At 71.8% G+C, this 55,344-nt stretch carries 56 protein-coding genes (1 of these 56 only partly in view); 25 read left to right on the top strand and 31 right to left on the bottom strand.

Annotated features, from left to right (window positions below):
- Together trmB and ACLBXX_RS11330 are read right to left on the bottom strand one after the other, a co-directional pair.
- Window positions 1–502 carry the 5' portion of a tRNA (guanosine(46)-N7)-methyltransferase TrmB gene (trmB, locus tag ACLBXX_RS11335; RefSeq protein WP_447658129.1) on the bottom strand. The gene continues 164 nt to the left of window position 1, outside the view, so the window shows 502 of its 666 coding nt (coding positions 1–502); the start codon lies at window positions 500–502; its stop codon lies off the left edge, out of view.
- A 90-nt stretch (window positions 503–592) separates the two neighbouring features.
- The gene (locus ACLBXX_RS11330; RefSeq protein WP_447658094.1) at window positions 593–1,462 is read right to left on the bottom strand and encodes a DUF3097 domain-containing protein; all 870 of its coding nucleotides are present in this window, start codon (window positions 1,460–1,462) and stop codon (window positions 593–595) included.
- Window positions 1,463–1,648: 186 nt separating this feature from the next.
- Between ACLBXX_RS11330 and ACLBXX_RS11325 the strand changes: the two genes are divergently transcribed.
- The 4 genes from ACLBXX_RS11325 to ACLBXX_RS11310 all read left to right on the top strand — a co-directional run bounded on the left by ACLBXX_RS11325 (window position 1,649) and on the right by ACLBXX_RS11310 (window position 5,935).
- Window positions 1,649–3,685, top strand: a complete 2,037-nt coding sequence (locus ACLBXX_RS11325) for a TPM domain-containing protein (RefSeq protein ID WP_447658093.1) — start codon at window positions 1,649–1,651, stop codon at window positions 3,683–3,685.
- Between the two features lie 99 nt (window positions 3,686–3,784).
- Window positions 3,785–4,522, top strand: a complete 738-nt coding sequence (locus ACLBXX_RS11320) for a PspA/IM30 family protein (protein WP_056370369.1) — start codon at window positions 3,785–3,787, stop codon at window positions 4,520–4,522.
- Between the two features lie 121 nt (window positions 4,523–4,643).
- A complete protein-coding gene (locus ACLBXX_RS11315) occupies window positions 4,644–5,480 on the top strand; it encodes an arginase family protein (RefSeq protein WP_447658092.1) in 837 nt (278 codons plus the stop codon).
- A complete protein-coding gene (locus ACLBXX_RS11310; protein WP_447658091.1) occupies window positions 5,477–5,935 on the top strand; it encodes a Fe-S oxidoreductase in 459 nt (152 codons plus the stop codon). Before ACLBXX_RS11315 ends, ACLBXX_RS11310 begins: the two co-directional genes overlap by 4 nt.
- A gap of 59 nt (window positions 5,936–5,994) precedes the next feature.
- On the opposite strand, the gene ACLBXX_RS11305 is transcribed toward ACLBXX_RS11310, so the two are convergent.
- The 4 genes from ACLBXX_RS11305 to ACLBXX_RS11290 form a co-directional block, all read right to left on the bottom strand.
- Window positions 5,995–6,318 carry a hypothetical protein gene (locus ACLBXX_RS11305; protein WP_447658090.1) on the bottom strand — a complete coding sequence of 108 codons (324 nt, stop codon included), beginning with the start codon at window positions 6,316–6,318 and terminating at the stop codon, window positions 5,995–5,997.
- Window positions 6,319–6,459: 141 nt separating this feature from the next.
- Window positions 6,460–6,936 (bottom strand): SIP domain-containing protein, encoded by a 477-nt coding sequence (locus ACLBXX_RS11300; RefSeq protein ID WP_447658089.1) that lies wholly within the window; start codon window positions 6,934–6,936, stop codon window positions 6,460–6,462.
- 74 nt (window positions 6,937–7,010) lie between these two features.
- Entirely contained in the window at window positions 7,011–7,802 is a 792-nt protein-coding gene (locus ACLBXX_RS11295; protein WP_447658088.1) for a tyrosine-protein phosphatase, read from the bottom strand.
- Window positions 7,799–8,308, bottom strand: coding sequence for a carboxymuconolactone decarboxylase family protein (locus tag ACLBXX_RS11290; RefSeq protein WP_045297469.1), 510 nt, complete (start codon window positions 8,306–8,308; stop codon window positions 7,799–7,801). The genes ACLBXX_RS11295 and ACLBXX_RS11290 overlap by 4 nt, the downstream gene beginning before the upstream one ends.
- Window positions 8,309–8,375: 67 nt before the next feature.
- Here ACLBXX_RS11290 and ACLBXX_RS11285 point away from each other — a divergent pair, with 67 nt between their 5' ends.
- The 8 genes from ACLBXX_RS11285 (at window position 8,376) to ACLBXX_RS11250 (ending at window position 16,322) form a co-directional block, all read left to right on the top strand.
- Window positions 8,376–9,326 (top strand): alpha/beta fold hydrolase, encoded by a 951-nt coding sequence (locus ACLBXX_RS11285; RefSeq protein WP_447658087.1) that lies wholly within the window; start codon window positions 8,376–8,378, stop codon window positions 9,324–9,326.
- Window positions 9,327–9,495: 169 nt separating this feature from the next.
- Complete coding sequence (locus ACLBXX_RS11280; protein WP_447658086.1) at window positions 9,496–11,010, top strand: ABC transporter substrate-binding protein; 1,515 nt, start codon at window positions 9,496–9,498, stop codon at window positions 11,008–11,010.
- On the top strand, window positions 11,007–11,957 hold the full coding sequence (locus ACLBXX_RS11275) for an ABC transporter permease (RefSeq protein ID WP_310289490.1): 951 nt from the start codon (window positions 11,007–11,009) through the stop codon (window positions 11,955–11,957). The genes ACLBXX_RS11280 and ACLBXX_RS11275 overlap by 4 nt, the downstream gene beginning before the upstream one ends.
- 32 nt (window positions 11,958–11,989) lie before the next feature.
- Window positions 11,990–12,895, top strand: a complete 906-nt coding sequence (locus tag ACLBXX_RS11270; protein WP_447658128.1) for an ABC transporter permease — start codon at window positions 11,990–11,992, stop codon at window positions 12,893–12,895.
- A complete protein-coding gene (locus ACLBXX_RS11265) occupies window positions 12,892–13,683 on the top strand; it encodes an ATP-binding cassette domain-containing protein (protein ID WP_447658085.1) in 792 nt (263 codons plus the stop codon). Before ACLBXX_RS11270 ends, ACLBXX_RS11265 begins: the two co-directional genes overlap by 4 nt.
- A 56-nt stretch (window positions 13,684–13,739) precedes the next feature.
- The gene (locus tag ACLBXX_RS11260; protein WP_447658127.1) at window positions 13,740–14,474 is read left to right on the top strand and encodes an ABC transporter ATP-binding protein; all 735 of its coding nucleotides are present in this window, start codon (window positions 13,740–13,742) and stop codon (window positions 14,472–14,474) included.
- A 374-nt stretch (window positions 14,475–14,848) separates the two neighbouring features.
- A complete protein-coding gene (locus tag ACLBXX_RS11255; RefSeq protein WP_447658084.1) occupies window positions 14,849–15,925 on the top strand; it encodes a M4 family metallopeptidase in 1,077 nt (358 codons plus the stop codon).
- Complete coding sequence (locus tag ACLBXX_RS11250) at window positions 15,903–16,322, top strand: hypothetical protein (protein ID WP_447658083.1); 420 nt, start codon at window positions 15,903–15,905, stop codon at window positions 16,320–16,322. The genes ACLBXX_RS11255 and ACLBXX_RS11250 overlap by 23 nt, the downstream gene beginning before the upstream one ends.
- Window positions 16,323–16,325: 3 nt before the next feature.
- On the opposite strand, the gene ACLBXX_RS11245 is transcribed toward ACLBXX_RS11250, so the two are convergent.
- The 4 genes from ACLBXX_RS11245 to ACLBXX_RS11230 are packed head-to-tail and all read right to left on the bottom strand — an operon-like array spanning window position 16,326 to window position 19,320.
- Window positions 16,326–16,937 (bottom strand): GNAT family N-acetyltransferase, encoded by a 612-nt coding sequence (locus ACLBXX_RS11245; protein WP_387146268.1) that lies wholly within the window; start codon window positions 16,935–16,937, stop codon window positions 16,326–16,328.
- Between the two features lie 34 nt (window positions 16,938–16,971).
- The gene (locus tag ACLBXX_RS11240; RefSeq protein WP_387146265.1) at window positions 16,972–17,664 is read right to left on the bottom strand and encodes a uracil-DNA glycosylase; all 693 of its coding nucleotides are present in this window, start codon (window positions 17,662–17,664) and stop codon (window positions 16,972–16,974) included.
- A gap of 1 nt (window position 17,665) precedes the next feature.
- Complete coding sequence (locus tag ACLBXX_RS11235) at window positions 17,666–18,535, bottom strand: metal-dependent hydrolase (RefSeq protein ID WP_447658082.1); 870 nt, start codon at window positions 18,533–18,535, stop codon at window positions 17,666–17,668.
- Window positions 18,532–19,320: an SDR family oxidoreductase gene (locus tag ACLBXX_RS11230; RefSeq protein ID WP_387146259.1), complete on the bottom strand. Its 789-nt coding sequence runs from the start codon at window positions 19,318–19,320 to the stop codon at window positions 18,532–18,534. The genes ACLBXX_RS11235 and ACLBXX_RS11230 overlap by 4 nt, the downstream gene beginning before the upstream one ends.
- A 169-nt stretch (window positions 19,321–19,489) precedes the next feature.
- Here ACLBXX_RS11230 and ACLBXX_RS11225 point away from each other — a divergent pair, with 169 nt between their 5' ends.
- Entirely contained in the window at window positions 19,490–20,812 is a 1,323-nt protein-coding gene (locus tag ACLBXX_RS11225; RefSeq protein WP_387146256.1) for a bifunctional o-acetylhomoserine/o-acetylserine sulfhydrylase, read from the top strand.
- A gap of 120 nt (window positions 20,813–20,932) precedes the next feature.
- Here ACLBXX_RS11225 and ACLBXX_RS11220 read toward each other — a convergent pair whose 3' ends face one another.
- Window positions 20,933–21,178 carry a hypothetical protein gene (locus ACLBXX_RS11220; protein WP_447658081.1) on the bottom strand — a complete coding sequence of 82 codons (246 nt, stop codon included), beginning with the start codon at window positions 21,176–21,178 and terminating at the stop codon, window positions 20,933–20,935.
- A gap of 101 nt (window positions 21,179–21,279) precedes the next feature.
- On the opposite strand from ACLBXX_RS11220, the gene metX reads away from it, so the two are divergent.
- Window positions 21,280–22,485 (top strand): homoserine O-acetyltransferase MetX, encoded by a 1,206-nt coding sequence (metX, locus tag ACLBXX_RS11215; protein ID WP_447658080.1) that lies wholly within the window; start codon window positions 21,280–21,282, stop codon window positions 22,483–22,485.
- Between the two features lie 10 nt (window positions 22,486–22,495).
- On the opposite strand, the gene ACLBXX_RS11210 is transcribed toward metX, so the two are convergent.
- The 5 genes from ACLBXX_RS11210 to ACLBXX_RS11190 all read right to left on the bottom strand — a co-directional run bounded on the left by ACLBXX_RS11210 (window position 22,496) and on the right by ACLBXX_RS11190 (window position 27,074).
- Window positions 22,496–23,254 carry an NUDIX hydrolase gene (locus tag ACLBXX_RS11210; RefSeq protein WP_447658079.1) on the bottom strand — a complete coding sequence of 253 codons (759 nt, stop codon included), beginning with the start codon at window positions 23,252–23,254 and terminating at the stop codon, window positions 22,496–22,498.
- 40 nt (window positions 23,255–23,294) lie between these two features.
- Window positions 23,295–24,479 carry an MFS transporter gene (locus ACLBXX_RS11205; RefSeq protein ID WP_447658126.1) on the bottom strand — a complete coding sequence of 395 codons (1,185 nt, stop codon included), beginning with the start codon at window positions 24,477–24,479 and terminating at the stop codon, window positions 23,295–23,297.
- 124 nt (window positions 24,480–24,603) lie between these two features.
- The gene (locus ACLBXX_RS11200; RefSeq protein ID WP_447658078.1) at window positions 24,604–24,930 is read right to left on the bottom strand and encodes a thiamine-binding protein; all 327 of its coding nucleotides are present in this window, start codon (window positions 24,928–24,930) and stop codon (window positions 24,604–24,606) included.
- Window positions 24,931–24,963: 33 nt separating this feature from the next.
- Window positions 24,964–26,175, bottom strand: coding sequence for a hypothetical protein (locus ACLBXX_RS11195; RefSeq protein WP_447658077.1), 1,212 nt, complete (start codon window positions 26,173–26,175; stop codon window positions 24,964–24,966).
- A gap of 35 nt (window positions 26,176–26,210) precedes the next feature.
- Window positions 26,211–27,074 carry an ADP-dependent NAD(P)H-hydrate dehydratase gene (locus ACLBXX_RS11190; RefSeq protein WP_447658076.1) on the bottom strand — a complete coding sequence of 288 codons (864 nt, stop codon included), beginning with the start codon at window positions 27,072–27,074 and terminating at the stop codon, window positions 26,211–26,213.
- Window positions 27,075–27,115: 41 nt separating this feature from the next.
- Between ACLBXX_RS11190 and ACLBXX_RS11185 the strand changes: the two genes are divergently transcribed.
- Window positions 27,116–28,180, top strand: a complete 1,065-nt coding sequence (locus ACLBXX_RS11185; RefSeq protein WP_447658075.1) for an NADH:flavin oxidoreductase/NADH oxidase — start codon at window positions 27,116–27,118, stop codon at window positions 28,178–28,180.
- A 60-nt stretch (window positions 28,181–28,240) separates the two neighbouring features.
- On the opposite strand, the gene ACLBXX_RS11180 is transcribed toward ACLBXX_RS11185, so the two are convergent.
- Together ACLBXX_RS11180 and ACLBXX_RS11175 are read right to left on the bottom strand one after the other, a co-directional pair.
- Complete coding sequence (locus ACLBXX_RS11180) at window positions 28,241–29,299, bottom strand: hemolysin family protein (protein ID WP_447658074.1); 1,059 nt, start codon at window positions 29,297–29,299, stop codon at window positions 28,241–28,243.
- Window positions 29,296–30,624, bottom strand: a complete 1,329-nt coding sequence (locus tag ACLBXX_RS11175) for a hemolysin family protein (RefSeq protein WP_447658073.1) — start codon at window positions 30,622–30,624, stop codon at window positions 29,296–29,298. Before ACLBXX_RS11175 ends, ACLBXX_RS11180 begins: the two co-directional genes overlap by 4 nt.
- A gap of 134 nt (window positions 30,625–30,758) precedes the next feature.
- Between ACLBXX_RS11175 and ACLBXX_RS11170 the strand changes: the two genes are divergently transcribed.
- Window positions 30,759–31,634, top strand: coding sequence for an LLM class flavin-dependent oxidoreductase (locus tag ACLBXX_RS11170; protein ID WP_447658072.1), 876 nt, complete (start codon window positions 30,759–30,761; stop codon window positions 31,632–31,634).
- Window positions 31,635–31,684: 50 nt separating this feature from the next.
- Here the strand turns inward: ACLBXX_RS11170 and guaB1 are convergent, their stop codons facing one another.
- Entirely contained in the window at window positions 31,685–33,142 is a 1,458-nt protein-coding gene (gene guaB1, locus ACLBXX_RS11165; RefSeq protein ID WP_447658071.1) for a GMP reductase, read from the bottom strand.
- Between the two features lie 178 nt (window positions 33,143–33,320).
- Between guaB1 and ACLBXX_RS11160 the strand changes: the two genes are divergently transcribed.
- The gene (locus ACLBXX_RS11160) at window positions 33,321–37,058 is read left to right on the top strand and encodes a multifunctional oxoglutarate decarboxylase/oxoglutarate dehydrogenase thiamine pyrophosphate-binding subunit/dihydrolipoyllysine-residue succinyltransferase subunit (RefSeq protein ID WP_387146222.1); all 3,738 of its coding nucleotides are present in this window, start codon (window positions 33,321–33,323) and stop codon (window positions 37,056–37,058) included.
- 33 nt (window positions 37,059–37,091) lie between these two features.
- Here ACLBXX_RS11160 and ACLBXX_RS11155 read toward each other — a convergent pair whose 3' ends face one another.
- From ACLBXX_RS11155 to ACLBXX_RS11145, 3 genes are all read right to left on the bottom strand, one after another.
- Window positions 37,092–38,480 (bottom strand): APC family permease, encoded by a 1,389-nt coding sequence (locus ACLBXX_RS11155; RefSeq protein WP_447658070.1) that lies wholly within the window; start codon window positions 38,478–38,480, stop codon window positions 37,092–37,094.
- A 187-nt stretch (window positions 38,481–38,667) separates the two neighbouring features.
- Entirely contained in the window at window positions 38,668–40,227 is a 1,560-nt protein-coding gene (locus ACLBXX_RS11150; protein ID WP_447658069.1) for a glycerol-3-phosphate dehydrogenase/oxidase, read from the bottom strand.
- Window positions 40,224–40,811 carry a TetR/AcrR family transcriptional regulator gene (locus tag ACLBXX_RS11145; RefSeq protein WP_447658068.1) on the bottom strand — a complete coding sequence of 196 codons (588 nt, stop codon included), beginning with the start codon at window positions 40,809–40,811 and terminating at the stop codon, window positions 40,224–40,226. Before ACLBXX_RS11145 ends, ACLBXX_RS11150 begins: the two co-directional genes overlap by 4 nt.
- 34 nt (window positions 40,812–40,845) lie before the next feature.
- Between ACLBXX_RS11145 and ACLBXX_RS11140 the strand changes: the two genes are divergently transcribed.
- Window positions 40,846–42,510, top strand: a complete 1,665-nt coding sequence (locus tag ACLBXX_RS11140) for an FAD-binding oxidoreductase (protein ID WP_447658067.1) — start codon at window positions 40,846–40,848, stop codon at window positions 42,508–42,510.
- Window positions 42,507–43,412 (top strand): diacylglycerol kinase, encoded by a 906-nt coding sequence (locus ACLBXX_RS11135; RefSeq protein ID WP_447658066.1) that lies wholly within the window; start codon window positions 42,507–42,509, stop codon window positions 43,410–43,412. The genes ACLBXX_RS11140 and ACLBXX_RS11135 overlap by 4 nt, the downstream gene beginning before the upstream one ends.
- A gap of 17 nt (window positions 43,413–43,429) precedes the next feature.
- On the opposite strand, the gene ACLBXX_RS11130 is transcribed toward ACLBXX_RS11135, so the two are convergent.
- Together ACLBXX_RS11130 and ACLBXX_RS11125 are read right to left on the bottom strand one after the other, a co-directional pair.
- Window positions 43,430–43,672, bottom strand: coding sequence for a zf-HC2 domain-containing protein (locus ACLBXX_RS11130; protein ID WP_045297433.1), 243 nt, complete (start codon window positions 43,670–43,672; stop codon window positions 43,430–43,432).
- Window positions 43,669–44,286, bottom strand: coding sequence for a sigma-70 family RNA polymerase sigma factor (locus ACLBXX_RS11125; RefSeq protein ID WP_447658065.1), 618 nt, complete (start codon window positions 44,284–44,286; stop codon window positions 43,669–43,671). Before ACLBXX_RS11125 ends, ACLBXX_RS11130 begins: the two co-directional genes overlap by 4 nt.
- Window positions 44,287–44,453: 167 nt before the next feature.
- Here ACLBXX_RS11125 and aroA point away from each other — a divergent pair, with 167 nt between their 5' ends.
- From aroA to bcp, 3 genes are read left to right on the top strand one after another with little or no spacing between them, the layout of a single operon-like run.
- Window positions 44,454–45,827, top strand: a complete 1,374-nt coding sequence (aroA, locus tag ACLBXX_RS11120; protein ID WP_447658064.1) for a 3-phosphoshikimate 1-carboxyvinyltransferase — start codon at window positions 44,454–44,456, stop codon at window positions 45,825–45,827.
- 59 nt (window positions 45,828–45,886) lie between these two features.
- On the top strand, window positions 45,887–46,948 hold the full coding sequence (rsgA, locus tag ACLBXX_RS11115; protein ID WP_447658063.1) for a ribosome small subunit-dependent GTPase A: 1,062 nt from the start codon (window positions 45,887–45,889) through the stop codon (window positions 46,946–46,948).
- A gap of 9 nt (window positions 46,949–46,957) precedes the next feature.
- Complete coding sequence (gene bcp, locus ACLBXX_RS11110) at window positions 46,958–47,428, top strand: thioredoxin-dependent thiol peroxidase (RefSeq protein ID WP_310289439.1); 471 nt, start codon at window positions 46,958–46,960, stop codon at window positions 47,426–47,428.
- Here the strand turns inward: bcp and ACLBXX_RS11105 are convergent.
- Window positions 47,425–47,850, bottom strand: coding sequence for a histidine kinase (locus ACLBXX_RS11105; RefSeq protein WP_387146192.1), 426 nt, complete (start codon window positions 47,848–47,850; stop codon window positions 47,425–47,427). The two genes, bcp and ACLBXX_RS11105, sit on opposite strands and share 4 nt — an antisense overlap.
- Window positions 47,851–48,097: 247 nt before the next feature.
- Between ACLBXX_RS11105 and ACLBXX_RS11100 the strand changes: the two genes are divergently transcribed.
- A complete protein-coding gene (locus tag ACLBXX_RS11100; RefSeq protein ID WP_018171995.1) occupies window positions 48,098–48,346 on the top strand; it encodes a WhiB family transcriptional regulator in 249 nt (82 codons plus the stop codon).
- 74 nt (window positions 48,347–48,420) lie between these two features.
- On the opposite strand, the gene ACLBXX_RS11095 is transcribed toward ACLBXX_RS11100, so the two are convergent.
- The 3 genes from ACLBXX_RS11095 to ACLBXX_RS11085 are packed head-to-tail and all read right to left on the bottom strand — an operon-like array spanning window position 48,421 to window position 51,871.
- On the bottom strand, window positions 48,421–49,905 hold the full coding sequence (locus tag ACLBXX_RS11095) for a sensor histidine kinase (protein ID WP_447658062.1): 1,485 nt from the start codon (window positions 49,903–49,905) through the stop codon (window positions 48,421–48,423).
- Window positions 49,906–49,928: 23 nt separating this feature from the next.
- Window positions 49,929–51,242: an AAA family ATPase gene (locus ACLBXX_RS11090; RefSeq protein WP_447658061.1), complete on the bottom strand. Its 1,314-nt coding sequence runs from the start codon at window positions 51,240–51,242 to the stop codon at window positions 49,929–49,931.
- Complete coding sequence (locus ACLBXX_RS11085; RefSeq protein ID WP_447658060.1) at window positions 51,239–51,871, bottom strand: SAF domain-containing protein; 633 nt, start codon at window positions 51,869–51,871, stop codon at window positions 51,239–51,241. Before ACLBXX_RS11085 ends, ACLBXX_RS11090 begins: the two co-directional genes overlap by 4 nt.
- 98 nt (window positions 51,872–51,969) lie before the next feature.
- Between ACLBXX_RS11085 and ACLBXX_RS11080 the strand changes: the two genes are divergently transcribed.
- A complete protein-coding gene (locus tag ACLBXX_RS11080; protein ID WP_387147590.1) occupies window positions 51,970–52,251 on the top strand; it encodes an excisionase family DNA-binding protein in 282 nt (93 codons plus the stop codon).
- A 37-nt stretch (window positions 52,252–52,288) separates the two neighbouring features.
- On the opposite strand, the gene ACLBXX_RS11075 is transcribed toward ACLBXX_RS11080, so the two are convergent.
- Window positions 52,289–52,897, bottom strand: coding sequence for a hypothetical protein (locus ACLBXX_RS11075; RefSeq protein ID WP_447658059.1), 609 nt, complete (start codon window positions 52,895–52,897; stop codon window positions 52,289–52,291).
- Between the two features lie 129 nt (window positions 52,898–53,026).
- Here ACLBXX_RS11075 and ACLBXX_RS11070 point away from each other — a divergent pair, with 129 nt between their 5' ends.
- A complete protein-coding gene (locus tag ACLBXX_RS11070) occupies window positions 53,027–53,467 on the top strand; it encodes an Rv3235 family protein (protein ID WP_375871237.1) in 441 nt (146 codons plus the stop codon).
- A gap of 114 nt (window positions 53,468–53,581) precedes the next feature.
- On the opposite strand, the gene ACLBXX_RS11065 is transcribed toward ACLBXX_RS11070, so the two are convergent.
- Entirely contained in the window at window positions 53,582–53,938 is a 357-nt protein-coding gene (locus ACLBXX_RS11065) for a hypothetical protein (protein ID WP_387147584.1), read from the bottom strand.
- Between the two features lie 72 nt (window positions 53,939–54,010).
- Window positions 54,011–55,237 carry a pyridoxal phosphate-dependent aminotransferase gene (locus tag ACLBXX_RS11060; RefSeq protein ID WP_447658058.1) on the bottom strand — a complete coding sequence of 409 codons (1,227 nt, stop codon included), beginning with the start codon at window positions 55,235–55,237 and terminating at the stop codon, window positions 54,011–54,013.
- Window positions 55,238–55,344: the final 107 nt, after the last annotated feature.

Raw genomic sequence — 55,344 nt, 5'->3', positions numbered from 1 at the left:
GGAGCGCGTAGTCCTCCCAGTCGGTCGCGAGACGCAGCATCCCGCCGTCCTTCAAAGCGCGCGCCGCGATCACGCCGAAGCCCTCGGCGACGAGGCGCCGCTTGGTGTGCTTCTTCTTGTGCCACGGATCGGGGAAGAAGATCCAGAGCTCGTCGACGGATGCCTCGGGCAGCAGGTGCTGCAGCACCTCGGGCGCATTCGCCTCGACGAGGCGCAGGTTGCGCGCCCCGGCGCGGTCGGCGTCGAGCATGGTGCGGGCGAGCCCGGCACGGAACACCTCGATCGCGAGGAAGTCGGTGTCGGGGCGCGACGTCGCGGCGTGCACGATGGCGTGCCCCTGGCCCGACCCGATCTCGACGACGAGCGGCGCGTCGCGCCCCCACACCGTGGCGGGATCGATCTCCGAGTCCGGCAGGATGCTCGTGACCGCGCGGTCGCGGGGCACCTCGATGACGTACTGCGGGGCGAGCTCGCTCCAGGCGCGCTCCTGGGCGTCCGACATCCGGCCGCTGCGCCGCACGAACGACACCGGCTTCTCACGGAAGGTGCGGGGCTCGGGCGCAGGCGTGGCAGGGTTCGTCACCCCTCCAGGCTACCCAGGGCGAGAGGCGCCGACGGGCTCCTGCGGAACGGTGACGAAGTCGATGAGCTCCTCGACGCGGCCGAGGAAAGCGGGCTCGAGGTCGCGGTAGGTCTTCACCGACGCGAGGATGCGCTGCCAGGCCCGGGCGATGTCGGCCTGGTCGCGGGCGGGCCAGCCGAGAGAGCGGCACACGCCCACCTTGAACTCGATGCCGCGAGGTACCTCGGGCCAGCGTTCGATGCCGACCGCGCGGGGCGTCACGCACTGCCAGACGTCGATCCACGGGTGCCCGACGATGAGCACATGCTTTCCGTGCCGGCCCCGGGCCACCGCTTCGGCGATGCGCGTCTCCTTCGAGCCGGGCACGAGGTGGTCGACGAGCACGCCGTAGCGGCGCTCGGCCGAGGGTGGCTCCTCGTCGAGCATGGCGTCCAGCAGATCGATGCCCTGCAGGTACTCGACGACGACGCCCTCCTCGCGCAGGTCGTCGCCCCACACCTTCTCGACGAGCTCGGCATCGTGCCGGCCCTCGACGAGGATGCGGCTGGCGCGCGCGACGCGAGCTCGCGAGTCGGCGGTCGCGAACGAGCCCGACGCCGTGCGCTTCGGCCCGGTGCGCGCCGCGGCGGGTGCGGGCGGACCGAGCACGACGTCCTTGCCGTCGATGAGGAAGCCCGCGCCGAGCGGGAACAGGCGGCGGCGCCCGAGGCGGTCCTCGAGCTCGACCATGCCGCCGGACGCACCCACGACGGCGCCGCAGAATCCGTCGTCCGCGACCTCGACGACGAGATCACGGGATGCCGCCACCCGCGGCAGCTCCCGCACCCCGTGGCCTTTCCAGCCCGTGGCCAGCACATCGGCGCCGTAGCGATCGTCCATGGTCCTCCTCCGGATCGGCAAGGCTACCTGCCGCCCCGCCCCTGGAGTGGGAGCGACCCGCATCGGCGGCGCCTGCGTGCGTTCTCGGCGAACACTCAAGTGGCGTCGGGGCCGTGGGCTATCGTCGTATCCCCGCGGCTGAATAGACTCGCGGAGGGGGAAACCCGAGTCCCAGAGGGGGGATCGATGCGACTGCGTTGGGCTGCAGCGCTGGCGTCCGCTGCGGTGGTCGTGGTCACGGCGATCGGCGGTGGGGCGGCGCTCGCGACTCCCCCGGTCACGCTCGGCTCGAGCGCGGAGTACGTGCTCGACGAGTCGGGGGTGCTCTCGTCCGGCCAGCGTTCCGAGGCGCAGTCGCGACTCGAACAGCTGAAGTCCGACACCGGCCTCGATCTGTGGGTCGTCTACGTCGACGAGTTCACCGACCCGGCGAACGCCGCCGACTGGGCGAACCAGACCGCCGACGACAACAACCTCGGCGTCAGCCAGTACCTGCTCGCCGTCGCGACCCAGGGCCGTGCGTACTACCTGTCGGGCGACCCGGGCGGCCCCGTCAGCGACGAGCAGCTCGCGACCATCGAGCAGCAGCAGATCCAACCCGCCCTCGCCCAGGACGACTGGCTCGGCGCGGTCGACGCCGCGGCCGACGGTCTGACGAACGCCGTCGGCGGGTCCGGCGCCCCCGCCACCGACTCCGGCGGGAGTGGGTGGCTCACGTGGCTGCTCGTCATCGTCGTCGTCGGCGTCGGCATCGTGCTGCTGGTGATGTTCCTCCGCCGGCGCAAGAAGGGCGCGGTGACCGCCGGACCGGCAGGTCCGCCGCAGCCCAGCATCGAGGAGCTCGAGCGGCGCGCGTCGTCGCTGCTCGTCGAGACCGACGATGCCATCAAGACGAGCACGCAAGAGCTCGGCTTCGCGAAGGCGCAGTTCGGCGACGCCGCGACGACCGAGTTCGAGGCCGCCCTCGCGACCGCGCAGCAGAGCCTCGCCGAGGCGTTCGAGCTCAAGCAGAAACTCGACGATCACATCCCCGACTCCGAGCAGGACACGCGCGCCTGGAACGAGCGGATCATCTCGCTCTGCGAGGCCTCCAACACGCTCCTCGATGAGAAGGCGGCCGCCTTCGACGAGCTGCGCAAACTCGAGCAGAACGCCCCCGAGGCGCTCGCGCGCCTGCACGACGCGAAGGCGAAGGCCGAGGCATCCCTCGACCAGGCGACCTCCCGGCTGCGGAGCCTGCAGACGGCGTACGCGCCGGAGGCGCTCGCGACCGTCGTCGACAACCCCGAGCAGGCGAAGCAGCGCCTCGCGTTCGCCGACGAGCAGCTCACCGCCGCACAGGCCGCCATCGGCGCCGGCGACGGCGGCGAGGCCGCGGTCGGGATCCGCGCCGCGGAAGAGGCCGTCGGCCAGGCGACGCTGCTCGAGAACGCGATCGACAAGCTCGCCACCGATCTCGCCGAGGGCGAGCGCAACGCCACCGCCCTCGTCGCCGAGCTCGAATCCGACATCGCCGCCGCGTCTGCCCTCCCCGACACCGACGGCCAGATCGCCGGCGTCATCGCGTCGACGCGGCAGCAGCTCGATGCCGCGCGCGCACAGCTCAGCGGCACCGCCAAGCGCCCGCTCGCGGCACTCCAGAGCCTCGAAGCGGCCAACACGCAGATCGACACGCTCGTGCAGGGCGTCCGCGATGCCGAGGCCCAGGCGCAGCGGGCCCGGCAGATGGTCGGCCAGGTGATGATGCAGGCGCAGGCGCAGGTGTCGGCGGCCGAGGATTACATCACGGCCCGGCGCGGCGCGGTCGGCGCCCAGGCACGCACCCGACTCGCCGAGGCCGGCGCCTCGCTCGCGCGCGCCCAGGCGCTGCAGGCGAGCGATCCGCAGCGGGCGATGCAGCAGGCGCAGCGTGCGGACCAGCTCGCCGGGCAGGCGATCCAGCTCGCACAGAACGACGTCGGCGCGTTCGACGGCGGAATGGGCGGCATGTTCGGCGGGGGCCAGCAAAGCGGCGGCCAGTCCGGCGGCGGCATGCTGGGCGCCGTCCTCGGCGGCATCGTGCTGAACTCCGTGCTGAGCGGCGGCCGCTCCTCGGGCGGCATGGGCGGAGGCCTCGGCGGCATGCTGGGCGGTGGCGGCCCGAGCCGCTCGTCGGGCGGCATGCGACCCGGTAGCTTCGGAGGCGGCGGCACGCGCGCGCGCCGAGGAGGTGGCCGCTTCTGACCCGAATCCGCCGGGCCGCCCGCGGGCCGGAGGCCCCGGCATCCGTCTCCAGACCAGACTCACCGACCCAGAACTGAAGTCCGATAGGAAGGAAAACCGATGGCGAAGCAGTCCATCTTCGGTCGCATCTCGACCCTCATGAAGGCGAACATCAACGCACTCCTCGACTCCGCTGAGGACCCGCAGAAGATGCTCGACCAGCTCGTGCGCGACTACACCAACTCGATCGCCGACGCCGAGTCGGCCATCGCCGAGACCATCGGCAACCTGCGCCTCCTCGAGCGCGACCACCAGGAGGACGTGCAGGCTGCCGCCGAGTGGGGCAACAAGGCCCTCGCCGCCAGCCGCAAGGCCGACGAGCTGCGCAAGACCGGCAACACCACCGACGCCGACAAGTTCGACAACCTCGCCAAGATCGCGCTGCAGCGTCAGATCAGCGAGGAGAACGAGGCCAAGGCGATCGCGCCCACCATCGCGACGCAGAACGAGGTCGTCGACAAGCTGAAGGAGGGCCTCAATGGCATGAAGCAGAAGCTGGAGCAGCTGAAGGCCAAGCGCTCCGAGCTTCTCGCCCGCGCCAAGACCGCCGAGGCCCAGAACAAGGTGCACGACGCCGTCAAGTCGATCGACGTGCTCGACCCGACCAGCGAGCTCGGCCGCTTCGAGGACAAGGTGCGCCGCCAGGAGGCCCTCGCCGCCGGCAAGCAGGAGCTGGCCGCGTCGACCCTCGACGCGCAGTTCAACGCCCTCGAGGACGTCGGCGAGCTGACCGAGGTCGAGGCCCGCCTCGCCGCGCTCAAGTCCGGCGCTCCGGTGCAGGCCGCGATCGAGAACTGAGCCCACCGCTCGTCGTCGAGGGGCGTCGGATCCGCACGGATCCGGCGCCCCTCGCGTCTGCCTCCAGCGAACGGACGGCAGGACGGATGCCTCGACCCCCGGTCTGCGCGAAGATGAGGGGATGACGCGTTACCTCGTGGTCCCGCAGTGGCAGGGAAGCCCGTCCTCCCGCGCGATGCAGCTCATCGACGGCGCCCAGGCGATCGCGGGAGACCTCCCCCGGGCTTCGACCACCGTGCTCGACGTTCCCATGGAGGCGGGCGAATCGCTGGGCACCGGCATCCATCGCCTGAGCGCCCTGCAGCGGGTGCAGGGGATGGTCGCGCAGGCGCTCGACGCGCACGACGCCGCGGCGCCGGACGAGCCGGTGCTCACGATCGGCGGCGACTGCGGCATCGCGCTGGCGCCGATCGCTCACGCCGCCCGCCGCTCCCCCGGGCTCGCGGTGGTCTGGATCGACGCGCACCCCGACCTCAATTCGCCGGACTCCTCACCTTCGGGCGCTTTCGCGGGCATGGCGCTGCGCGCCGTGATCGGCGACGGAGACCCCGGTCTAGCGCTGCCCTCTGGCACGATCGCCGCCGAGCGCGTGGTCGTCGGCGGAGCCCGTTCGTTCGACGACCCCGAGCTCGAGGTCGTCGCGGAGCTCGGCATCGCGGCGCTGACGGTCGACGCGCTGCGCGACGCTGACGCCCTCGCCGACGCGGTGCTCGCGACCGGGGCCGACGCCGTGTACGTCCACATCGACATCGACGCACTCGATCCCGCCGAGATCGCCGGCAACGCGCACCCCGAACCGTTCGGGGTCACCGTGGCGGAGCTGACGGTCGCGGTCGCGCGCCTGCGCGAGCGGGTGCCGCTGGTGGGCGCGTCCCTCGCCGGCTACTCTCCCGCCTCACTCGCGGCGGCGACCGACGACCTGGGCGCGATCCTGCGCGTGATCGGGGCGCTGGCGTGAGTCCCATCCCCACGCCGCCCGCCGGGTGGCGCGCCGCCGCGGAGCGCGCCGTCATCAGGGGGCGCCGCATCGACGACGCCATCCCGTCGATCCTCCTGGACTCGTCTGTCAGCCGCCTCGGCTACTGGTACGGCTGCGCCGTGGGATGGGTCTGGGGCACGCTCTGGAGCACCGGGCGCGTCGAGAAGCGCGAGGGTCTGTGGGTGTTCCGCGGGATGCCGCGCTGGACGTTCCCGCGCGGCGGCTCGTGCGTCGGCGCGTGCTTCCTCACCGGCGACGGGCGCATCACCGACGCACTGCTGCGGCACGAAGCAGTGCACAAACGGCAGTGGCAGCGCTACGGGCTGCTCATGCCCCTGCTCTACCTGCTGGCCGGCCGCAACCCGCTGCGCAACCGGTTCGAGATCGAGGCAGGCCTCGCCGACGGCAACTACGTGCCGCGCGGCGCGGCCTGAACGCACGAGACGACGACAGAACGAAGGACGCGGCCCGGGGGCCCGGCCGCGTCCGCAGATCACTTCTGCCCTTGGGTGTGGCCGTTGCAGCCCCACTCCCCCAGGCCCGGGATGTCGACCTCGGAGGCGCCGCCGCCATGCAGGCTGAACGCCTTGCGATCCGCCTGATCGAACTGTCCCCAGTTCTGGGTGGTCCCGGGAGTCACACCTGAGCCGTCGGTTTCGTGATCCTCCAGTCCGGAGAACGCGCACGGCGAGTTCGCGTTGCTCCGCGCGCCGGTCGCCTGGCCGTTGGCGTTGTACTCTCCCGCGAACGCTCCGCCCGCGGAGCCGAACACCAGCACCGCTCCCACCGCGATGCCCAGCATGATCTTTCTGCGCATGATGCGCCCCCTCCAGTTGAAAGGGCGGGCAGCGAGCTCGCCCGCGCCCATCGAACTCCGAGGCTCGTGCCCCGTCAATGAGGTGAATACCGGAGCAGTACCTAGGGAGCGCGCATCGCGGCGGGGACGCCGCGCAGCGACTCAGCGCGCGGTGGCGAGGCCGTACTGCGCGGGAGTGTGGATCGCGTCCGCGCGGATGCCCAGCTCGACCAGGTGGTCGACGATGTCGGCGGTGCCGAGGTAGCCGCCCAGCAGGTGGATGCGGGTCTCGTCGTCCTCGGCGCACAGCATCTCGTCGGCCCACGCGGTGACCGCACGCGTCAGCGCCTCGCCCGACGCGCAGCCGCGGCCGGTGCCAGGCGCACCCGACCGCTGCGAGCGGTCCAGCCACGTGACGACCATGCGGCTCGGTGCGGTGATCTCGGCCAGCCACGAGGCATCCGGGATCTCGATGAACACCCGGCCCGTCGAGCAGATCGGCAGGGTCGCGAGCACAGCCTCGAGCTCGGCCAGCGACGATTCGTCGGCCGTGATCAGGTGCTGCACGCGCGTGTGACGCGACGCACGGCACGCCGACGCGTTGTGCGCGGCACTCTGAGGCTGGATGTTCTGGACCATGACCCCTCCACTATAACCGCTGATGAAGGGTTGCCTTACCTCATTACCGATCGTGAAGAACGGATGCCTCGTCGCTACGCGCCGCGCTGCAGCAGCACGCGGCGCAGCTCGGCGATCTCGTCGTCGGCCAGGCCGTGGGTGCGCAGATATTCCGCGGCCGAGCCGTAGCGCTGGTCGATGTCGGCGAGGAGCGCCCGCATCACCGGCGCCGGCGAGCGCGCGACGAGGTCCTCGACGTTCACCGCGCGCGGATGCATGGATCGGATCAGGGCCACGACGTAGCGATTGCGTCGCGCCGGAAGCAGCGCCTCCGTGCGTGCGTAGTCCGCGACGACCTCGTCGGCATCCACGCCCGCTGCGGCCAGCGTCAGCGCGACGGTGACGCCGGTGCGATCCTTGCCCGCGGTGCAGTGCACGAGCACCGGCTGGTCGGCGAGGATGCCCCGCACCACCGCCACGACGCCTTCCGACGACTCCTCGATGATGAGGCGGTACATCTCGTCGAGGCTGAGGTCGTCGCGGAAGAACGAGTCGACCGAGCCGAGGAACAGCGGCACGCGCTGTGTCACGACGTCCAGGCCCTCGGTGCGACTGGGATCACGGGCGACCTCGTCGTCGGCACGCAGATCGATGATGCGGCGCAGACCGAGCCCCGCGAGCGCGGGCCCGCCCTTCGACCCGAGCCGCGCCAGGTTGCCCGAGCGGAAGACGACACCGTAGCGGGTCCTCGTGGCGCCCGCGCGCAACCCCCCGATGTCGCGGAGGTTCACGGCGCCCGGGACGACGGGGTCGGAGAAGGACAGGCGACCGGGCGCCGCCGGGTTCTCCGGCTCGACTGGATCGGCCGACGGCGGATCGCCCGTCACCACGCGGCGCCCGCGGCGGCGTCCTTGTCTTCGCCGACGAGGTCGTCGCGGGGCGGCGTGCTGTACCGGCCCGCGATGGCGATCCGGTTGAACGCGTTGATCGAGACGAGGATCCAGCTGAGCGCGACGTACTCCTTCTCGCTCAGCACACCGCCGATGCGGTTGTACACGTCGTCGGGGATGCCGTCCTCGTGGATGTAGACATACGCCTCGGCGAGCTCGAGGCCCGCGCGCTCGCGATCGGAGAAGACGCCGGACTCGCGCCACACCGGCAGCTGCGCGATGTCGTCCGCCGTGACGCCGGCGGCGAGCGCTCGCTCGACGTGCACCCGCACGCAGTAGGCGCAGCCGTTGCGCTGCGACGCGTGGATCTGCACGAGTTCCTTGAGCCGGTCGTCGATGCCGTTCTCGGCGGCGATGCCGCCCACGGTCTTTGAGAAGGCCGAGAGCGCCTGATAGGCGGGTCGCGCCGCTCGCGAGAGATGCACGCGGTGTTCTGCCGTCATGCCGCCAGACTACCCAGGGCCGGCTCGCGCCGGGCCGGGAGTCGCCGGGGTGGGGCATGATGAGCGGGTGAGCGACCCCATCGACGAGTTCTCGTTCCTTCCCGAGCAGGCCGCGGAGACCGGCATCCAGGCCCTCGTCCCCCAGGGCGAGCGGCTGGCGCTGGCGCTGGCGGACGGACGCACCCTGAGCGCGCTGCGGTACACCCCGGCGGATTCCCCCGGCGCCGCCCCCGTGGTGACGTTCCTCCACGGCGCGGGTCTCAACGCGCATACGTGGGACGCCACGATCCTCGCACTCGGGCTCCCCGCTCTCGCGATCGATCTGCCCGGCCACGGCGATTCGTCGTGGCGCGACGACATGGCCTACGTCGCGCGGGTGCTCGCGCCGGACGTCGCGGCCGGCATCGACGCGTGGACCGACGCCCCGCAGCTCCTCGTGGGGCAGTCGCTCGGCGGGCTGACCGCGGCCGCGGTGGCGGCATCCCGACCCGATCTCGTGCGCGAGCTGGTGGTCATCGACATCACTCCGGGCCTCGACCCGAACGCCGGGGCGCAGCAGATCCGCGACTTCTTCGCCGGCCCCGCCGACTGGGCGTCACGCGACGAGCTCGTCGACCGCGCGCTGTCGTTCGGGCTCGGCGGCGGCACCCGCCGCAAGGCCGAGCGCGGCGTGTACTTCAACTCCCGCATCCGCCCCGACGGCAGAGTCGAGTGGAAGCACCACTTCGCCCGCCTCGCGAACGCGGCCGCCGGCGCGACGGCCCCTGAGCCCGTCGACGGGCAGGATGCCGTCGCCTCGGTGCTCGGCGAGTCCGGCTGGGAGGATCTCGCCGTCGTCGCGGCCCCGACGACGCTGCTCCGCGGCGAGCGCGGCTACGTCACGGACGACGACGCCGCGGAGTTCGCACGACGGGTGCCCGCAGCATCCGTCGCCGTCGTCCCCTCGGGGCACAACGTGCAGGAGGAGATCCCGCGGGAACTGGGCGCGCGCCTGCGCGTGATGGCCGCGGGCGCGTGACCGATGCGGCGCCGGCCGGGAAGCATTAACACTTCTGTTGCGTTCCGGGTACCGAGTTGCCGCCCGCCTCGGCGATATCCCTAGGCTGATACCCATCCGGCAGCCCCGACCCCCTGGGCAGCCCGGGGCCCCGCACAGCACACACGGGACCCTCCCCGAAAGGACCTTCATGCTCCGTCGCACCGCTCTCGCCGCAGCCTCGCTGCTGGCCGCCGGTCTGCTCGTCCTCACCGCCTGCAGCGGTGGCGGGGGCGTCGCCGCGCCCACCTCGCCCGGGGAGCCCGACCCCGACGCGTCGGTCGCGGTCCGGCTGGTGCTCGAGCCCGGCAACCTCGACATCCGCGAGACCGCGGGGTCGGCGCTGGACCAGATCCTCGTCGACAACATCTACCAGGGCCTCGTCGCCCGCACACCCGAGCAGGACATCGTCCCCGCGCTCGCGAGCGACTGGACCGTCTCGCCCGACGGCCTCACCTACACCTTCACGCTGCGCGAGGATGTGACGTTCCACGACGGCCAGGCGCTGACTCCGCAGGACGTCGTGTGGTCGCTCACCACGCGACGCGACACGCCGACGTGGCGGGACGCGGCGCGTCTGGCGAACGTCACCTCGATCACCGCGGAGGGGCAGGACATCACGCTCACCCTCAGCGAGCCCGACTCGAGCCTGCTGTGGAACCTCACCGGCCGCGCCGGCATCGTCCTCAAGGAGGGCGACACCGTCGACTACAAGACCAAGGCGAACGGCACCGGTCCGTTCGTGCTCACCGAGTGGCGCCAGGGCGACAGCATCACCTTCGAGCGCAACGACGCCTACTGGGGCGACGCGTCGGGCGCCGCCGAGATCGTGTTCGAGTACATCCCCGACAACCAGGCCGCGCTCAACGCGGCCCTCGCGGGCGAGGTCGACGTGCTGACGGGCTTCGATGCGAACCTGAAGGAGCAGGTCGAGCAGAACGGCGATTTCGCGCTCGTGCTGGGCAAGTCCACCGACAAGGGCACGCTCGCTTTCAACCAGACCACCGGTCCGCTCGCCGACAAGCGCGTGCGCCAGGCGATCCGTCAGGCGATCGACCACGACGCCATCATCGAGGCCCTCGCGTCCGGGCAGACCCAGTACGGTCCGATCCCCGAGCTCGACCCCGGCTACGAGGACCTGTCGGACGTCGCGCCGTACGACCCGGAGGCCGCGAAGAAGCTCCTCAAGGAGGCCGGCTTCGAGGACGACCTCGAGCTCACGCTGACCATCCCGAGCTTCTACTCGACGACGATCCCGCAGATCCTCGTGTCGGACCTCGACGAGGTCGGCATCACCCTCGACGTGGACTCGGTCGACTTCACCACGTGGCTCACCGATGTCTACACGAACCACGACTACGACCTGAGCTTCGTGCTGCACACCGAGGCCCGCGACTTCGAGAACTGGGCGAACCCGGACTACTACTTCACCTACGACAACCCCGAGGTGCAGGACCTGTACGCCCAGTCGCTGGCCGCCACCGATGAGTCCGAGGCCGCCGACCTGCTCAAGCAGGCCGCCCGCATCGTGTCGGAGGACGCCGCCGCCGACTGGCTGTACAACGGGGCCTCCGTCGTCGCCGTCGGCACTAGCATCGCCGGTATGCCCTCGATCAACGTGAACGAGCGCCTGAACGTCGCCGAGATCGCCAAGAGCAACGGGTGATCCGGTACACGCTGACCCGATTCGCCCTGCTCCTGCTCGGGCTTCTCGTCGCCAGCGTGCTGATCTTCCTCACGCTTCGCGTGCTCCCCGGTGATATCGCCCACCTCATCGCCGGGGTCGGGTCCACGCCCGAGCAGCAGGACGCCATCCGGGAGCGGCTCGGCCTGGACCGCCCGCTCCCGGAGCAGTACCTCACCTGGATCGGCGGACTGTTCCGCGGCGACCTCGGCACCTCCCTCCTCACGGGCACGAGCGTCGTGGACGAGCTCGCCCAGAAGGCGGAGGTGACCGTGCCGCTCGGCATCCTGTCCCTCCTCATCGCGGTGGTGATCAGCGTGCCGCTCGGCGTGCTCTCGGCCATGCGGCGCGGGCGCGCCTCGGGCACGGGACTCAGCGTGGGCGCGCAGACCCTCGCCGCGGTGCCCGTGGTGTGGGCGGGCATGATGCTCGTCGTCGTCTTCGCGGTGTGGCTCGGGTGGCTGCCCGCGCAGGGCTTCCCGCGGTCGGGGTGGAGCGACCCGTGGGCGGCACTGCGCGCCCTCATCCTCCCCGCCCTCACGATCGGCATCGTCGAGGGCGCCATGCTGCTGCGGTTCGTGCGCAGCGCGACACTGCAGGCCGTCGGGCAGGACTTCGTGCGCACCGCCGCCGCGAAGGGCCTCACCCGCGACCAGGCGCTCCTCCGCCACGGCCTGCCCGTCGTCGGGCTGTCGGTCATCACGGTGCTGGGCCTGCAGGTCGCCGGCATCATCGTCGGCGCCGTCGTCATCGAGCAGCTCTTCTCCCTCCCCGGCATCGGCCGCATGCTCGTGGCCGACGTCGCCGCGCGCGACCTTCCGAAGGTGCAGGGCGAGCTGCTCGCCCTCACCGGGTTCGTGCTCATCGTCGGCTTCGTCGTCGACCTCGTGCACCGCGTCATCGACCCCCGGCAGCGGGAGGCATCGTGAGTGCGGCCGGGACGGATGCTGCGCCCCCGGCGCTGACCACGGCGCGACGTCGTTCGCGCTGGGCGTGGCTCGGCCGGCTGTGGGCGCTGTCGACAGGGCGCTTCGGGCTCATCGTGGTCGCCGTCGTCGGGATCACCGCGATCGTCGCGCGATTCTGGACGCCGTTCGACCCGCAAAAGGTCGACATCGCCAATCGCTGGGCTCTTCCCGGCTGGCCGCACCTGCTCGGCACCGACGGATCGGGGCGCGACATCCTGAGCCTCCTGATGGCGGGTGCCCGCACCACGGTGTTCGTCGCGATCGGCGCCGGCCTCGTCGCGACCGTGATCGGCATCTCGCTCGCGGCCCTCGGCGCCCTCACCGCGCGCTGGGTGCGCGAATCGGTGGCGGTGTTCGTCGACGTCCTGATCGCCTTCCCGGTTCTCATCATCGCGATGATGATCTCGGCGGTGTGGGGCGGGTCGCTCTGGGTCGTGATCTGGGCGGTCGGCATCGGCTTCGGCGTGAACATCGCCCGTGTCACGCGGCCCGAGCTGCGCCGCGTGCTGCAGAGCGACTTCGTGCTGGCCGGACGCGCCTCCGGCCTCACGCCCGCCCAGAACCTCTGGCGGCACCTCCTCCCCAACGTCGCACCGGTGTTCATCGTGCAGCTCTCGTGGGGCATGGCGGTCGCAGTGCTCGCGGAGGCCGGACTGTCGTACCTCGGATTCGGTGCGCCGGTGACCGAGCCGTCCTGGGGTCTGCTGCTCGCGCAGCTGCAGCAGTTCATCGGGGTGCACCCGCTGTCGGTGGTGTGGCCGGGCCTCGCCATCACGATCACCGTGCTGGGGCTGAACCTTCTCGGCGACGCGCTCCGTGAGGCGACCGACCCGACACTCTCGCGCAGCCCCTTCGCGACTCGGCGCGCACGGCTGCACATCCCGGAGGTGGTCTCGTGAGCCTCGAGGTGCGGGGCCTGACGATCGACATCGGCGACCGCCGCGTCGTGGACGGCATGTCCTTCGCCGTGCCCGACGGGGCCCGCGTGGGCCTCATCGGCGAGTCGGGGTCGGGTAAGTCGCTCACCGCCCTCGCGATCCTGGGCCTGCTGCCCGACGGTGCGACGGCGTCGGGCAGCATCCGGTGGAACGGCCGCGAGATCCTGGGCTTGCCCGACCGCGAGCTCGCGGAGCTCCGCGGCGACGAGATCGGCATCGTCTTCCAGGAGCCGCGCACCGCGCTCAACCCGATCCGCACCGTCGGACGCCAGATCGCCGAGTCGATCCGCATCCACGAGGGGCTCTCGAAACGGGATGCTGCCGCCCGCGCGGTCGCCGAGGCATCCCGTGTCGCCCTCCCCGATCCGGAGCGCATCGTGGCGCGCTACCCCCACCAGCTGTCGGGCGGCCAGCGCCAGCGCGTCGCGATCGCGATGGCGCTCGCCTGCCGCCCGCGCCTGCTGATCGCCGACGAGCCGACGACGGCCCTGGACGTGACGATCCAGGCCGAGATCCTCGAGCTGCTGCTGTCGCTCGTGCGCGACGACGGCATGTCCCTCGTCTTCATCACCCACGACCTCGCCGTGCTGTCGCAGATCGCGACGCACGGTGTGGTGCTCGAGCAGGGGCGCGTGGTCGAGGAGGCTTCGGTGTCCCAGCTGCTCTCGGCTCCGGCATCCGTCGTCACTCAAGAGCTGCTGCGCGACGCGACGGCGACGCTGTGGCGGCCAGAAGGGACTGCGGAGTGAACGTGCTGATCCGCGGCCGCGGGCTCACCCGCCGCTACCCCACGCCGAAGACGCACCTGTTCGAGAAGCAGGCGTTCACGACAGGACTCGAGGACGCCGACATCGACGTGCGCGAGGGCTCTGCGGTCGGGCTCATCGGCGAATCGGGCTCCGGCAAGTCGACGCTCGTCCGCCTGCTGCTGGCCCTCGACACGCCTTCCGCGGGCACCCTCGAGTTCGACGGGCGACCGGTCGACGCCAGCGCCTCTGCACGGTCGCTCCACTGGCTGCGCAGGCAGACCGGGATCGTCTTCCAGGACCCCTACGCGTCGCTCGACCCGCGCATGAGCGTCGGACGCATCGTGGGCGAGCCGCTGTGGGCGCTCGGGATCGAGGGCGACCGCCGCGCCCGCGTGCGCGAGGTGCTCGACGACGTCGGCCTCGAAGCGAGCATGGCCGACCGCTTCCCGCACGAATTCTCGGGGGGCCAGCGGCAGCGCATCGCGCTCGCTCGTGCGATCGTGCACCGCCCGCGCCTCCTGGTGGGCGACGAGCCGCTGTCGGCGCTCGACGTCACGGTCCGCGCGCAGATCCTCGAACTGCTCGGCGAGCTGCGCGTGCGCGACGGCCTGACGCTCCTGATGGTGTCGCACGACATCGGCGTCGTGCAGAACCTGTGCGACGAGGTCGTCGTCATGAAGGACGGCCGGATCGTCGAGGAGGGCCCGACCGAGAAGGTGCTCCTGCAGCCCCAGGTCTCGTACACGCGGCGGCTGCTGGCGTCCATCCCCGTCATCGAGAACGGCAGGTAGTCGCAAGTTCTGCCTGCTGACCTGGTCCTTTCGCCGGTCACGGCGACTCGCCACAAACCGGCGTCTATCGCCCCCGGTTTTGGCGACTCGCCAAGACCGGAGGGCCGGCACCTTCTGGCTACCCGCCAAAAGAAGGCGAGCCGAGCGGTCATCCGTGGCGACTCGCCAAACGCCGGCGTCCATCGGCCGCGGTTTTGGCGAATCGCCAAGACCGGAGGGCGCGCAACTTCTGGCGACCCGCCAAGAGAGGCGAGCCGAGCGGTCATCCGTGGCGACTCGCCAAAAGGGTGACGGAGTGAGGCGCGGGTCGAGCTGGGGGCTGACTCGCCGTGGTGGGGAGCGGGGAGGTCGGCGGCCGCGGATAGGTTCGGAGAATGAGCACGAGCCCCGGAATCGTCCCCCCGTACCTGCTCGCCCGCATCGCCGCCGTGCAGGAGGAGAACTGGGCTCGTGCGGCTGACGCGGCGCACCGCACCCTCGCGGCGCCGCGCGAGTACCGTCCGGTGCGCTCGCGCCTGCGCCTGTCGATCCAGGAGCCGGGAACGCTCGTCGCCGAGGCGACGCCCGCACCCGACCGCGAGATCTCCGACGCGAAGCACCGAGAAGTGCTGCCGGGCACCCGGGTGCGCGGCGAGGACGACCCGGCGACGGGTGACGCCTCCGTCGACGAGGCGTACGACGGGCTCGGCGCCACGTACGACTTCTGGTGGGACGCGTACGCCCGCGACAGCATCGACGGCTCGGGCAGCTCGCTCCTGGCGACCGTCCACTACGGCCGCGACTACGACAACGCGTTCTGGAACGGCGAGCGCATGGTGTTCGGCGACGGCGACGACGAGGTGTTCCGCGGGTTCACCCGGTCGCTCAGCGTGATCGCGCACGAGCTCGCGCACGGCGTGATCGAGGACGAGGGCGGCCTGCTGTATCGCGGCCAGTCCGGCGCACTCAACGAGTCGATCGCCGACGTCTTCGGCGCCCTGGCCGAGCAGCACCGCGATGGGCAGACGGTCGACGAGGCGACGTGGCTCATCGGCGAGGGGATCTTCACCGACGCCGTGCAGGGCGTCGCGCTGCGATCGCTCAAGGCCCCGGGCACGGCGTACGACGACGATGTGCTCGGCAAGGACCCGCAGCCCGCGCACATGCGCGACTACGTCGAGACCCGCGACGACAACGGCGGAGTGCACATCAACTCGGGCATCCCCAATCACGCGTTCTACCTCACGGCGAAGGCGCTCGGCGGCCATGCGTGGGAGCACGCCGGGCTCATCTGGTATCGCACGCTGACGTCCGGGACCCTCCCGTCCACGGCCGAATTCACCGCCTTCGCACGCGCCACCCTCGCCGCGGCGGCAGCGGAGTACGGTGAGGAGTCGGAGGAGGTCGCCGCCGTCCGCGCCGGGTGGACAGGCGTCGGCGTGATCCCGGATGACAGACAAGCCGAGTCCTGACCCGACCGCACCTTCCGCGGCGCCGCCCGCGGTCGAGGTCGACGTCGCGCGCACCGGCGGCATCGCCGGCATGACGCGACGGTGGTCGGCGCAGCCGCCCGAGGCGGAGGCATCCGAGTGGATCACCCTCATCGACCGCTGCCCGTGGAGCGAAGCGGGCAGCGCCGCAGACGAAGAACCCGGCGACGAGGTCGCCACCGCTCCCCCGCGCCCGGCGCGGCGCGGCGAGCCGACGCCCGACGGTTTCGTGTGGTTCATCCGCGCGACGTGGTCGGGGACCGGCCCCCTCGAGGCAGAGCTGCTCGACGACGAGGTCGTGGGCGCCTGGCGCGAACTCGTCGACGCCGTGCGCGATTGGAGCCGGCAGAGCGCCGACGCGGATCAGCCGCGCCGCTGACGCTCAGCGCGTGAAGAGACCCTTCTTCTTCGCCGGCTTGAGCGCCTTCTGCATGTAGATCGTCCCGAGCCACCGGCCGAACTTGAAGCCGACGCGGCCCATGCGGCCGACCTCGACGAAGCCCAGCTTCTCGTGCAGGGCGACCGACCCTTCGGCGCCCTTGTCGCTGATCACGGCGACCATCTGCCGGATCCCGGCCGCCTCGCACGCCTCGATGAGGGCTTCGAGCAACGCGCGGCCGAGCCCCTTGCCGGTCGCGGCCTGGCCGAGGTAGATCGAGTTCTCGACCGAGAACCGGTACGCGGACTTGCTCGACATCGGCTGCACGAGCGCGTACCCGAGGATCTGGCCCGACGGCGACTCTGCCACGAGGAACGGGAGGCCCTGCTTCTCGAGGCCGTCGCGCTTCTTGCGCCACTGTGCCACCGACCACACGTCCTCGTCGAAGGTCACGACCGAATTGGTGACGTAGTAGTTGTAGATCTCGCGGATGTCGGGGATGTCGCGATCCTCGACGGGCCGGATCGTGAACGAGAACCCGCGCTCGGGCTCGGGCTGCCGCTGCAGGTGGCGCGGCAGCTTGCGGCGATCCTTCTCGTATTCCTCTTCGAGCATGGCTTCTCCTGGATGTCTGCGGTCGGCCGGCGCCCTATGCGGGCAGCCGCCAGTCGACGGGGTCGGCGCCCTGCTGGGCGAGCAGCTCATTGGCACGCGAGAACGGTCGCGAGCCGAAGAACCCGCGGCTCGCCGACAGCGGCGACGGATGCGGCGATTCGATGATCGGCGTGGTGCCGAGGAGCGGTCGGAGGTTCGCGGCATCCCGTCCCCACAGAATCGCCACGAGAGGCCTGTCGCGCGCGACGAGCGTGCGGATGGCGTGCTCGGTCACCTTCTCCCAGCCCCAGCCGCGATGGGATGCCGGCGCTCCGGGCGCGACCGTGAGCACCCGGTTCAGCAGCATGACGCCCTGATCGCTCCACGCCGACAGGTCGCCGTGCGGGGCGCGCGGGATGCCCAGGTCGGACTCGAGCTCCTGGTAGATGTTGCCGAGGCTGCGCGGCAGCGGCCGGACGTGCGCGTCGACGGCGAAGGACAGCCCGATCGGATGCCCCGGCGTGGGGTACGGGTCCTGCCCGACGATGAGCACCTTGACGTCGGGCAGCGGGCGCTGGAACGCGCGCAGCACGCGGTCGCCGGCGGGCAGATAGTGGCGTCCGGCGGCGACCTCGGCGCGGAGCCGCTCGCCGAGCGCGGCGATGTCGGGAGCGACGGGTGCGAGCGCCGCCGACCACTCCGGGTCGATGAGTCCGGCGTCGGCGAGCTCGGGCAGCGTCATCGCCATCTCAGGCACGTTCCGCCGTGGTGATCATGACGAGCTCGAGGCCACCTTCGACGGGCGCGGACGTGAATGCCACGGTCGCCGCCGACAGCTCGTGGAGCGAGGCGACGTGCGTACCGCCGCAGGGGATCCTCGCCTCGGCGCCCGGCAGCTCGCACACCCACGTGCGGCGGTCGGCGAGCGTGTCGCCGTCGCGTTCGATGCGCACCGCGCCGCCCGCGGCGATCCAGTCCGCAAGCTGCGCGTCCACCCGTGCCGCCAGGGTGTCGAGGTCGGCGAGCACATCGGGATCGAACCCCCTGCGCCGGAGCGACTTGCCGATGCGGTAGACGTCGCGCGAGCCGTCCGGCAGGATGCGCGACTGCTGGATCGCGAGGGCGTCGAAGGCCGGAGCGCCGAGCGCGTCGGTCGGCGCCTCCTTGCGCCACGCGCCGGCGAGTGCCGCGTCGAGCGCGAGAGAAGCCAGGTGACAGGCGGTGTGACCCGCCGAGAGCGCGGCGCGGTAGGCGGCATCCACTGTCACGTCCACCGTGTCGCCCGGCGCAATCGCGGCGCCGTTCTCGACGAGGTGGGCGACGACGAACGTCCAGCCCTCCGTTCCCGTGCGCACGGGAACGTCGGGGCCGAGCAGCAGCCCGTCACCCTGGGTCGCGCCGACGACGGCGTCGACCACGGCGAGCGCGGCGCCGCCCACGCCCAGCGTGCCGCGGTCGGCGGGCTGATCGGGCCACGCGGTGTCGATCGGGTGGAACGCGGTCTGGTCGAGGACGACGGCCGTTCGCCCGTCGCCGGCGTCGGCGACGTGGACGACCGTGCCGCGGGAGGAGGTGGCGCCGGCCGGATAGGTGACGACAGTGCCGTCGGCGAGGGTCACAGCTCCTCCGTGCCGCGTGCGCGCAGGGGGCCGCGCGCGAGCAGGAACTGGGCGGACTGCGCGACCGGTCGCATGGTGATGAGGTCGAGGTTGACGTGGCCGGGCGCATTGAGCGCGTATGCGATGACGTCGGCCACGTCGTCGGCGGTCAGCGGGTTCTCGACGCCGTCGTACACGCGCTCGGCCGCCGCGCTGTCGCCGCCGAGGCGGTTGAGGGTGAACTCCGGCGTGTGCACCATGCCCGGAGCCACCTCGATCACGCGGATCGGCTCGCCGTTCAGCTCGAGCCGCAGCGCGTGCGCGATCATCGCCTCGCCGGCCTTGGCGGCGTTGTAGCCGGCGCCGCCGGCGTACGCGGTCTGCGCGGCGGTCGAGGTGACGAAGAGCGTGTCGGCGTGACCATCGGATGCCGCGGCCCGGCGCAGCTGCGGCAGCAGCGCTGCGACCAGCCGCTGTGCCGAGAGCACGTTGACGTCGAACATCCACTGCCAGTCCTCGACGCGGCCGTCCTCGACGCGGTCGGTGCCGCGTGCGCCGCCGGCGACGTGGACGAGGGCGTGCACGGGGCCGGAATCCGCCAGGAAGGCGGCGAGCGCCTCGACGTCGGCGTCCGCCGTGAGGTCCGCCGCGAACGCGACGGCGCCCGTCTCGGTCTCCAGGGCGGCGAGCCGATCGGCGCGTCGGGCGACGCCGACCACGTCCCATCCGGTCTCACGCAGCGCTCGCACCGCCGCTTCGCCGATCCCCGAGCTCGCCCCGGTCACCACTGCACGTCTGTTCGCCATGACCACAACGCTACCCACGTCGCGCCCGACGGCACTCCCCGACCGGGATTCCGGGCCCCGACCGCGTTACGTCACATTTCCCCCACGTTGTTGACAACCCCGGGTTCTCCGTACTCTCGAACCCGGCTGGGGGGCACGCTCCCGGCATCCGATCCCGCAGGAGCAGGCCATGTCCGCACCCGAGAACTGGCGTTTCGAGACCAAGCAGATCCACTCGGGGGCTCAGCCCGACCCGGTGACCAAGGCTCGCGCGACGCCGATCTACCAGACCACGTCGTACGTCTTCGACAACGCGGACCACGCCGCCAACCTCTTCGCGCTCGCCGAGTTCGGCAACATCTACACGCGCATCCAGAACCCGACGCAGGCCGTCGTCGAGGAGCGCCTCGCCGCGCTCGAGGGGGGCACCGGCGCCCTGCTGCTCGCGAGCGGCCAGGCTGCGGCGACGTTCGCGGTGCTCAACATCGCCGAGGCCGGCGACCACATCGTGTCATCGAGCTCGATCTACGGCGGCACGTACAACCTCTTCAAGTACACGCTCGCCAAGCTCGGCATCGAGGTCACGTTCGTCGAGAATCAGGACGACCTCGAGGAGTGGCGCCGCGCGGTCCGCCCGAACACGAAGCTGTTCTTCGCCGAGACCATCGGCAACCCGAAGATCAACGTGCTCGACATCCGCGGCGTCGCCGACGCCGCCCACGAGAGCGGCGTGCCGCTCATCGTCGACAACACGATCGCGACTCCGTACCTCATCAAGCCGTTCGAGCACGGCGCCGACATCATCGTCCACTCGGCCACGAAGTTCCTCGGCGGCCACGGCACCACCATCGGCGGCGTGATCGTCGACGGCGGCACGTTCGAGTGGTCGAAGAACGTCGACAAGTTCCCGGGTCTCACCGTTCCGGACCCGTCGTACCACGGCGCGTCCTACACGGCCGCGGTCGGCGACGGCCTCGCCTACATCATCAAGGCCCGCGTGCAGTTGCTCCGCGACCTCGGCTCGGCCATCTCGCCGAACAGCGCGTGGCTGCTGATCCAGGGCATCGAGACGCTCTCGCTGCGCGTCGAGCGCCACGTGCAGAACGCGCAGGAGATCGCCGAGTGGCTCGAGAACCACTCCGACGTCGCCTCGGTCAACTACTCGGGCCTCCCGACGTCGCCGTGGTACGCCGCCGCCAACACGTACGCTCCGAAGGGCGTCGGCGCGGTGCTGTCGTTCGAGCTCAAGGGCGGCGTCGAGGCGGGCCGCGAGTTCGTCAACTCGCTGACGCTCTTCAGCCACCTCGCCAACATCGGCGACGTGCGCTCGCTCGTCATCCACCCCGCCTCGACGACGCACTCGCAGCTCACGCCCGAGCAGCAGCTCACGACCGGTGTCACGCCGGGCCTCGTGCGCCTCTCGGTGGGTCTCGAGAACATCGACGACCTCAAGGCCGACCTCGAGCAGGCACTCGCCGCGGCGCGCCGCGTGTCGGAGGCCGCTCGCGCCTGATCCCCCTCCTCGGGATTCGGATGCCCCGGCCCGGCGCACTGCGCCGGGCCGGGGCTGGGCCCACGCGCCCGGAGGCTCCGCGCAGCGCGCCAGCGCTGCGTGGAGGGGGCGTGGGGACCGTCATTCCTGATCGGTGTCGGGCTCGTCCGCCGCGAAGTCGGCCGCCAGCTCCTCCGCGGAGAGGTGCGTGCCCGGAACCGGGCGCGGCAGCGTGGGTGCGCCCTCGGTGTGCCACGGCTCCCCCGCGGCTGCGGAATCATCGGCCTCGTCGAAGATGACGTCGGTGTCGTGATCGAGGTCGTGCTCCTGCGGCGGCACCGCCGGGCGGGGCTCGTGGGCGGGCATGAAGGGCTCAGCGGTGGACATGCGCGCATTCTGCCATGCGGGCGTGCACGCCCGATGACGCGCGCCACCGGTCCCGGTGTAACAGACGGCACCACCACGCATGCTCAGGCGAGAATGGACGGATGGACTGGCAGACCTCCGAAGACACGGTGCCCAGCGCGCCCGTGACGGAGGCCGACGCGCGCCTGCTGCTGGGCCGCCCTCCGGCGACCGGCGCGTGGCGCGACGGCGATCCCGTGGGCGAGCGCCACTTCGCGGCGTTCGGGGCGTTCTGCACCGAGGGCGGCCGCGAGCTTCCCGCGTACCGCCTCGCGTACGAGACCTGGGGCGAGCTCAACGCCGCGCGCGACAATGCGGTGCTCGTGCTGCACGCCCTCACCGGCGACAGCCACGTGCGCGGCCCGGCCGGCGCGGGGCATCCGACCTCGGGCTGGTGGGACGACATCGTCGGTCCCGGGGCTCCCATCGACACCGATCGCTGGTTCGTCGTCGCCCCGAACATGCTCGGCGGATGCCAGGGCTCGACGGGTCCGGCATCCATCGGTCCCGACGGCTACGAGTGGGCGTCACGCTTCCCGTATCTGACGATCCGCGACCAGGTGGCCGCCCAGGTGCGCCTGGCCGACGCCCTCGGCATCGACGTGTGGGCGGCCGTCGTGGGCGGATCGATGGGCGGCATGCACGCCCTCGAGTGGGCGATCTCGCGCCCCGAGCGCGTGGAGCGGGTCGCCGTCCTCTCGGCGCCGCCCGTGAACACCGCCGACCAGATCGCGCTCAACTCGGTGCAGCTCGAGGCGATCCGCATCGATCCGCGGTTCCAGGGCGGCGAGTACTACGACGCGGGCGACGGCGACGGTCCGAACCGCGGGCTCGCGCTCGCCCGGCGCATGGCGCTCCTCAACTACCGCTCCCCCACCGAGCTCAACCAGCGCTTCCAGCGCACGTGGCAGTCCGGGGTGAGCCCGCTCGGGCACGGCGGGCGCTTCGCCGTCGAGTCCTACCTCGACTTCCACGGCAACAAGTTCACGCGCCGCTTCGACGCGAACTCGTACATCACGCTGGTCGAGGCGATGAACTCGCACGACGTCGGCCGCGACCGCGGCGGCGTCGAGGACGCCCTCGCCCTCATCACCGCCAAGGCGCTGGTGCTCGGCATCGACAGCGACCGGCTCTTCCCCATCGACGGTCAGCACCGCATCGCACGCGGCATCCGCAGCACGCTCGACGGCGATCGCGCCGTGGTGCTGTCGAGCGACTTCGGCCACGACGGATTCCTCATCGAGACGAACGCCGTCGGGGCGCACCTGCGACGGCTGCTCGAAGCCTGACCCTCCGGTCTCAGTCCGTGCGCTCGTAGCGCCACGGGAGGGCGCCGATCTCGAGGCGATGACGGGAGCCGGATGCTGCGCCCTCGGCGTCCGCCTCCCATTCCTCGTCCCCCTGCCACATGAGGAGGGGGCCCTCGCCGCCGCGGCGTGCGACCGTCTCGAAACGCTCGACGCCACCGAGGCGCGCGGCCCCGATCACGGACTCGACGTCGGCGTGCGCCGCCAGGCCGTGCAGGGTCACCCACGTCGGCGGATACAGCGTCAACCCGCCGTGCCCGTGTCGCGCGAGCGCGTCGGCGGGGCGCAGCCACTCGGCGGCGACCGCCTCGTCGGCCGACAGCGTGAGGGCGCCCGCCGCGGCCGGCGCGACGAAGAACCACGTGCGGATTCGCAGCGCGAGGCCCGGTGGCGGGTCCCAGCAAGACAAGGTCACGAGCGCGTCCGCGTCGAGTGCGAGTCCGGTCTCCTCGTGCGTCTCGCGCACGCCGGCGCGACGGGCGACGGTCTCCTCCGGTTCGCCGTCGGCGCCCCGGTCCGCGTCTTCGAGCTTGCCCCCGGGGAACACCCACGCACCGGCGAAAGACCCGCGGTCCGGCCGCTCGATCATCAGCACGTCGAGCCCGTCGTCGCCGTCGCGCAGCAGCACGACGGTCGCGGCGACGGGGATGGCCGGGTCGGTGGCGTCCTCGGGGCGGCGCGTGCGAGCGCCGCCGATCGAGTCGCTCAGCGCCTGCAGGGCGCGGTCGGCGGACGGCGTCGGTTCCGGCATCCGCACACTCTATCCATCGCCGGAGCCCGCGGCACGGAGCTCAGACTGTGACGGGCACGCGGCGCCGCTCGAGCATCAGGCTCGCCGACGCCAGCACCAGCCCGGCGAGAGCAAGGCCCACGCCCACCCACGCGGGTGCGCCGAAGCCCCATCCGGCCGCGATGACGACACCGCCGAGGAAGGCGCCCAGGCTGTTGCCGATGTTGAGCGCAGAGTGGTTCAGCGCCGCGGCGATCGACTGGTTGTCCTGCGCGACATCCATCAGCCGCGTCTGGATCGTGGGACTCAGCGCCGACGCCACGAACCCCACCGCGAACACGAAGAACGCGAGCGCCCAGATCCACTGCGCGGTCAGGGCGAGCAGTGCGAGCACCGCCGCGAGCCCCACGAGACCCCCGATGAGCGTCCGCTTCAGGTCGACGTCGGCGAGGTGGCCGCCGACGAGGTTGCCGACGGTCATGCCCAGCCCGATGAGCACGAGCACGATCGGCACGGCCCACTCCGGCGAGCCCGCGACCTCGGTCACCAGCGGCGCGACGTAGCTGTACACGGCGAAGAACCCGCCGAAGCCGATCGCGCCCACGCCGAGCGCCAGCCAGACCTGACCGATGCGGAACACCTTGAGCTCGGCGCGCAGCGTGCGGGACGGATCGCCCGGATGCTCGGGCACGAAGAACGCGATGAGCACCGTGGCCGCCGCGAAGATGCCCGCCACGACCATGAAGGCCGCGCGCCACCCCAGTTGCTGGCCGAGGTAGGTGCCCAGCGGCACACCGACGACGTTCGCGACCGTGAGGCCGGTGAGCACGAACGCCACGCCCTTCGCCCGCTTGCCCGGCCCGAGGACGTCCGCGGCGACGAGCGCCCCGATGCCGAAGTACGCGCCGTGCGGGAGCCCCGCAAGGAACCGGGATGCCGCGACCCACTCGAACGTCGGCGCCAGGAACGTGAGCGCGTTGAAGACCGTGAGGGCGAGCGCGAGCCCGATCATCACGCGGTGGCGCGGATACTTCGCGACCGCACCGGCGATCGTCGGAGCACCGACGACGACACCGAGGGCATAGAGCGAGATGAGCCAGCCGGCCTGGTAGATCGCGTCCTCCTGGCGGAGCTGCCAGAGCGACGGAAGCAGGTCGGAGCCGATGTTCGGCAGCAGGCCCATGACGACGAACTCGGTCATGCCGATGCCGAAGCTGCCGACGGCGAGGGAAAGGAGCGCCCACATCGCCGCCCCCCTCGTCAGATTCGAGGAGGTCACGGCGTCATGCTAGCGTCGGCCGCGGCATCCTGTCGAATCGATTCGGGACGCCGTCGACGCGCAGCGTCATGAACGCGTCGGGAGGCAGAGCTCACCCCGCGTCGGCGTCGCCCTCCTGACGGTCGATCGCGGCCTCGAGTCGCTCGATCTTGCCGTCCAGCTCGCCCGCGTAGCCCGGGCGGATGTCGGCCTTGAGCACGAGCGAGACCCGGGAGCCGTACGGTGCGACGGCGTCGGTCGCGCGCTTGACGACGCCGAAGACCTCGTCCCACTCCCCCTCGATCTCGGTGAACATCGAGGTCGTGCGGTGCGGCAGACCGCTGTCGCGCACGATCCGCACCGCGGCGGCAACGGCGTCGTGCACCGAACCGTCCGCGCGGCCGGTTCCGCTGGGGGCGACAGAGAAGGCGACGAGCATGGGGACCTCCGTGATCTCGAGGGGGGACGAGGTCTACTCTGACACGCGCAGCCGCACCCGCTGGCGCGCCGGGAGCCGAACCAGACGCACCACGACCCACGCGAACAGCGCGAGCAGCATGATGTTGCGCAGCACGACGAGCAGGACGGCCGCCGGCCACAGCACGAGAAGCCAGTCGTAGGCGAACGGGAAGAGCCACTGGGTGAGGGCGAGGATCACCACAGTGAGCACGGCGGGGCGCAGCCACCGGTGCCGATCGATCGCGAGACCCACGATGACCGGCGCGATCAGCCACGTCATGTACTGCGGCGACCCCACTTTGTTGAGGACGATGAAGCCGAGCACCAGCGCGAGCGCCAGCGGCGGGAAGAGCGCGACGAAGGACGCCCCGCGCCATGCCTTGACGGCGCCGATCACCGCGATCGCGAGCATCCCGAGCATGAGGAGCGGGGTCATCAGCGAGATGACGGTGTCGACTGACGGGCCGGTGATCTGGAACGTGATCAGGTCGGGGTCATAGAAGATCCGCGCACCGGGCACGTCCGCCAGGGCGAGCAGCAGGTACGCGCTGCTCACCGGCGCTTCGATCTGCAGGCCCCGCGAGGTCTGATCGCCCACGAAGCCGAGCAGGTGCGGGCCGCCGCCGGCGAGCAGGACGACCCCCACGACGGCTGCCGACACCGCGGCCGCTCCCCCGACGACCGCGAGCCTGCGGCGCACCGCGATCACCGCGGCGGCGAGCAGGGCCGCCGGCCACACCTTGATCCAGGTGGCCACGGCGAGGAGCACCGAGCCGAGCCACGGTCGGCCGACGAGCCAGAGCGAGCCGGCGACCGCGATCGGCACCGTCACGCCGTCGAGCCGGAACATGCCGACGCCGCCGAGCGCGAGGATCGCCGCCAGCCAGAACCACGCCGCGATCATGCGTCCGCGCGAGCGCCCCCGGCCGACGAGCACCGCGAAGGCCGCAGCATCGAGCGCCGTCACGAGCAGTCCCCAGCCCAGGGTGTAGTCCACGACACCGCGGAACGCCCCGACGAGGAGGATCGGCAGGTGCGCCAGGGGCGGATAGATCCAGTCCTCGGTGATGCCGGGGAGCGCATCGCCGCTGAGCGTGAGGCCGGCCCACCAGCGGTACAGCTGATCGACATCCCACGAGGCGGCGTGGTCGTCGAAGAAGCCGAGCCAGATGACCAGCGCGTGGACGAGGACGAACGCGACCCACACCCACGTCCGCCGCAACACCCCTTCATCCTAGGGACGAGAAGCGCGGCCTTCCGTCAACGGCTCAGTGCCTCGGCCACGGCGCGAGGAAGGGCGTCCGCGACATCCAGCGCCGTGATCGGCCCGTCGCCGAACGGCGGAGAGCTCGATGTGCCCGCGATGCTCGCGCCCTGCGCGGCGATCGCCCCCGCCCGCCCGTGCAGCCACGCGCCGGATGCGGCGAGCGCAGCCAGGGCCGCGGCATCCGTGCGCCCGTTCTGCGCCATCGCTCCCGCGACCAGAGCCCCGATGACGCCGGCGAGCACATCGCCCGTCCCCGCGGTGGCGAGCCAGGGCGTGCCGGACTCGACCGTCGCCGCCCAGCCGTCGGGCGCCACGACGACGGTCACGCCGCCCTTGAGCAGGACGACGGCGCCGGTGGCCTCGGCGGTCTCTCGGGCGGCAGCGACGCGGTCGGCCGGCGCATGCCCGAGGCCCAGCGCCGAGCGCAGGCGTGCGTGCTCGCGGTCGTGCGGCGTGAGGATGCGGGGCGCCGTGGCCTCGGCGGCGAGGTCCAGCGCCCCGGCGTCGACGACGACCGGATCGGTGTCGGCGAGCAGCGCGCGCAGCGCCGCGGTGTCGGACGGAGTGCGGGCCGAGGCATCCGTTCCCGATCCGATCACCCACGCCTGCACGCGCCCGTCGGCGGTCACCGTCTCGGGCCGGCGTGCCAGCACCAGGCCGGTCGGACGGTCGGGTCCGAGGTAGCGCACCATGCCGAGGCCGGTGCGCCACGCGGCCTCGACGCCCAGGACCGCCGCCCCGGGATAGGCCTCGGAGCCCGTCCGCATGCCGAGCACGCCTCGGGAATACTTGTCGTCGTCGGCGGTTGGCCTCCGCAGGGCGCAAGCGGCATCGGCGCGCGTCCACGTCCTCACCATGCGGCCACAGTACCGCCCACCCGATCCGATCCGGAGACCCGATGAGCCGCCTCTTCAGCCCCCTCACCCTGCGCGACGTCACGGTGCGCAACCGCCTCTGGGTCTCGCCGATGTGCCAGTACAGCGCGGTCGACGGGGTGCCGCAGGAGTGGCACCACACGCACCTCGCGCAGTTCGCGTCGGGCGGCGCGGGGCTCATCATGGCGGAGGCCACGGCGGTGTCGCCCGAGGGCCGGATCTCACCCGAGGACACCGGGCTGTGGAACGACGCGCAGCAGGCCGCATGGACGCCGATCGTCGCCGCGATCCGCAGCCGCGGCGCGGTCGCGGGCGTACAGCTCGCCCACGCCGGGCGGAAGGCGTCGACCTGGTCGCCGTTCTCCGGCCGCCGCGGCTCCGTCGCCGCGGACGACGGCGGGTGGACCACCGTCGCCCCGTCGGCGGTCGCGTTCGACGGCTACGCCGAGCCCGTCGCCCTCGATCTCGCGGGCATCGACCGCATCGTGGCGGACTTCGCGGCAGCCGCGCGCCGCGCCGTCGCCGCCGGGTTCCAGGTGCTCGAGCTGCACGGCGCCCACGGGTACCTGCTGCACCAGTTCCTGTCGCCGCTGTCGAACCTGCGCGACGACGAGTACGGCGGTTCGCTCGAGAATCGCGCGCGCCTGCTGTTGCGCGTGCTGGACGCGGTGACCGAGGCCGCGCCCCGCGTTCCGGTCATCGTGCGGTTCTCCGCCACCGACTGGGCCGACGGCGGCTGGAACCCCGACGAGACCGCGACGGTCGCCCGCTGGGCGGCGGAGCGCGGCGCGGACTTCTTCGACATCTCCAGCGGCGGACTCGTCGCCCACCAGAGGCTCACGACGGGTCCGGGCTACCAGGTCGAGCTCGCGGCGCGCGTGCGGCGCGAGGCGGGCGTTCCGGTCAACGCGGTCGGCATGATCGACGACGCCGCCCACGCGGAGCGGGTGCTCGCCGAAGACCTCGCCGACGCGGTCATGGCCGGCCGCGAGTGGCTGCGCGACCCGCACTACGGCCTGCGTGCCGCCGCCGAGCTGGGCGCCGACATCGACTACTGGCCGGCGCAGTACCTCCGCGCGCGCCTCTGACACGAAACGCGATGAGCGGATGCTGCGGCCCCGGGCCGCAGCATCCGCTCATCTCGTTCGTCAGAAGCCGCGGCGGCGTGTGGCGTCCTGCACCTCGCCGATGAGCTCCTCGATGATGTCCTCGAGGAACAGCACCGCGGTGATCTCACCGACCTCGTTGCGCACCTGCGCGAGGTGGCGTCCGGCGCGGCGCATCACGGCGAGCGCGTCCTCCAGGTCGGTCGACTCGAGCACCGGCACCATGTGGTGGATGCGCTTCGTCGCGATCGGGAGCGCCACGTCGGTCGCGGCATCCGGTCCCTCCGCCGCCCGGAGGATGTCCTTCAGGTGGACGTAGCCGAGCGGCAGGCCCGTCTCGTCGACGATCACGTAGCGCGAGAAGCCGTGCTTGGCGACCGCGCGCTCGATCTCGTCGGGCGTCGTGACCACCGGGAGCGTCACCAGCTGCGACAGCGGCACCGCGACATCGGCCGCCTTCTTGTCGGTGAACTCGACGGCCGCGGCCACCGTGCCCGACGCATCGTCGAGCACGCCCTCGATGCGGGACTGGTTGACGATCGTGGCGACTTCTTCGAGCGTGAAGGTCGAGGATGCCTCGTCCTTCGGCTCGACGCGGAACAGGCGCACGATGTGGTTCGCGATCCAGTTGAGGCTGACGATCACCGGGTGGAAGATCTTCGAGACCCACACGAGCGGCGGCGCGAGCATCAGCACCGCGCGATCGGGGACCGAGAACGCGAGGTTCTTCGGCACCATCTCGCCGAACACGACGTGCAGGTACGACACGAGGATCAGCGCCACCGCGAAGGCGACGCCGTCGACGACGGCTTCCGACCAGCCGGTGAGCCCCAAGGGCTCGGCCAGCAGGTGGTGGATGGCGGGCTCCGACACGTTCAGGATCAGCAGCGAGCAGATCGTGATGCCGAGCTGGCTCGTCGCCAGCATGAGCGTCGCGTGCTCCATCGCGTACAGCGCAGTCTTGGCCGCGCGCGATCCCTTCTCGGCGAGCGGCTCGATCTGCGAGCGGCGTGCCGAGATGACGGCGAACTCGGCGCCGACGAAGAAGGCGTTGGCGATGAGGAGCACCACCAGCCAGGCGATTCCTGCCCAGTCGCTCATCGGCGATCACCCCCCTCGGTCGCGTCCTCATGGGGCATCGGCGTCGGCGTGAACTTCACGCGGTCGACGCGGCGGCCGTCCATGCGCTGCACCTCGATGGTTCCGTCCTCGATCTCGAGGCCGTCGCCGACGGCCGGGATGCGCTCGAGCACGCTCATGATGTACCCGCCGACGGTGTCGTAGACGTCGCCCTCGGGGATGCGGATGCCGGTGCGGTCGCGGACCTCGTCGGGGCGGAGTTCGCCGGGGAAGATGACGCTGTCCTCGAGCCGCACGATGCCCGCACGTCGACGGTCGTGCTCGTCGAGCACCTCCCCCACGATCTCCTCGACGAGGTCCTCGAGCGTGACGACACCCGCGGTGCCGCCGTACTCGTCGACGACGACGGCCATCTGATACCCGCGGGCACGCAGCTCGGCGACCAGCACGTCGAGGTGGACCGCCTCGGGGAAGCGCAGCGGCTCGGTCGCGAGCGCGGCGGCGGGAACGTCGGCCCGGCGCTCGCGGGGAACGCCGACCGCGGCCTTCAGGTGCACGATGCCGGTGATGTCGTCCATGTCCTCGCCGTAGACGGGGAACCGGCTGTGGCCGGTGCGCCGGGCGAGCTGGATGACGTCCTCGGCGGAGTCGTCGGCCGCGAGGGCGTGGATGCTCGGGCGCGGCGTCATGACGTCGGCCGCCGAGAGCCGCGCGAAGGTGAGGCTGCGGTCGAGGAGCGACGCGGTGTCCTCCTCGAGAACGCCGGCGCTCGCCGAGCGGCGGACGAGGCTCGAGAGCTCCTCGGCGGTGCGGGCACCGGAGAGCTCCTCTTTCGGCTCGATGCCGACGGAGCGCAGCACGCCGTTGGCACTGCCGTTGAGCACGACGATCGCGGGGCGGAAGACCGTCGTGAACGCCACCTGGAACGGCATGACGAGCTTGGCGGTCTGACGTGGGACCGCCAGCGCGAAGTTCTTGGGCACGAGCTCGCCGATGATCATCGAGAAGACGGTCGCGATCGAGACGCCGATGATGGCGGCGAGCGGGCGTGACACGCCGCTCGGGATGCCCCACGCGTCGAACACCGGCGCGAGCAGGTTCGAGATCGCCGGCTCCATCGTGTAACCGGTGAGCAGGGTGGTCAGGGTGATGCCGAGCTGCGCGCTGGACAGGTGGGTCGAGGTGATGCGCAGCGCGCTGATCGTCAGCGAGAGCCGGGTTTCACCGGCCGCCTGGCGGGACTCGAGGTCCGCCCGGTCGAGGTTCACGAGCGCGAACTCACTCGCGACGAACAGGCCGGTGCCGATTGTGAGAAGAAGCCCCACGCCCAACATGACGTAATCCATCACGCATCACCCCCGTTCATCGGGGTGGAGGGTCGGTGGGGCGATTGTCTGCAACTAGGAGGGTCGTCCATCGTGCGACAAGTCTACGGCAGGCGTCCCCGCACGATCCTGGGGATCGGTGCCAGCATGGCGCTATGGCACTGGACAGGATCAGCCTCGTGATTCCCCCGGTCGGAGCGTGGCGCGAGCAGGAGCGGTGGTACCGCTGGGCCGAGCAGGTCGGCTACGACGTCGTCTACACCTACGACCACCTCACCCACGCGACGGCGCCGGGCATGTGGCTGAGCGAGGCCTTCACCACGCTCACGGCTGCGGCGGCCGTCACCGAGCGCATCCGCCTCGGCACGCTCGTGGCCTCGGCCGTGTTCCGCACGCCGGTCACGCTCGCCCGCGTCGCGATGACCGTGCAGGACATCTCGGGCGGTCGCCTGGTCCTCGGGCTCGGCATGGGTGCGCCGACGTGCGCGCTGGCCGACCACGGGGTGCGGGAGCGGCCGGCGGACATGTCGGCGCGGTTCGCGGACGTCGTCCGCGGCTACCGCGCGGCGCTCGGCGGGGCGACGGACTGGGAGGGCCGCACGACGTCGTTCCACGGCCTCGAGACGCTGCCGGCGCCCGAGGGGGTCGACCGCCCGGAGCTGCTGCTCGCCGCCCACGGACCCCGCGCGCTCGCGCTCGCCGCCGCGTACGCGGATACCTGGAACTCGTACGGCGGCCCCGGGTCGACACAGCTCGACGCCGACGAGTACTGGGCGCTGCTCGCCCGGCAGGCGCAGGGGTTCGACGAGGCCTGCCGGACCGCTGACCGGGATCCGTCGACCGTGCGTCGCTCGCTGCTGCTGGGATTCGGCCGCGTGCGCCCCACGACCAGCGTCGACGCGTACCTCGCGGCCGCCGAGCACGCCGCCGCACTCGGCTTCACCGAGCTCGTCGTGTACGCACCCGAGTCACCGGCCGGAATGGGCTCCGACCCGGCCGTCCACGAGCGGGCACTCGCCCGCCTGCGCTGACAGAGCCTTCGGCATCACGGATGCTGCGGGCCGCGGCATCCGGAACATCCTCACCAGCTGACCGGCAGCGCCTTGCCCTCCTCGTAGCCGGCCGCCGACTGGAGGCCGACGCGCGCGCGGTCGTGGAACTCGCCAACCGTCGAGGCACCCGCGTACGTGAAGGAGGACCGCACACCCGACGTGATCATGTCGAGCAGGTCCTCGAGGCCGGGGCGGAGGGGGTCGAGGTAGATCTTGGACGACGAGATGCCCTCGGCGAAGAGCTCCTTGCGCGCCAGCTCGTACGGATCGAGGCGCCCGAAGCGCTCGTGCACGGCCTTCGTCGACGCCATGCCCCACGATTCCTTGTAGGCCCGGCCGGCGTCGTCGATCTGCAGCTCGCCGGGCGCCTCGATGGTCCCCGCGAACCACGAGCCGATCATGACGGATGCCGCACCCGCCGCCAGCGCCAGCGCGACGTCGCGCGGGTAGCGCACACCGCCGTCCGCCCACACGTGCGCACCCATGATGCGGGCGGCCTCGGCCGTCTCGAGGACGGCGGAGAACTGCGGACGGCCGACGGCGGTCATCATGCGCGTCGTGCACATGGCGCCGGGGCCTACGCCGACCTTGAGGATGGTGGCGCCGGCGGTGACGAGGTCGTGCACGCCCTCGGCGCTGACGATGTTGCCCGCGGCGATGGGGATGCCGAGGTCGAGGTCGGCCACGGTCCGCAGTGCCCGGAGCATGCCCTCCTGATGCCCGTGGGCGGTGTCGACGACGAGGACGTCGACACCTGCGCCGGCGAGGGCCTTCGCCTTCGACGCGACGTCGCCGTTGATGCCGACCGCCGCGGCGACGATGAGGCGGCCCGACGCGTCGACGGCCGGCCGGTACAGCGTCGAGCGCAGTGCACTGCGGCGCGAGAGCGTGCCGACGAGGTGCCCGTGGTGCAGCACGCACACGGTCTCGGCTTCGGCGGCGACGATCACGTCGAACGCGTGGCGCGCGCTTTCGATGTCATCGGCATCGACGGATGCTGCGCGCCCACGCGCGAGGTCGCCCAGGCGTGCGTCGGGCAGGGCGGTGCCGAGTCGGGTCGCCGGGACGATGCCGAGGATCTCATCGGCATCGACGTGACCGGACGAGGCGTCGGCGACGACGATGCCGTGCCCTTCGGTGGCGGGGAGCAGCCGCGCCGCGTCGGCGACGGTCGCATCGGGCGGCAGCACGAGCGGGGTGTCCCACGCGACCGGCTGCGCCTTGACCCAGCGGATCGCGGCGTCGAGCTCCTGCAGCGGCATGTCCTGCGGGAGGACTCCGAGGCCGCCGCGACGCGCCAGCGTGGCCGCGAGGCGCGCACCCGTGACCGAGTTCATGTTCGCCGAGACGAGCGGGAGGGTGGCCGTCGTGCCGTCGCCCGGAGCGAGGTCGACATCGAGGCGGCTCGTGATCGCCGAGCGCCGCGGGACGAGGAAGACGTCAGAGTAGGTCAGGTCGACGTCGGGTGTTTCGCCGTAGAACTCCATGACCGCCAAGGTTAGTGACAGTTCCTGTGCGGATAATCATGCGGGTTCTTTCAGGTTCGCGACCCCAGAGGGCCGGAACCTCCCGCGCAGACTGGGCTAGGCTTAACCGTCGTGTGTGAGGGCGTTTCGCGCCCCCCGCGCATCCCAGAACTTCACCGATGAAAGCAGGCGATTCAGCGTGTCGAGCCAGGTGACGGGCGTCGGGGTTTCGAACGAGGGAGAGTTCGGAGCCAACGAGTGGCTCGTCGAGGAGCTGTACGAACAGTTCAAGATCGACCGGAACTCCGTCGACAAGGCGTGGTGGCCCGTTCTCGAGGCCTACCACCCCGTCGACGGGGCAGCACCGACCCAGGCCGCCGCCGCGGCGGCCGCACCCGCGGAGGCTGCGCCCCCGGCGGCCGCGCCCCCGGCGACCGCAACCCCGGCGACGGCATCCGAGCCGCGTCCGGTGACGGCGCCGATCCCGGTGATCGGCGCGCAGCCCGTGGCGCGCACCACCGCGCGCCCGGCCGCGCCGCAGCCGATCCCGGCGCAGGCGCCGAAGGCACAGCCGTCGGCAGCCGACGGCGAGGCCGACGCCGATGTCGTCACGACGCTGCGCGGCATGCCGAAGACCCTCGCCGCCAACATGGACGAGTCGCTGACCGTCCCGACGGCGACGAGCGTCCGGACGGTGCCGGCGAAGCTGATGATCGACAACCGCATCGTCATCAACAACCACATGTCGCGCACGCGCGGCGGCAAGGTGAGCTTCACGCACCTCATCGGGTGGGCGATCATCCAGGCGCTCAAGGAGTTCCCGAGCCAGAACGTGTTCTACGCCGAGATCGACGGCAAGCCGTCTCTCGTGGCGCCCGCGCACATCAACCTCGGCATCGCGATCGACCTCCCGAAGCCCGACGGCACCCGCGCCCTTCTCGTTCCGAGCATCAAGCGCGCCGAGCAGCTGACGTTCAACGAGTACCTCACGACCTACGAAGACCTGGTCACGCGTGCACGCGGGAACAAGCTCACCGCGGCCGACTTCCAGGGCACCACGATCTCGCTGACCAACCCCGGCGGCATCGGCACGGTGCACTCGGTGCCGCGTCTCATGAAGGGCCAGGGCTGCATCGTCGGCGCGGGCGCGCTCGAGTACCCGGCCGAGTTCCAAGGCGCGAGCGACAAGACGCTCAACGAGCTCGCGATCGGCAAGACGATCACGCTGACGAGCACCTACGACCACCGCGTCATCCAGGGTGCCGGGTCGGGCGAGTTCCTCAAGAAGGTGCACGAGCTGCTCATCGGGCAGCGCAGCTTCTACGAGGACATCTTCGCCGCGCTGCGCATCCCGTACGCGCCGATCCACTGGGCGTCCGACATCAACGTCGACCTCGCCGAGCGCGTCGACAAGACCGCGCGTGTGCAGGAGCTCATCAACTCGTTCCGGGTGCGCGGCCACCTCATGGCCGACATCGACCCGCTCCAGTACATGCAGCGCACGCACCCCGACCTCGAGATCGAGCAGCACGGACTCACGTTCTGGGACCTCGACCGCGAGTTCGTCACCGGCGGCTTCGGCGGCAAGCGCCAGATGAAGCTCCGCGACATCCTCGGCGTGCTCCGCGACTCGTACTGCCGCACCATCGGCATCGAGTACATGCACATCCAGGACCCGACGCAGCGCGCGTGGTTCCAGGAGAACGTCGAGGTCAAGTACCAGAAGCCCGGCCACGACGAGCAGCTGCGCATCCTCGACAAGCTGAACCAGGCCGAGGCGTTCGAGACGTTCCTTCAGACGAAGTACGTCGGCCAGAAGCGCTTCAGCCTCGAGGGCGGCGAGTCGCTGATCCCCCTCCTCGACGAGATCCTGCAGGGCGCGGCCCAGGCGGGCCTCGACGGCGCCGCGATCGGCATGGCGCACCGCGGTCGCCTCAACGTGCTGACGAACATCGCCGGCAAGACGTACGGCCAGGTGTTCCGCGAGTTCGAGGGCTCCGTCGCGATCGGCTCGAAGAGCGGCTCGGGCGACGTCAAGTACCACCTCGGCACCGAGGGCACGTTCGTCGCCGACAACCAGTCCGAGCTGCCCGTATACCTCGCCGCGAACCCGTCGCACCTCGAGACCGTCGACGGCGTGCTCGAAGGCATCGTCCGCGCGAAGCAGGACCGCAAGCCCATCGGAACGTTCACGTGGCTGCCGATCCTCGTCCACGGCGACGCGGCCTTCTCCGGCCAGGGTGTCGTGGTCGAGACGCTGCAGATGTCGCAGCTGCGCGGCTACCGCACCGGCGGCACCGTCCACGTGGTCGTCAACAACCAGGTCGGCTTCACCACGACGCCGACCGATGCGCGCACGTCGGTGTACGCGACCGACGTCGCCAAGACGATCCAGGCGCCGATCTTCCATGTGAACGGCGACGACCCCGAGGCCGTCACGCGCGTCGCCCAGCTGGCCTTCGCCTACCGCGAGCGGTTCCACCGCGACGTCGTGGTCGATGTCGTCTGCTACCGCCGCCGCGGTCACAACGAGGGCGACGACCCGTCGATGACGCAGCCCCTCATGACGAACCTCATCGAGGCGAAGCGCTCCGTGCGCCGCCTCTACACCGAGGCTCTCGTCGGTCGCGGCGACATCACCGAGGAAGAGTACGAGAAGGCGAAGCAGGACTTCCAGAACCGCCTCGAGATCGCGTTCGCCGAGACGCACGCGGCCGAGACCGGCTCATCGCCCATCCTCGTTCCGGACGCGGGGGCCCAGCCGGCCGCCGGCGAGCCCGCGACGACCGGCGTCTCTCGCGAAGTCGTCTCCCTCATCGGCGACACGTTCGTGAACAAGCCCAACGGCTTCACCGTCCACGCCAAGCTGCAGCAGCTGCTCGACAAGCGCCTCGACATGAGCCGCAACGGCTCGATCGACTGGGGCTTCGGCGAACTGCTGGCATTCGGCTCGCTGCTGCTCGAGAAGACCAACGTGCGTCTCGCGGGCCAGGACTCGCGTCGCGGCACCTTCGTGCAGCGCCACGCCGTGCTGCACGATCGCGCGAACGGTCAGGAGTGGATCCCGCTCACGAACCTGAGCGAGGACCAGGGGCGCTTCTACGTCTACGACTCGCTGCTGAGCGAGTACGCGGCCATGGCGTTCGAGTACGGCTACTCGGTCGAGCGCGCCGACTCGCTCGTGCTGTGGGAGGCCCAGTTCGGCGACTTCGCCAACGGCGCCCAGTCGGTCATCGACGAGTACATCTCGGCGGCCGACCAGAAGTGGGGCCAGCAGTCGAGCGTCGTGCTGCTGCTCCCCCACGGCTACGAGGGCCAGGGACCCGACCACTCGTCGGCACGCATCGAGCGGTACCTGCAGATGTGCGCGCAGGACAACATGACCGTCGCGCGTCCGTCGACCCCGGCGTCGTACTTCCACCTGCTGCGCCGCCAGGCGTACGCGCGTCCGCGCCGTCCGCTGATCGTCTTCACCCCGAAGGCGATGCTGCGCCTGCGCGGCGCGACGAGCCCGGTCGAGGACTTCCTCACCGGCCGCTTCGAGCCGGTGATCGACGACAACCGCGGTCTCGACAAATCGGCGGTCAAGCGCGTGCTGCTGCACGCCGGCAAGATCCACTGGGATCTGCGCGCCGAGCTCGACAAGAACCCGAACCCCGAGATCGCCCTGGTGCGCCTGGAGCAGTACTACCCGGCCCCGATCGACGAGCTCAACGCCGTCATCGACGCGTACCCGAATGCCGAGCTGGTGTGGGTGCAGGACGAGCCCGAGAACCAGGGTGCATGGCCCTTCATCGCCCTTGAGGTCGTGAAGAACCTGAACGGTCGCACCATCAGCCGCGTCTCGCGCGCGTCGGCGGCGTCGACCGCGACCGGTTCGCCGAAGGTGCACGCGGCCGAGCAGGCCGCGATCATGCAGCAGGCGCTCACGCTGTAGGCGGAGATCTCCGCCGGTTCGGCCCTGGAGGACTCAGCTCTGCGCTGAGGAGTCCAGGGCCGAACTGCGTTCTGCCGGGACCGCCGTCGTCTTCACCTCGACGATGGACCCGGGGTCTGCGGCCTCCGCCGCGATCTCGTCGCCGGGCGCATCCGCGTCCCGCGACGAGCGCCGCAGCCGCTTCCAGACCGTTACGAGTACCGCGGCGAGCGCGAGCGCGGCGGCGGGAAGCAGCTTCGCTCCGGCCAGGAGCAGCAGGCCGACCGACAGCACCGCCGCGACGACCGCCATGAACCAGCCCGCCGTGAAGCGCGGCAGGATCAGTGTCGCCGCTATCATGCCGGCGGCGTAGATCGACACCATGTTGCTGGTGTGGATGAGGATGAACGTCTGCAGGTCGCCGCCGGTCGCGAGCGCGATCGTGCAGTAGACCATCGCGATCACGAAGGTCAGCAGCAGGGCGCGGCGAGGCACTCCACCCGACTCGGCACCGGGCGCGAGCACCCGGGGCAGATCGCCCGACGACGCGAGCGACGCGCCGAGCTTGCCGAACGCGGCGAGGTAGGCGTTCATCACGCCCAGCACGACGATCGCGGCGACGGCGCCGACCGCGGTCGGACCGAAGCCGGGCGCCACCGCCTCGGCGAGCGAGAGCAGCGGAACAGCGCCGGCGCCCGCGTCCTCGCCGAGCACTCCCACAGTCACGACCTGCAGCAGCAGATACGCGAGGCCGGTCACGACGAGCGCGATGGCGGTGGCGATCGGGATGCTGCGGCGCGGGTCGCGGAACTCCCCCGAGATGTGCGTGCCGACCTCCCACCCCGCGAACGCCCAGACGAAGAGGCTGATCGCCGTGCCGACGCCCGCCCAGCCGTGGGGCAGGAACGGCGTGAAGCTCGACGCCTCGACGGCGGGGAAGGCCGTGGCCACGACGAAGACCACGATGCCGACGAGGAGGCCGGTGAGGACGAACTGCACCCAGCCGGCGACCCGCACCCCCAGCATGTTGACGGCGAACGGCGGGATGAGGATCGCGAACACGAGGATGGGCACGGCGACGCGGTCGATGTGCAGGATCGCGGTCAGGTACTCGGCGCCGAGGACCGCGAGCACCGGGAACCCGGCGGCGACGCCGAAGTAGAACCAGTAGCCGGTCGCGCGGGCCGCCGTGCGACCGAGCGCGCGACGCACGTAGCTGGCGACGCCTCCCGGATCGGGGTAGCGCGCGGCCAGGGAGGCGAAGGTGCCCGCCAGCGGCACGGCGAGCACGATGACGGCCAGCACCGAGACGATGGACGCGGGACCCGCCACATCGGCCGCGAGGCCGGGGAGCACGAGGAGCCCGGTGCCGAGCACCGACGCGATGTAGAGCGCCGTGCCCTGGACGACGCCGAGTCCGCCGGGGGTTCCGCTGTGAGTCACCGTTCCAGTGTGACGGGGACGTGCGACACCCCGGCCCGTCTGCGCCGCCGTGCTGGAGCGGATTCCTGCCAATCCGCGAGCGGACGTTCCTCAGACGAGGTTCTGCGCCGAGATGCGGACCGAATCAGGCATGTCGCCCCTCACACCGGCAATGCTCCTCAACTGAGGATCGGTTGCGGGCCGCGGCTCAGGCTCCGATCGGGTCGACGCCGGCGCGGGCGAAGGCGGCGGCGGCGGCATCCGTCGACTGCTCACGATCGGTCTCGACGAGACCGAGGCGGGTGCGCCGGTCGAGGAGGTCGGCGACGCTCAGGGCGCCCTCGACCGCGACCCCCCACTGGAGCTCCTGGGCCGTCACGCCGCACGCGGCGCCCGCACCCGTCGGCAGGGCGGCCGCGTACGGCGCCTCGGCGCCGTACCGGCGCACCAGCCGCGGCGCCGCGGCGATCTCGCCGAGGCGGTGCCGCGGCCACGCGCCGACGAGCGGGATCGAACGCGTGCCCGACGGACGGGAGGCGAACCCGGGGTCGCGCCGGATCACGGCGTCGACGGCGTCCTCCGCCATCCGCCGGTACGTCGTGAGCTTGCCCCCGACGATGCTGAGCACGCCGCTCTCAGCCTCGATGATCGCGTGACGACGCGACAGGTCGCTGGTGTCGTGGTCGTCGTCGCCGGCGAGCAGCGGCCGCAGGCCGGCGAAGGTCGAGAGCACGTCGGTGCGGACGAGGGGCTCCTCCAGCACGGTGTTGACCGTGCCGAGGAGCATGTCGATCTCGGCCTCGGTCGCGTGCGCGACGTCGGGGATCGGCCCGTCGGCGGGCACGTCCGTGAGGCCGATGTAGGTGCGCCCGTGCTGCGCCGGCAGCGTGAACACGAACCGGCTCGACGACCCGGGGACCGGCACGGTGAGCGACACATCCGAACCGCCCAGGCGGGCCGTCGAGACCACGAGGTGCGTGCCGCGGCTCGGCCGCAGGCGGACGTCGTGATCGAGCTCTCCCGCCCACACGCCCGTCGCGCTCACGACAGCGCGCGCGTGCACGTGGACCGTCTCGCCCGTCACGAGGTCGCGCAGGGTCGCCTCGCGGCCGGTGACCGAGACGGCCTCGACACGGGTGAGGACGGATGCCCCGTACCCGGCGGCCGTCCGCGCGACGGCGACGACAAGCCGGGCATCGTCGATGAGCTGCCCGTCCCAGCCCCGCACCCCGCCGCGGAGACCCTCGGCGCGAACGGCTGGCGCGAGGGCGAGGGTGGCGTCGCGGCCGATCGGGCCGGGCGGCCGCAGCAGCGACCCGGGGGTCCCGACCGCGCGGCGCAGGCCGTCACCGAGCTCGTAGCCCATGCCGATGTACGCACCGCGCGCGAGGTGGCCGGGCTCGTGCAGCGGCACGACTTGGGCTAGCGCACGCGTGAGGTGGGGCGCCGTCCGGGTGAGGAGGATGTTGCGCTCCGTCGCACTCTCGTGCGCGATCCCGATCTGGCCCGACGCGAGGTACCGCAGGCCGCCGTGCACGAGCTTGGAGCTGAAGCGGCTGGTGCCGTGCGCGAGGTCGTGCCGTTCGACCAGGACGGTGCTGAGGCCCCGGCTCGCGGCATCCAATGCGATCCCGGCGCCGGTGATGCCGCCGCCGATGACGAGCAGGTCGATCTCGCCGCGGTCGGCGAGCGCGTCGAGCTCGCGCGCGCGCCGTCCCGCCGAGAGCGCGGACGATCCGGGCGTGCGCCCCACGATGCGTGTCGTCATCGCTGCCCCTCCACGGTCGGTGCGAGATAGCCGCGCAGCGCGTGCGCGAGTTCGGCGCGCCACGCGCTCTCGGGCAGCCACTCGGCGACGAGTGGCGCCGACTGCACCGCCGACTGCGCGACGAGCAGCACCATGGCCGCCAGCTGCGGCGGGTCTCCCGCTCGAACGAAGCCGGCGCGCTGCCCCGCGGCGATGCGCCGGGCGGTCTCGGCGTGGATCGCCCGCTGGCTCGTCCCGAGCCGATCGAGGATGTACCGGGCGAACAGCTCGGGATCGGTGTCGCGGAGCCGGTCGACGAGGGGAAGACGTCGCACGCGGTCGGCGGTCTCGACGAGAAGCGCGACCAGCTCGTCGAGGTCCGAGGACTCCCCGGCCGCGGCGGGAAGCGCCGCGACGAGCTCGCGCGTCACGAGGGCGGCGAACACCGCCTGCGCGTCGGGCCAGTAGCGATAGAGCGTCTGGCGGGCGATCCCGCAGCGTCGGGCGATGTCGGAGGCCGTCGTCCGGCGGATGCCGTGCGCCAGCACCTCGGCGAGCGCGGCGTCGAGGATCGCGGTCTCGGTATCGGGCACTCCATCGGCCATGTGACAACCATACAGAATGTGTCATACTGTCGCCATGGCTGCGACGGTGCCCACCGATTCCTCGAGCGACCCGGTGCGTCCGCTCGCCGTCCCGACGCCCCGCCCCCGCGGCGACTGGGACGCCTGGGGGTCCGAGCCGGCCCGTCTGCCGGCGGCCGCGAAGGCGATCGTCGCGACGCTGCTGCCGGGCAAGGCGCATCCCGTCCCGCACCGCGCCGCGCCCGTCCTCACGCCCTCGCTGCTGCCCGACGGCGACCTCGCGGCGCTGGCCGACGTGGTCGGCGCCGACGCTGCGACGCGGGACGATGCGGTGCGCATGCTGCACCTCGGCGGCAAGAGCACGCCCGATCTTCTGCGCCGGCGGCTCGAGGACCTGCAGGCCGCGCCGGACGGGGTGGTCTCCCCCGCGGATCACTCCGAGGTCGCCGCCGTGCTCCGCGTGTGCGGCGAGCGCGGCATCGCCGTCGTGCCCTTCGGCGGGGGCACCTCCGTCGTGGGCGGCGTGGACCCCGTGCGCGGCGCCCAGCGTGCCGTGATCGCCCTCGACCTCCGCCGCACCGCGGCGCTCCTCGCACTCGACGAGGTCTCGCTTCTCGCGACGTTCGGCGCCGGCACGACCGGTCCGCAGGCCGAGGAGCTGCTCGGCGCCCGCGGCTACACGCTCGGGCACTTCCCGCAGAGCTTCCTGTACGCCTCCCTCGGCGGGTACGCGGCGACGCGATCGAGCGGCCAGGCCTCGCGCGGCTACGGCCGATTCGACGACCTCGTCCACGCGCTGCGCGTCGCCACTCCGGCCGGAGACCTCGACCTCGGACGCTCCCCCTCGAGCGCCGCCGGCCCCGACCTGCGCGAGCTGTTCCTCGGCTCGGAGGGCGCCTTCGGCGTCCTCACCGAGGTGACCGTGCGCATCCGCCCGGTCCCCGCGGCGACCGCATACCGCGCCTGGTCGTTCCCCGATTTCGCCGCGGGGGCGTCGGCGTTCCGCGAAGCCACGCAGCGCGGCGTCCGTCCCACCGTCCTGCGGCTGAGCGACGAGACCGAGACGCGGGTGAACGCGGCGATGGGCGGACACCTCACGCGGATGCGCGGATGCCTCGCCGTCGCCACCTTCGAGGGCGCGACGTCCGCCGAGGCCGAGGCGACGCGCGATGCGCTCGACGCGGTCTTCCGCGCGCACGGCGCGACGTCGCGAGGTGAGGATCCGGCGCGGTCGTGGGAGCGCGGCCGCTTCGCCTCGCCCGCGCTGCGCGACACCCTCATGGACATCGGCGTGCTCGCCGAGACCCTCGAGACCGCGACGACGTGGGCGCACCTGCCCGCCCTCAAGGCCGCCGTCACCGCCGCGCTCACCGAGAGCCTCGCCGCCGAGGGAACGAAGCCCATCGTGCTGTGCCACATCTCGCACGTCTACCCGGCGGGCGCGTCGCTTTACTTCACGGTGGTCGCCGCGCTCACCGACGATCCCGAGGCTCAGTGGACGAGCGCGAAGGATGCCGCGTCCCGCGCGATCGGCGGCGCCCACGGCACGATCACCCACCATCACGCCGTGGGGCGCGATCATCGCCCGTATCTCGAGGCCGAGATCGGGCCGCTCGGCGTAGAGGTGCTGCGCGCGGTGAAGCGCGTGCTCGACCCGCACGGGATCATGAACCCCGGTGCTCTGGTCGAGCCGGCCGCCACGGCGCCGGAGCGGGCATGAAGGTCGCGCTGCTCGTCAACCCCGCGGCGCGCGCCGGCGCCCACACCGGCGCCGCGACCGACGCCGCCGAGCGCCTGCGCGCACACGGCGTGCAGACGTCGATCCTGAGCGGTGGCAGCGCGGCGGAGTCGTCCACGCTGCTGCGGACCGCGATCGAGGTCGGCGTGGACGCGGTCGTCGTCGCCGGCGGCGACGGCACGGTGAACCTCGCGCTCCAGGAGGTCGCGGGCACCGGCATCCCGCTCGGCATCGTGCCCTCGGGCACCGGTAACGACTTCGCGGCGACGCTGGGGCTGCGCGAACTCGATGTCACCGCGGCGGCCGACGCCATCGCCGCGGGCGTCACCCGGGCGATCGACCTCGCCCGCGTCACCCGCGAGGATGGATCGACCCGGTACTTCGGGTCGGTGCTCGCGAGCGGGTTCGACTCGAAGGTCAACGACCGCGCCAACGCGATGCGCTGGCCGCGCGGCGGCTCGCGGTACAACATCGCGATCCTGGTCGAGTTCCTGACGCTCGCCGGCATCCCGTACGATGTCGAGCTGGAGCTCGCCGACGGCACGCGCGAACACGTGGGCGGCGACCTCGTGATGGCGACCGTCGGCAACGGGCGCACGTATGGCGGAGGCATCCCGATCTGTCCCGATGCCGACCCGGCCGACGGTCTGCTCGACGTCGTGCTCGTGCGCCCCGCCGGGAGGCTGCGCCTGCTGCGCCTCCTCCCCCGGGTGTACCAGGGCACGCACTCGGACGTGCCCGAGGTCGCGATGCGACGTGTGCGCTCGGTGCGGCTGTCGTCACCGGGGGTCACGGCGTACGCCGACGGAGACCCGATCGGTTCGCTGCCGCTGACCGTCGACGTGGTGCCCGGCGCACTCACGATCTTCACGCCCGCCGGCTGACCCCGCGGGCGGCGGCGTCAGTGCGCCGCCTGGACCGCCCGGAGCTTGGCCAGCACCTGATCGCGCAGCTCTTCGGGTGCGCTCTCCTTGCATGCCCGGGCGAGCACCTCCGTCAGCGTGGTCGCGACGAGCGCCTCGTCGCGGCAGCCCTCGCAGTTCGCCAGGTGCTCGGCGATGTCGCTCTGCTCGGTCTTGCAGACCTCGTGGCGCAGGTACTCCTCCAGGTCGCGCCGCGCCTTCTCACAACCGCAGTCGGTCATTTCGTGCTCCTTGTGGCGGCGGGGGTGATGCCGCGCTCTTTCGCGTAGTCGGCCAGCAGTTCACGCAGCATCCGCCTGCCACGATGCAGACGGCTCATGACCGTGCCGATGGGGGTCTTCATGATGTCGGCGATCTCCTGGTAGGCGAAGCCCTCGACGTCGGCGAGGTACACCGCCAGCCGGAAGTCCTCCGGGATGGACTGCAGCGCGTCCTTCACGACCGACGCGGGCATGTGGTCGATCGCCTCGGCCTCCGCCGAGCGCGTGCTCGTCGCAGTGGTCGACTCGGCTCCGCCGAGCTGCCAGTCCTCGAGGTCGTCGATCGTGCCCTGGTACGGCTCGCGCTGCTTCTTGCGGTAGGTGTTGATATAGGTGTTCGTCAGGATGCGGTAGAGCCACGCCTTGAGGTTGGTGCCCTGCGTGAAGGTCCTCCACGAGGCGAACGCCTTGACGAAGGTCTCCTGGACGAGATCCGCCGCATCTGCGGGGTTGCGGGTCATGCGCATGGCCGCGGCGTACAGCTGGTCCATGAAGGGCAGCGCCTGCTCTTCGAACTGCGCGCGGGGATCCTGATCGCGGTCCGCCTCGGCAGCCTGGTCGGTCGAGTCGCTCATCACGCGCCAGTCTACGGCGGCCTGTTCCAGGCTGCCTGGGACCCGCGCGTCACGCTCGGCGAGGAGGGGCGCCTCACGATCGAGGCGCTCGAGAGTGGCGAACATCCGGCTCCGCTCAGTAGGTTGCTCCCGGCTCGTGCCCACCGGGTTCAGTAGGGTAGAACCCGATGACAGCCGACGCGTATTCCCCGCCCTCCGCGCCGATCGAGCGCGGCCACTGGCCCGCGCCCGTCGCGGACGGCGCTCTGCACGCCACGGTGACCGTCCCCGGGTCGAAATCGCTGACGAACCGGGAGCTGATCCTGGCCGCCCTCGCGGACGCCCCGAGCCGCCTGATCGCGCCGCTGCACTCCGACGACTCCGCCCGCATGATCGACGCGCTGCGCTCGCTCGGCGTCGGCATCGAGTTCGTCGAAGGCAGCGGACTGTACGGCGACGACATCGAGGTGACCCCGGTGTGGCCCCTTCACGGCGACACCGTCGTGGACTGCGGGCAGGCGGGCACCGTCATGCGGTTCGTGGCCGGTCTCGGCGGCTTCGCCCGCGGCGACGTCACACTCACGGCGCACGAGAGCGCGCTGCACCGTCCCATGGGCGCCATGATCACGGCGCTGCGCGACGTCGGCGTCGACATCGACGACGGCGGCCACTGGGCGCTCCCCTTCGCCATCCGCGGCCACGGCCACGTGCGCGGCGGAGAGGTGACGATCGACGCCAGCGCGTCGAGCCAGTTCGTCTCCGGTCTCCTGCTCGCGGCGCCGCGCTTCGACGTCGGGCTGCAGCTGCGTCACTCCGGCGAGCGGCTGCCGAGCATCCCGCACATCGACATGACCGTCGAAGCCCTCGGCCACCGCGGCGTGCACGTCGAGCGCCCGGGCGTCGGCGAGTGGATCGTGCCCGCCGGCCCGATCCGCGGCAAGGACGTGGCGATCGAGCCCGACCTGTCGAACGCCGCGCCGTTCCTGGCTGCGGCCATGGTGGCCGGCGGTGCGGTGTCGGTCACCGGCTGGCCCGCGCACTCCACCCAGCCCGGTGCGATGCTCACCGAGATCCTGTCGCTCATGGGCGCCCGCGTGGTGCGCCGCGGCGGCGCGCTCACCGTGACCGCCGGAGCCGGCATCCAGGGCGTCGATCTCGATCTGTCGGCCGCCGGCGAGCTGACTCCCACGATCTTCGCGCTCGCCGCCTTCGCGGACTCGCCCTCGACGCTGCACGGCATCGGTCACATCCGCGGCCACGAGACCGACCGCATCGCGGCGCTCGTCGCGGAGCTGCGCGGCCTCGGCGGCGAGGCCGAAGAGCTTCCCGACGGCATTCGCATCGTTCCCCGCCCGCTGCATGGCGGGACCTGGCACGCGTACCACGACCACCGCATGGCGACCACCGGCGCCCTGATCGGCCTGGCTGTGCCCGGCGTCGAGGTAGACGACATCGGCACGACCGCCAAGACGATGCCCGAGTTCCCGCAGATCTGGCAGCGGATGCTCGACGGCGAGCACGCAGACGGCGGGCTCCCCGAGGAGACGATGCGCGCCTCGTGAGGGGGCGCGTGCACACGTTCGCGGAGCGATCGGCATGACTCGATGACCGGGACGACACCGTGAGCTGGCTCGACGACGTCGACGACGACGACGAACCGGAGTTCGACGAGGCCGACGTGCGCGTGCGGCCGAATCCGAAGGCCAACCGCCCCCGGACGAAACGCCGTCCGGCGCACAGCGACGCCGAGATCGCACGCGTGCTCGGCGTCGACCGCGGCCGGTACACCGTGCTCGTCGACGAAGACACGCCGACCGAGCGCACGGTGCTCGCCGCCCGCGCGCGCGAGCTCCGCAAGACGCCGATCGTGACCGGCGACCGCGCTCGCGTCGTCGGCGACGCGTCCGGAGACGACGGCACGCTCGCGCGCATCGTCGGCATCGAGGACCGCACCTCGCTGCTCAGGCGCAGCGCCGACGACACCGACCAGGTCGAGCGCGTCATCGTCGCCAACGCCGACCAGATGCTCGTCGTGGTCGCCGCCGCGGACCCCGAGCCGCGCCCGCGGCTTGTCGACCGGTATCTCGTGGCGGCGCTGGATGCCGGCGTCCGTCCTCTCCTTGTCGTGACCAAGACCGACCTCGCCGACCCGGCGGAGTTCCTCGCCCATTTCGACGGCCTCGACCTCGAGGTGTTCACGAGCGGGCGGGAGGAGATGCCGCTCGAGCGCATCGGCGCGGCGCTCGTCGGCCACTCGACGGTGTTCGTCGGGCACTCGGGCGTCGGCAAGTCGACGCTCGTCAACGCGCTCGTGCCCGATGCGAAGCGCGCGACCGGGCACGTCAACGTCGTGACCGGGCGCGGGCGGCACACCTCGAGTTCGACCGTGTCGCTGCGCTATCGGGGCGAAGGGGGCAACGGCTGGGTCATCGACACCCCCGGTGTGCGCTCGTTCGGCCTCGGCCACGTCGATCCCGCGAACATCCTGCGTGCGTTCACCGACCTCGACGCGATCGCCGAGGAGTGCCCTCGCGGGTGCACCCACCTCCCCGACGCGCCCGATTGCGCCATCGTCGAGGCGGTCGAGGAGGGCCGGCTGGGCCCCGGCGGCGCCGCCCGACTCGACTCGCTGCAGCGACTGCTGGAGACGTTCGCCAAGAGGAGCCAGGAGCCCGGCGCCTAGAGTGGGACGGTGACCACGACACGCCTCGAACCCGGCTCCCTCGCCCCCGCCTTCACGCTCGTCGACCAGGACGAGCAGGCGGTGACGCTGAAGGACCTGCGGGGCGGACGCGTGATCCTGTTCTTCTATCCGGCGGCGATGACGCCCGGCTGCACCAAGGAGGCGTGCGACTTCCGCGACAGCCTCGCCCCGCTGCAGGCGGCCGGCTACACGGTGCTCGGCATCTCCCCCGACGAGCCCGAGAAGCTCCGCCGGTTCCGGGAGCGCGACGGCCTCACGTACGACCTGCTGAGCGACCCCGGCCACAAGGTGCTCGAGAAGTACGCCGCATGGGGCGAGAAGATGAACTACGGCAAGACCTTCATGGGCGTCATCCGCTCCACGTTCGTCATCGACGAGAAGGGCCGCCTCACGCACGCGCTGTACAACGTGCGCGCCACCGGCCACGTCGCGCGCGTACGGACGCTCCTGGGCGTCTAAGCCCCGCCCGGAGCCTGTCCGTCGGCCTCCTCGTCGCGCTGCCGGCGCGCCGCCCGTCCGGCGTCGCGTACGGCGAGCACGAGGAGCACGAGGACGACCACGGCCGGGGCGGCGAGCGCCAGGGCCGCCGCCGGATCGGCGAACGCACCCGTCGCCGCGCCGAGGGCGACCGCGAGGATCAGCAGCTGCGTGACGATGCCGCCCGAACGACCCCACGACTGGCCGCGCCAGATCGCGAATGCGAAGGCGATGACCGCGGCCGCGCCGACGAGGGTCAGCACCGCGAGCGCGATCGCGCTCTCGATCGAACCGGTGTCGCCCGAGGCGATCGCGACGATCTCGCGCACCGTGAGCGCGGCGAGGCCGAGTCCCTCGAGCCCCACCAGCACGGCGGCGATCCTTCCGGACAGGTTTGTCCGCATTCTCCGTCGACTCCTTCTTCCACCGACAGCGGTTTGTGCGAACCCTCCATACGCCCTGGGGAACACTCAGCAAGTCCTACACAAACCCGCCGATGAACCCTTGATTCAGGTAAACCGCTATGGGACGATTGGTGAAGCCGTGTGCTCCCACAGCGACGTGGGGCGAGATTCTTCTCGCACATCCCACAGGGTACCGGACCCGAACCGGGCCCTTTTTCCCCACCCCTCTGTCACAAGGAGCACCACCATGGACTGGCGCGACAAGGCCGCCTGCCTGACCGTCGACCCCGAACTGTTCTTCCCCGTCGGGAACACCGGTCCGGCCGTCGATCAGATCGAGAAGGCCAAGTCGGTGTGCGCACGCTGCACCGTCACCGAGATCTGCCTGCAGTACGCCCTCGAGACCGGCCAGGACTCGGGCGTGTGGGGAGGCCTCTCCGAGGACGAGCGCCGCGCGCTCAAGCGCCGCGCCGCCCGCGCGCGCCGCGCCTCCTAGCGAAGACCTGCAGAGAACGGATGCCGCATCCCGCGGCATCCGTTCTGCACGTTCGCGGGCCGAACGCCTCGGGCTCAGCTCTGGGAGCGCTCGATGTAGCGCAGCGGGATGTCGATCGTGACCTCCGTGCCGCTGCCCATGATGGTGTGCCAGTCGATGGTGCCGCCGAGCTCGCCCTGGATGAGGGTGCGCACGATCTGCGTGCCGAGGCCGCGACCGACCTGACCCTCCGGGAGCCCGGAGCCGGTGTCGCGCACGCGTACCTCGAGGCGGTCGTCGGTGCGCTCGGCGATGATCTCGACATCGCCCTCCTGCCCCGCGAGCCCGTGCTCGACGGCGTTCGTGACGAGTTCGGTGAGGGCGAGCGCGAGCGGCGTCGCGTATTCGCTGGGCAGGGTGCCGAAGCGGCCCGTGGAGTGCGTCTTGGCGCGCGTGTTCGGCGCCGCGGCGACCTCGGCCACGAGCTTCAGCACGCGGGCGAACACCTCGTCGAAGTCCACGTTCTGCGCGAGGCCCTCCGAGAGGGTGTCGTGCACGACGGCGATCGCCGACACCCGGCGCATGGCCTGCGTGAGCGCGTCTCGCGCCTCCTCAGTGTGCGAGCGGCGGGCTTGGATGCGCAGCAGAGACGCCACGGTCTGCAGGTTGTTCTTGACGCGGTGGTGGATCTCGCGGATCGTCGCGTCCTTGGTGATGAGCTCCTGCTCCTGGTGGCGGATCTCGGTCACGTCGCGGCAGAGCACGATCGCGCCGATGCGCGTGCCGTGATCGCGCAGCGGAATGGTGCGCAGCGACACCGTCACCCCGCGCGCTTCGAGATCGGCGCGCCACGGCGCGCGGCCGGTGACCACGACCGGGAGCGACTCGTCGAACTGGCGCTTCGTCGGAAGGATGCCGGTCACGACCTCGACGAGCGACTCGCCCTCGAGCTCGTCGTCGAAGCCGAGGCGGTTGAACGCCGACAGCGCGTTGGGGCTCGCGAAGGTGGTGATGCCGTCGACGTCGAGCCGCACCAGACCGTCGGATGCACGCGGCGCGCCGCGCCGCGGCGACGTCGGCGCGGACAGGTCGGGGAAGTCGCCCGACGCGATCATGCCGAAGAGGTCGTCGGCGCAGTCGTTGAAGGTGATCTGCTGCCGCGAAGGCGTGCGGGCCTCGCCGAGGTTCGTGTGACGGGTGATCACGCCGATCACCGTCGCCTCCTTCCCGCTCTTGCGGGCCACCGGCACCGCCCGGACGCGGGTGGGGGTCTCTTCGAACCAGTCCGGCGACGCGGAGTCGACGATGCGGCCCGTCTGGAACGCCTCGCGCACCTGCGTGCGCCACTGCGGCCGCACACGGTCGCCGACGATGTCTCGGTAGAAGAGCGTCGCCGCACCGCCGGGACGGGTGTGCGCGACGGCGACGAAGGAGTCGTCGGAGGTGGGCACCCAGAGCACGATGTCGGCGAACGCCAGATCGGCGAGGAGCTGGCCGTCTCCTGCGAGACGGTGCAGCCACTCCACGTCCTCTTCACTGGAGCGGCCCTGGGCGTAAACGAGATCGCTGAGGGTCGACACGGACCTAGCCTAGAGCGCGCCGATCACACGACTCGTTCGACGACACGTGCCATGTCGTCGGCGTCGGCGTGCGCGGGTCGGCCGGAGCCGGTGCGGTGGACGCTCCGGCGCCGCGGCTTCGCGGCGCGCTGCGGCGCAGGAGCGGGCACGATCGCCTCGCCGACGAACCGCCGGAGCGCGAGCGTGAAGGGCGATCGAGGCGCCACGTCGGCGATCGGCTGCGACGCGAGGATCGCGGCATCCGCGGATCTCGGGTCCTGCGGGAGGAACCAGACGTCCTCGATGCCGCCGAAGCGGTCGAGGGTGCGGCGCACCTGCCCGCGGGCGTCGATGCCGAGGGTTCCGGGGCGGAGCCGGTTGGCGACGACGGCCACCCGGGTCGCGCCGACGGTGGCGCGGAGGTCGGCGTGCCCGCGCAGGAACCGCGCGACGCCCACCGGATCGGCCGCCACCACCGCGACCACGAGGTCTGCGGCGCGCAGCGCGGCGAGGGTGGCGGCGTGGCGTCGCGGCCCGTCGAGGTCGCTCATGATCTCCTCGTCGCGCTCGAGCGACGAGGAGACGTCGACCACCGTGTAGTCGGCCCACTCGCGGCAGGCGGCGAGGGCGGCGCCCACGCGCCGGTCGCTCAGCTCGGGCCAGCGGGAGGGCCGGTTGATGCCCGTGAGCACGTCGACACCGGTGCGGCCGAGCGGCACCGCGATGCGGGTGAGCTCGCGCGCGTCGAGACCGCCGAGCTCGGCCTGCCGGCAGGCGGCGGCGAATCCGGGCCCCTCGTCGGCGAGCCCGAGCGTCAGGGCGAGCGACGGCGCGTGCGTGTCGGCGTCGACCAGCGCGACGTGGCGCCCGCCGCGCGCGAGCTCGACGGCGAGCTCCGTCGCCACGGTGGACCGCCCGGGGGCGCCGGCGGGACCCCACACCGCGATCACGCGCGGCTGCGGGCGCGCGGGCGACTCCGCAGCCGACGCGCGCGGCGCCACGGAGAGCGCCTCGGCGATGCGCCATGGCTCGGTGTGCAGATCCAGCGGAGCCTCGAGGCCGCACGACGCCGCGATCCGCTCCCCCGCCGCGTCCTCGACGAGCGGCAGGACGCGCGTGCCGGCACGGTCGCAGAGGGCGACGACGGTCGGCGACATCGTGGAGCGCGACACCGCGACCACCAGCGCGTCGGCGTCGGCGAGCGCCCGGAGCAGCGTCTCGGCGTCGGCGCCCAGCATCCCATCCGCCGCAGCGAGGGCGGGAGCGGATGCCGCGACCTCCGCGATCACGTCGATCCCCTCCCGCCGCAGCCCGTCGACGAGGAGTCGGGCGTCGTCGACGGCGACGACGACCCTCACGAGCCGGAACCCGTCGTCGGGACGATGGAGAGCGCGGACTCGTCGGCCATCGCGGCGAGCGTCGCGGGCACGTCCGCCCGCGGGATCACGAGTTCGAGGGCGGCCGCACCGCCGCCGATCATGGAGTCGTCGCGGGTCACCGAGACCACGGTGGCGTCGGCGACCAGGACGCGCGGCTCGTCGTACGCCCCCTGCTCGAGCAGCGGTGCCGACCAGACCTCGACGACGCTGCCCGCCTCGACCGACGCGGGCACGTCGACGGCGCTGCGGACGACGACGCTCGTGGTGCGTGCGGAGGAGGGATCGCCGACGGATGCCGCGGGCACCAGTTCGCCCGCCTCGATCGTGCGGGTCGCGACGACGGGCTCGTCGAGGTCGTCCGCGGTGAGGTAGGTGCCGGCGAGCGTCCCGAGTGCGACGTCGACGACCTTGAGGTCGCCGGTCCCGATCGCCTCGCCGGGGACGATCGTGTGGGCGGCGGCGTACACCGGGACGGTCTGGCGCGCGGCCGACACGACGAGCCACACACCGACGACGGATGCTGCCACCAGGAGCACGCCGAGGAAGAACCGCGCATCGCCCCAGAAGGCTCGGCGCGGGGTGCGGACGGGGTCGTGAGCGGCGGTCATGCGTCCATCGTCGCCGACTCTGCATGAGGCCGTCGGGCGTTATCCACAGGGGTGAGGGGGCCCAGCCCGCACCGGGGAGGCAGGTCCATAATGGGGGCATGTCAGATGACCCGACGTCCGACGTGCGGCTGTACGCACCCGCCCAGGTGGGCGAGGTGCTCGGCGTCTCGGTCGACGAGGTCATGGCTCTGGTCCACGAAGGGCGGCTCCGGGGCCTGCGCGTCGGCGCACCCGCGCGCTGGCGGATCGACGCCGCGAGCGTCGGGGAGTACCTCGACGACCAGGCCGAGGAGGCCCGGCGCATGGCGCTGTGGCGTCAGTCCCAGACCGCCAGCTTCCCCGAGCTGTGGGGCGGAAGCATCGTCCGCCACCCCGACTGAGCACGGCAGCCCTCGCGCGGATGCGCCGACCCGGCGGTCAGGGGATCGCGGGTGCCTCGTCCGCGCGGATCCACGCGATGGCCGCGAACGGCACCAGCCGGTAGCCCGACACCGCGTCGGCACGCCGCGGCGCGCCATGGTCGTGCACCGCGAGGTCGAGATGGTCGGCACCGGCGCGATCGATCGTGCCGGTGAGGACCCGCCCAGAGACGAGGTGCACGGCGACCCCCGCCCGGCGGCGCACGAGATCGCGCAGCACGAAGCCGAACGTGAGCCGATCGGCCAGGGGTGATCGCGGCGGCGCCGGGCGCGCGGTGCGCAGGAGGTCGGCGTGCGGCAGGCCGATGGCCCCCAACGAGGCGAACGGCACGACCACCGCGCCACCGGGTCCGTCGGCGAGGGCCAGCGCGACCCAGTCGGCGCCCACGCCGGTCACGGACGCGCGCACCGTCGTACCGTCGGCGAGGTCGAACGATGCCACGGTCGGGGAAGCCCCGTCGCGGGCGGCGAGCAGCGTCAGGCGCTCGGACAGCTGCACCCGCGAGAGCCTCAGACGCTCGGCCTCGGTGTCGAGCGCGGCGCGCTCGGCCTCCCATTCGGAGGCGAGCTGATCCTCGAGGTCGTCGAAGAAGCGGTCCCAGCGCACTCAGTGAGAGTAGGGCACCGCGGCAGATCGGCCGACGAGTTATCCACAGCCGACCAGGCCGGATTTTCCTGAGAGTTCGCTGTGTGGTCTACTGTCCGGAAAGACATCCCCCTGTCGAGATTGGCACCCATGGCAACGACGCCCGCGGGCACCGCCCGCGTACCCTATGCGTCCCGCAGCAGCGCGCAGGTCGCAGAGTTCTTCGCGCCGCAGCGGACGCCGTCCACAGCGCTCCCCGCACCGGAGCCGTTCCTGCGCAACCTCACGGTCGGCGTGCTCGAGGTCTTCGCGGGTGTCCGCGAAGTCGACCAGCTCGCCCGCTGGCTCACCGAGGACGCCTACCGCAAGCTCGTCACGCGTGCGAACCTCGCGACCCGGGCGCGCAGCGCCCGCGGTGTGGCGGCGAAGCGCCCCGTGCACACGATCATGTCGGTGCACGAGTCCTCCCCCGCCGACGGCATCATCGAAGCGGTCGTCGTCGTCCGGGGGCCCGCGCGCACGCGCGCCCTGGCCGTGCGGATCGAGGGCATGGACGGCCGCTGGCGCGCCACCTCGCTCGCGCTCCTCTGACCGGCGCCCTGACGAAGCCGCCGTCGCACGCGCACGCCTGACGGCGACTGTGCGGCGCGAGGCGCCCACGACCCGGCGACGGAACCGGCCCCGACGATGCGGCCGGTCCCGTCGTCAGCTCTTGTCGTCCTTGTCGATGAGCTCGAGCAGCGACCGCAGCGCGTCGCGGATCTCGTAGTGGTCGTGCTGTCCGGCGCGGCTCTCGGCCGAGATCACCCCGGACCGATGGACCTTCTTGAAATCGCCCACCGGGAACGAGTACGCCTGCTTCGTCTCCTCGTTCTCGCGGTGGTCGATGCCGATGTGCCAGTGGGAGTACTCGGTCCATCCTTCTCGCTTGATGTACGAGTTCTCCTCGTCGGCCGTCGGCGCGGCCTCCGACCAATCGTCGCGTTCATCGCGCACGACCTTGCCGTCCCGGATGAGCGAGCGCATGTGGCGCAGCGCCGGCTGGTTCAGTTCGATGGACATGCCGCGAAGCTACGACGCAGGCCCCCGTCAAGCGAGGGGGTTGACGAACCGCGCGGCGCGCGGAACCAGTCGCTACTGCTTGTACGACGAGAGGAAGTTGCCGAGCCGCTCGACGGCCTCGGCGAGGACACGGGCCTCGGGCAGTGTGACGATGCGCAGGTGGTCGGGGGTCGGCCAGTTGAAGCCGGTCCCCTGCACCAGCAGCACGTGCTCGGCGACGAGGAAGTCGTAGACGAGCTTGGCGTCGTCGCGGATTTCGTACACGTTCGGGTCGAGCCGCGGGAACGCGTAGAGCGCGCCCTTGGGCTTCAGGCACGTCACGCCGGGGATGCGCTCGAGACCCTCCCATGCCGCGTCCCGCTGCTCATGCAGGCGCCCCTCGGGCGCGATGAGCGCGTCGATCGACTGGACCCCCGACAACGCGGCCTGCACGGCGTACTGCGCCGGCACGTTGGGGCACAGCCGCGTGGACGCGAGCAGCTGGATGCCCTCCAGGAATCCTGCGGCGTGCTTCTTCGGCCCCGTGATCACGAGCCAGCCGGAACGGTAGCCCGCGACGCGGTACGTCTTCGACAGGCCGTTGAACGTGAGGCACAGCAGGTCGGGCGCGAGCGTCGCGAGCGGGATGTGCTTGGCCTCGTCGTAGAGGATGCGGTCGTAGATCTCGTCCGAGAGCAGCAGCAGCGAGTTCTCGCGCGCGATCTCGACGATCCCCTGGAGGACCTCGCGGCTGTAGACGGCGCCGGTCGGATTGTTGGGGTTGATGACGACGATCGCCTTGGTGCGCGGCGTGACCTTCTCGCGGATGTCTTCCAGCGAGGGCTGCCATTCGGCGTCGGGGTCGCAGCGGTAGTGCACGGGGGTGCCGCCGGCGAGGCTCGTCATCGCCGTCCACAGCGGGTAGTCCGGCGCCGGGATCAGCACCTCGTCGCCCTCGTCGAGGAGCGCCTGCATGGTCATCGTGATGAGCTCGGACACCCCGTTTCCGAGGTAGACGTCGTCGGGGTCGAACTGCGGGAAGCCGGGCACCTGCTCGTACCGCGACACGACCGCGCGCCGCGCTGACATGATGCCCTTGCTGTCGCTGTACCCGTGCGCGTGCGGGACGGCCTCGATCATGTCGCGCACGATCTGGAACGGCGCCTCGAACCCGAAGACCGCGGGGTTGCCCGTGTTCAGTTTCAGGATCGTGTGGCCGTCGTCCTCCAGCCGGTCTGCCTCTGCCAGTGCCTGCCCGCGGATCTCGTAGAGAACGTTCTGGAGCTTGCTCGACTGATCGAGGGGGCGGAGGGGACTCATCGCTTCAGGATATCCGCGGCCGGCCGGTGCCAATCGCCGCCAGGTGGCCCGCCCCGTGATACACCGATCGGCGGACGAGACCCCGGGGAAACCCCGAGGTCTCGTCC

Source organism: Microbacterium sp. C23T (assembly GCF_053345975.1).
Note: the sequence above shows the minus strand (reverse complement) of the source record. Positions and strands in the feature narration are given on the sequence as shown.

Coding starts and splice junctions, on each gene's coding strand:
- ACLBXX_RS11180 (WP_447658074.1), bottom strand. CDS start 29,299: ATGAGCGACTGGGCAGGAATCGCCTGGCTGGTGGTGCTCCTCATCGCC.
- ACLBXX_RS11205 (WP_447658126.1), bottom strand. CDS start 24,479: ATGTGGGCGCTCCTTTCCCTCGCCGTCGGCAGCTTCGGCATCGGCATG.
- ACLBXX_RS11065 (WP_387147584.1), bottom strand. CDS start 53,938: ATGTCCATCGAACTGAACCAGCCGGCGCTGCGCCACATGCGCTCGCTC.
- ACLBXX_RS11125 (WP_447658065.1), bottom strand. CDS start 44,286: ATGAGCGACTCGACCGACCAGGCTGCCGAGGCGGACCGCGATCAGGAT.
- ACLBXX_RS11305 (WP_447658090.1), bottom strand. CDS start 6,318: ATGCGCAGAAAGATCATGCTGGGCATCGCGGTGGGAGCGGTGCTGGTG.
- ACLBXX_RS11145 (WP_447658068.1), bottom strand. CDS start 40,811: ATGGCCGATGGAGTGCCCGATACCGAGACCGCGATCCTCGACGCCGCG.
- ACLBXX_RS11210 (WP_447658079.1), bottom strand. CDS start 23,254: ATGCCGGAACCGACGCCGTCCGCCGACCGCGCCCTGCAGGCGCTGAGC.
- ACLBXX_RS11070 (WP_375871237.1), top strand. CDS start 53,027: ATGGCAACGACGCCCGCGGGCACCGCCCGCGTACCCTATGCGTCCCGC.
- guaB1 (WP_447658071.1), bottom strand. CDS start 33,142: ATGGAGTTCTACGGCGAAACACCCGACGTCGACCTGACCTACTCTGAC.
- ACLBXX_RS11085 (WP_447658060.1), bottom strand. CDS start 51,871: ATGACCGCCGCTCACGACCCCGTCCGCACCCCGCGCCGAGCCTTCTGG.
- ACLBXX_RS11300 (WP_447658089.1), bottom strand. CDS start 6,936: ATGGTCCAGAACATCCAGCCTCAGAGTGCCGCGCACAACGCGTCGGCG.
- ACLBXX_RS11245 (WP_387146268.1), bottom strand. CDS start 16,937: ATGCTCGAAGAGGAATACGAGAAGGATCGCCGCAAGCTGCCGCGCCAC.
- ACLBXX_RS11280 (WP_447658086.1), top strand. CDS start 9,496: ATGCTCCGTCGCACCGCTCTCGCCGCAGCCTCGCTGCTGGCCGCCGGT.
- ACLBXX_RS11175 (WP_447658073.1), bottom strand. CDS start 30,624: ATGGATTACGTCATGTTGGGCGTGGGGCTTCTTCTCACAATCGGCACC.
- ACLBXX_RS11315 (WP_447658092.1), top strand. CDS start 4,644: ATGACGCGTTACCTCGTGGTCCCGCAGTGGCAGGGAAGCCCGTCCTCC.
- ACLBXX_RS11290 (WP_045297469.1), bottom strand. CDS start 8,308: ATGACGGCAGAACACCGCGTGCATCTCTCGCGAGCGGCGCGACCCGCC.
- ACLBXX_RS11190 (WP_447658076.1), bottom strand. CDS start 27,074: ATGGTGAGGACGTGGACGCGCGCCGATGCCGCTTGCGCCCTGCGGAGG.
- aroA (WP_447658064.1), top strand. CDS start 44,454: ATGACAGCCGACGCGTATTCCCCGCCCTCCGCGCCGATCGAGCGCGGC.
- metX (WP_447658080.1), top strand. CDS start 21,280: ATGGACTGGCAGACCTCCGAAGACACGGTGCCCAGCGCGCCCGTGACG.
- ACLBXX_RS11325 (WP_447658093.1), top strand. CDS start 1,649: ATGCGACTGCGTTGGGCTGCAGCGCTGGCGTCCGCTGCGGTGGTCGTG.
- ACLBXX_RS11170 (WP_447658072.1), top strand. CDS start 30,759: ATGGCACTGGACAGGATCAGCCTCGTGATTCCCCCGGTCGGAGCGTGG.
- ACLBXX_RS11240 (WP_387146265.1), bottom strand. CDS start 17,664: ATGGCGATGACGCTGCCCGAGCTCGCCGACGCCGGACTCATCGACCCG.
- ACLBXX_RS11320 (WP_056370369.1), top strand. CDS start 3,785: ATGGCGAAGCAGTCCATCTTCGGTCGCATCTCGACCCTCATGAAGGCG.
- ACLBXX_RS11330 (WP_447658094.1), bottom strand. CDS start 1,462: ATGGACGATCGCTACGGCGCCGATGTGCTGGCCACGGGCTGGAAAGGC.
- ACLBXX_RS11150 (WP_447658069.1), bottom strand. CDS start 40,227: ATGACGACACGCATCGTGGGGCGCACGCCCGGATCGTCCGCGCTCTCG.
- ACLBXX_RS11220 (WP_447658081.1), bottom strand. CDS start 21,178: ATGTCCACCGCTGAGCCCTTCATGCCCGCCCACGAGCCCCGCCCGGCG.
- ACLBXX_RS11185 (WP_447658075.1), top strand. CDS start 27,116: ATGAGCCGCCTCTTCAGCCCCCTCACCCTGCGCGACGTCACGGTGCGC.
- ACLBXX_RS11060 (WP_447658058.1), bottom strand. CDS start 55,237: ATGAGTCCCCTCCGCCCCCTCGATCAGTCGAGCAAGCTCCAGAACGTT.
- ACLBXX_RS11100 (WP_018171995.1), top strand. CDS start 48,098: ATGGACTGGCGCGACAAGGCCGCCTGCCTGACCGTCGACCCCGAACTG.
- ACLBXX_RS11250 (WP_447658083.1), top strand. CDS start 15,903: ATGACAGACAAGCCGAGTCCTGACCCGACCGCACCTTCCGCGGCGCCG.
- ACLBXX_RS11230 (WP_387146259.1), bottom strand. CDS start 19,320: ATGGCGAACAGACGTGCAGTGGTGACCGGGGCGAGCTCGGGGATCGGC.
- ACLBXX_RS11200 (WP_447658078.1), bottom strand. CDS start 24,930: ATGCTCGTCGCCTTCTCTGTCGCCCCCAGCGGAACCGGCCGCGCGGAC.
- ACLBXX_RS11140 (WP_447658067.1), top strand. CDS start 40,846: ATGGCTGCGACGGTGCCCACCGATTCCTCGAGCGACCCGGTGCGTCCG.
- ACLBXX_RS11080 (WP_387147590.1), top strand. CDS start 51,970: ATGTCAGATGACCCGACGTCCGACGTGCGGCTGTACGCACCCGCCCAG.
- ACLBXX_RS11135 (WP_447658066.1), top strand. CDS start 42,507: ATGAAGGTCGCGCTGCTCGTCAACCCCGCGGCGCGCGCCGGCGCCCAC.
- ACLBXX_RS11225 (WP_387146256.1), top strand. CDS start 19,490: ATGTCCGCACCCGAGAACTGGCGTTTCGAGACCAAGCAGATCCACTCG.
- ACLBXX_RS11130 (WP_045297433.1), bottom strand. CDS start 43,672: ATGACCGACTGCGGTTGTGAGAAGGCGCGGCGCGACCTGGAGGAGTAC.
- ACLBXX_RS11255 (WP_447658084.1), top strand. CDS start 14,849: ATGAGCACGAGCCCCGGAATCGTCCCCCCGTACCTGCTCGCCCGCATC.
- ACLBXX_RS11105 (WP_387146192.1), bottom strand. CDS start 47,850: ATGCGGACAAACCTGTCCGGAAGGATCGCCGCCGTGCTGGTGGGGCTC.